Here is a 43,819-nt window from a genome sequence, read left to right as displayed (position 1 = left end):
CTCTGCCGATAAACCCAGCGGATAGCCTGCGACAACAATCAGGCCAGCGGAAGCGTGCGGTTTATGGAGCGCTTACGATGGATCAGTTCAAGGGAGGGCTGTCATGTAGCCTGATCGCATTGAAGAAGACCGGCAGAATCGCCCGGTTTGCAGGAGCACAACGCGCCCCCGTCATTCCCGGAAAAGCGAGATTCCATGCCTTTCCCGCCCTCCTCGTCATTCCCGAGGAAGCGGGAATCCATCTCCCCCCTGTCATGCCCGCGCAAGCGGGAATCTGCGCATCCCTTTCAATCCACCACGAGCTCTCAGGCGCATGACCGCAACAAGACCTCAACGATCCGCTCTGCGGCGCGGCCGTCCCATTTCTCAGGAATACGCCCAGCAGCCGTCTGCCCTCGCAACACCTTTTGCGCGGCTACAAGAATGTCGGGACCCTGATCGCCCACCAGATGATTGGTGCCCTCGGTGCACGTGATAGGCCGCTCCGTGTTCCGCCGCATCGTGATGCACGGAACCCCCAACACAGTGGTTTCCTCCTGCAAACCGCCACTGTCGGTCAACACCAGACGCGCGTTCATGTTGAGATGCAGAAAATCGAGGTATCCCAGAGGTTCCGTCAACCAGATGCCCCGCACTGCGCCACCTTCGGTGAAATAGCCGGAATACCCGAACTCCTCAGCCATCTTTCTCGTTCGTGGATGGATGGGGAACACGATCGGCACTTCCTGCGCGATCTCTGACAGCGCATCGAGTATCCCCCGGAAGATCTCCGGATCGTCCACGTTCGACGGCCGATGCAGCGTCAAGGTCGCGAACGCGCCCGGTTCCAGGCTCCACTCGGATAACACACCCCGCGCGCTAGCGAGTTCCTTGTGCTTGAGCAAGGTGTCGATCATCACATTGCCAACGAAATGGATCCGCTCTTCGTTTGCGCCCTCACAGCGCAGGTTCTCATCCGCCAAGCGGTCCGTCGTGAACAGGTAATCGCACAGCACGTCGGTACAAAGGCGGTTGATCTCCTCCGGCATCGCCATGTCCCGCGAACGCAGGCCAGCTTCGACATGGGCCACCCGAATGCCCAGCTTCTTCGCGGTAATCGTGCAGGCCATGGTCGAGTTCACATCACCCACGACCACGACCAGATCCGGGCGCTCTGTTCGGCACACGCGCTCGAACTCGATCATGATCTTCCCGGTTTGTTCTGCATGAGAACCGGAGCCGACCTCCAGATCGATATCCGGCTTTGGGATGCCCAACTCATCGAAGAAGGTCCGGCTCATCCGCTCGTCGTAGTGCTGCCCGGTATGCACCAGCAAGTGGTCGATGGCCTGCGGGTGGCGGTTCATCGCCTCGATGATCGGCGCCATCTTCATAAAGTTCGGTCGCGCCCCGACCACGTTAATCACTTTCAGCATCTGGTCCTCTGGGAAGGTTTTGGAACGGCGCAGTGCCCCCAACGCCTTAGGCTGGCGTCGGCTGCCGTTGGGGCAGCGGGCACCTTCATTGACGGGATAGACCCGCCTGGCGGGAGTCCTCGAGCACCTCGAGCATGCGCCGGGCCATTTCGCCGCGGTCGTACTTGCCGGCAGCGCGCAGGCCGTTCTCGCGGAGTTGTGCATAAAGCGCCGAGTCGCTCTTCAGCTTGAGAACGCACTCGGCCAGCGCCTGCGCGTTCTCAGGCTCGAATACCAGACCGACACCCTCTCGCTCGACGATCTCGGCCGATTCACCAGCCACACCATGCAACACGGGAATGCCCATCCCCATGCACTCAAACAGTTTCGAAGGGATCACCGTCGTGAACAGCTGCGTCTTCTTCAGATGGATGATCGAGACATCGAGCAGCGACCAGTGACGCGGGACCTGGTCCTTGGGAACCGTATCCAGGAAGACCACGTTGTCCAGGCCCATTTCTGTCGCGCGGTCCCGTATCGCCTGTTTACGCGCACCATCGCCGAGAAACAGAAGCCGAACGTCGTCTCCCCCCGTCTGCTTTTTCAATATCGCCGCCGCCTCAAGCAGCGTCTCCAATGCGTGCGCCATGCCGTGTGTGCCGATGTAACCGGCGACGAATTTCCCCTCCAGCCCAAGGCTCGCAGCCAGTTCCTGGTCCCGCGGCAACGGATGAAAGCGCGTGATATCGACCCCATTGGTGACGACGAAGATCTTCTTTGGATCAATCCCGCGCGACGCCAGATTTCGACGGAAGGACTCGGTAACCGAAACGATGCGGACGGCTTTCCGGTAAAGAAACAGTTCCAGTCGCTCCAGCAACCGGATGACACGCGTATTCCCGATCGCGCCCACCGCCTTGATGGACTCCGGCCAAAGATCCCGCAGTTCGAATACGTAGGGGATCCGCTCAAGCCGACTGACGACATAAGCGGCACAGGGCGTGAAGAGTTGCGGAGACGTGGCCACGATCAAATCGACCTTGCGCACAAATGGCGCACCGGCAATAGCGGACAGCATGAAGCTAACGTAGTCGAGAATGCGCGGCAGGAAGCCCGCGTTGGCCGTGATATACGTCCACACACGGATAACGCGGATGCCCTCCATCGTTTCCGTCTGCCACAACCGGTTGCGGTAGCCCTCGAAGACTTTCCCAGCTGGAAAATTGGGAGCACCGGTGATCACCGTCACCTCATGCCCCAACTTGACCCATTCGCGGCAGTGCTCGAAGGTGCGGCTGGCGGGTGCGTTGACCTCGGGCGGGAAATTATCCGTGAGAAAAAGAATGTGCATGCGTCAATTCCATGTCAAAACCAGCTCGCACCTGTCCCCCGTCAGATACACCTCGATACATCTGGAGGGCAGGCTGACCCCGAACTCGGGGTGATACGTTGATGGCACGATGCGCGCCTTGCCTCCAGTCACCTGCCAGCACACCATCCGATCAGAGCCCGGAACCCGCAGATGCTGATCCGCTTCGTTCACCTCGACCGCCGGATGCAGGAAATAGCGGGCGACCGCCTCTTGAAACGGCCCCTCCACAGTGTCCGTGACGGACAACGAACCAGGGCCGAAACGCCAGACACGGCAATGCACCGGCTTGCCGGGCAGGCGGCGGTAGCCATCATGCGAACAGGCGACGCACCAGACCTCGCCCACGTCGTCGATCTGTAATCCGAACGGCTTCGCACGCCGCGCGACCCGAAACCCAGCCCAAACCTCCGACGAATCGGCACCATCAAGGGTCACGGTAGTGTGCGCCGCCGTACCCCGCTGCCGCTGCCGCTCGGGCCCGGTGCCATAGACGGAGGTGCCGGAATTCACCAACACCCGCCGCCCGAAAAGCGACAGCTCGAACGACAAGGTGTCGGCGTGCGCATGGCCGGGGAGATAGTCCGGACCGATCGGGGCAACGTCCAGAAACGCCACGCACTCGCCGCGCTGTACGCGCAGATACCCGCTGTCCGGCAAGCGAACGACACCGTCCGTTAGCGCCGAGAGCGCCGGCAAACCGAGCCGCACCGCATAGGCATCCAGTTCCCAGCTGGAAGGCGCGATGCCCATCGCCGCATCGTTGAAGAGCGTGATGTCCCCGTCAGGGTGTCGCATCACGGCGAGCCACCGGTGCATACTGGTGGCCAGTTCAGGCAAACCCGAGACTAAACCCTGCCGCCGCTCGGGCACCGCCCCAGGAAAAGCCGCAAACAAATTAATCAGATCCAGGACATCCTCGAAGGCCAGCGCGTGATACATTGGACTGAGCTCGAACTGCCCACCGTCCGGAAGGATCTGTTCCGGCAGTTCCCGCTCCAGTATCCGCAATCCTTTTGCCAACCAAGTGTCCGCTTCGGCTCCGCCGAAATAGCACCCGGCAAAGATCAGCGCCTTGGCGTTGGCGAACAGGTGGTTGCCGAGCAGATGCCATTCCAGCCGCTTCGCCAGCCAGCGCGTCTGCACAGCCAGGCTCTGTTGCCACTCGGCACGCATCGCGTTCCCGCCCAGCGCCCACTTGATCCAGTTGACGATGCGTAGCGAGGTTGGATAAGGCTCCCAGCCGGTTCCTTTGCCCGGCGGATTTTCCGCGATCCACCGTTCAATCAACGCCGTGTGCCACGCGAAGCGCCCCGCGGCGCCCTCCGCATTCAAGTCATCGAAATAGTGGAGGTTATACAGCCACAGCTTGTCGCAGCCAGCCTCTTCCCACGCTGCCGAGTGGCCGATGTCGCGTTCTTCATTCAGGAACCGGCAGCGAGTAAGGCTCAACAGACTTACCCGCCGCTTTGCCGGTTGCCGCCACGTACCCTCTCCCGTCCGCAATGCCAGCGCCGGCCGATGGTCCGGACTGGGCGTGTATAGTCGAAACCACACCCGGCCGTAAATCTGCTCGGCTCGCAGATAGCGCAGTGTATGGAGGTAGCGGGCCAGAAGATGAACGGTACGGGAAGCAATCACCGATAAATTCCGCTGCGATGACCCACTTCGACGAACAAAACGCTTGCCGCGTAAGACCGGCATTGGCCGGACGCTTACCCGGCCACCGCGATGGTGCGGCCTAAAGGCGGAACCGGATGACTGAGCGCAAATCTCAGCTTGGAGGGTCGCAACTGAGCCAATCCACCAGATGGCGCTCAAGCTCGGGGACACTACACTGAAGCGTCGTCCAGACGATCGTTGGGTCCACGCGAAAATATTCATGAGTCAACACGATGCGCATATCGTAGGCATCATGGAGATGCTGCCACAGTTCGGGTTGGCGCGTTTGAAGACCAGGCTCCAACTCGAGAATACGCTTCCCCGCTTCACCCATCACGATCAGGCTCTCGATGACCGCGCGTTGCGTCTTGCCGTCGGCAAGAAATTCATCTCTGCCAAACTCACCGAGATCGGATTTGATGTTTTCGATAGCCTCCAGGACATCAGCGAAGCGCTCGTTAACCCGTCGTCGATCGCGCGTCATACGGCCGTCGCGTCCGCTAACACGCCTTGCCGAATACGATCGCGTAGCCCGTTGGGCGTCACGACATCGGCCCTTACACCAAGCGCTTGCTCCAGCTCGCGCTTCATCCTCACGAGGCTGATCAGCGTGGTCCTGCCGTCGATCGGATCAACCAAGAGGTCAAGGTCACTTGCCTCGGTATCTTCGCCGCGAGCGACGGAGCCAAACACCCGGGGATTCCTGGCATCATTCCGTTCGACAATGCGACGGATATCTTCCCGGTGCAACTCCAGAGCCAGAGAGGGTTTCATTGATGCCTCAATAGGAGAAATGTCCACAGAAGCCGTTGGTGCCTCGACCATCCGCCGCATGCGCAACGCGAGTCCCATTTTAGCCCCTCCGTTGCCTCGCTTGCTCCCCTAACTCAATCGTCACCCGGCTGACCTCTGCCACCTCTTCCCACGGAATCGGCGACACGCCGCCTTGCTCAACCGCCTTCACGAACGCTGCCGCGCAAGCCTTTTGCCCCTTGTCCTGACGCCACAGGTTCATTTTTGTGAAGCCTGGCCAACCGAACGCCGTCAATTTCCGGAAGTTATCCAATTGCAAAATCCGCCCTGCACTGAACACTTCCAGCCGTTCCTTGGGGAAAGATTTGTGCCCATTGGCTAGGTAGTGCACCGTCCCAATTGACCCGTCGGTGAATTGCAACTGCAAACTCACCGAATCCCGAGTGGCGGAATCTAGACGGATTACCGAATGTTTGCTGATAGGAACGCCGGCCAGAAACCGCAGCAGGTCGATGAAATGGCAGGCTTCGCCGATAACTCGCCCGCCACCGACCGCAGCATCCTGCGTCCAATGCTCGGCCGGGATCGCTCCCGCATTCACCGTCATCACGAAGGCCTTGGGCTCCGCTACGGTGCGCAACAGTTCCTTCATCTTGACAACCTGCGGCGCGAAGCGGCGGTTAAACCCGACCATCAGCACCGGTAGTTTGGAACTGGATGTAGGAGCGCAGCCCTCTGCGTGATCCGAACCCGAACAGTCAGGCGGAAGACACGCATCGATCGTCTGCAGTTCATTCAGGGTCAAGCATAGCGGCTTCTCGCAGAAGACATGCTTACCCGAGGCGAGTGATCGCTGCACCAGTTCCGCATGCGTATCGTGCCGGGTCGCAATGACCACGGCATTGATGGCCGGATCGTCGAACACCGCAGCCAGATCGGTGGTCGCCTGTTGAAATCCGTATTTCCGCCCCGCGTGCACGCTGCTGACGCCACCGCTCGACGCGACGGTCTGTAACCGCGCCCCGGCACTCTGAAAGGCCGGAATGAGCACGGCGGTCGCATAGTTGCCCGAACCGATCAGCCCGACCGTGCAATGCCCCACCGCAACTCCCTGGGTGGTAGCACCGCCTTCCTCCCCCCTCGCCCTTGGGGAGAGGGGCCGGGGAGGAGGACCGAACACTACCGTTCGTTGCCGCAATACCTCGGCGGCTACAGCCCCCGGATACTCAAGCAAGATACCTAGCGATGGCCCACCGCCCCCGACAAGATCGTAGGCCTCGACCGCGCGATCGATGGGAAATCGGTGTGAGATGAGCGGCTTCACATCGAGCCGCCCGTCCGCCAGCATGTCGAGGACGGCTTCGAAATTTCGCTGTTCGGTCCACCGGACAAAACCAACCGGGTAATCCTGGCCCTGCTCCTCGTAGGCCGGATCATAACGGCCCGGCCCGTAGGAGCAGGACACTTGAAAGCTAAGTTCCTTCTCGTAAAAGTCCGCACGAGAAAGCTCCAGACCCGTCACGCCCACCAGCACGATGCGTCCACGCTTGCGGCACATCTGCGCGGCCTGATGCACCGGCTCGCTGCTCTTCGTCGCCGCCGTCAGGATCACGGCATCGACACCCCGGCCGCGCGAAAACCGCTCGGCTGCCGCCAACGGATCCTGTCCTGCGGAGAGATCAACGACCTCCGCCCCGGAACGCGCCGCCAGGTCCAGTTTGTCCCGATCGAAATCCAGCCCCAACACCCGGCAACCGTGCGCGCGCAGCAACTGGACAGTGATCAAGCCGATCAGCCCCAGCCCCGTGACGACCACCGTTTCACCCAGGGTGGGCGCCACCAGCCGAATGCCCTGCAGGGCGATAGCCCCGATCACCGTGAACGCGGCCTCATCGTCGGAGACGCCCTCCGGCACCTTGGCGCACAAGTTCGTCGGGATGCTTACCACCTCGGCATGCTTGCCGTTCGAGGCGACCCGCTCGCCGATAACGAAGCCGGAAGCGTCCGGTCCGACTTCCAGCACCGTACCGACATTGCAGTAACCCATGGGCAGCGGCTGGTCCAGCTTGTTGCGCACCGCCTCAAGGGTCGGGGCCAGCCCATCGGTCTTCACCTTCTCCAGCACCTGCCGGACTTTGTCCGGCTGCTGGCGTGCCTTGTCGATCAGGTTCGCCTTCCCGAAATCGACCAGCATCCGCTCGGTGCCGGCCGACACCAACGTCCGGCTGGTGCCAATCAAAAGCTGCCCCGGACGGACTGCCGGGCAAGGAACCTCGGCCACTTCCGTGCGTCCGTCACTCAAACTTTGCAAAATCTGCTTCATCTTGATCCTGTGTGCCGGCTCATCGATCTCACCTCCCCCTGTTTTTAACTCGCCCGGCAGCCGCACGTTGGTTTCGTCAAGGCGGCAGGCCTTCCTTGGCGTAGGTGTACCCGGAAGGCGTCTGAAGGTCGTACTTCCTATTCCGGCAAAAACTCTGCATTCAGCGCTTCGTCGATGACAAAAGGCGGCTGCTCGGGAAAGTTTGCTTCATCGATGGCCGTTTCGTCCGTCGCGAGGATGCGCGCTCTGCTGTACGCGCTGGCAAAGAGTTCCGGCAGCCGGTGCCTAAGCCCAGGGTTGTCTTCCAGAACACGTAGAGCATCGAAGCGCTGGATCTTGATCGTCCGCAACCAGCTAACCCCGCGCCGCTCAGGCTGATACCGCCATCTCAGCAAATGCTGTAGCAGGATCGAGAGTCGCGTCTCCAGTTCCCGCCGTTCCCGCGCACCCATGCTGTCCAACTCCTCGATTAAATGCTCGGTATCAAGCTCGTCCAACCGTCCTTGGCGCAACAGTTCGGCCTGTTGGTGAGTCCACGAATAGAAATCCTGGTCATGCAGTTGTGCGCTCATGGTGCCCTCGCTATACGCGCCGAAGGAGTTGAACGGTATCACAGTGCTTCTGCTTGTAGGCGCGTATCGCCCTCCGGCACCTTGGCGCACAAGTTCGTTGGGATGCTCACCACCTCTGCATGCTTGCCGTTCGAGGCGACCCGTTCGCCGATAACAAAGCCGGAAGCATCCAGGCCGACTTCCAGCACCGTACCGACATTGCAGTAACCAATGGGCAGCGGCTGGTCCAACTTGTTGCGCACCGCCTCGAGGGTTGGCGCCAGCCCATCGGTCTTCACCTTCTCCAGCACCTGCCGCACCTTGTCCGGCTGCTGGCGTGCCTTGTCGATCAGATTCGCCTTCCCGAAACCGACCAGCATCCGCTCGGTGCCGGCCGACACCAACGTACAGCGGGTGCCAATCAAGACCTGCCCGCACGTACGGCTGGACATGGGACCTCGGCCACTTCCGTGCGCCCGTCACTCAAACTCTGCAATATTTGCTTCATCTTGATCCTGTCTGCCGGCCGGTGAGTCGGGTTTTCCGCTTTTTTACCCCCAAGCCTAACCCGCTACGAAGTAGCCCGCGCCAGTCACTGCATCCACGCCGCAATAGCACGTTAGCAGGGGCAGTCCCGGTTTGCTCATGCGACAACTTGAGCAGCGTCGTGAGCAAGTTTTCGATACAAATCCGCATACTGCGCCGCGATGTTCTTAAGCCGGAACCGCTCCACGTTACGGTACCCGTTTTCAACCAGCTCCCGCCGATAGTCTGCATCGTCTATCAACCTTTCGACTGACGCCCGGATGTCGGCTACATCGTAGGGATCAACATAGCATGCAGCATCACCCCCAACCTCAGGCATCGAATAAAGCCGACTGGTGACCACCGGACGGCCAACCGCATTCGCTTCTACGATCGGCAGACCGAAACCCTCGTAAAGAGACGGAAACATCACGATGTCGGCTTTCTCGTATTCCGCCAGCACAGCCTCGCGGCTCAATCCGACCCCATTTTCGTAATCGATACCATAACGCTCCAAGGCTCTCCGCTGATCTGTGGCTAACGGGCCAATGATCGCCAGCTTGCAAGCGATGCCTTCCAGCGCCTCGGCCACGCGTGGAATGTTCTTGTTCGGTGTAGTACCAATCTGAAGAATGCGCGGATAGTCCGCATTAAACGCTCGGTCCCGCCTGACAAACTCATCGGAAACATGGCAATGAATCACCTGAATCTTGTCCGGATCGCAATTAAGGTAATTCAGCAACTCCCGCTTAGTTGATGCGGAAATTACGGTAATCGCCGAACAGCGCTTCTCCGGCAGCCAGTACCAAAAGAACCAAAGGAGCCAGCGCCTAAGTCCACGCAACCGCTCCAGAGTGACGCAGTCGAGCACCGTCAGCACGGTACGACGACGATCGAGCAGGTAAGTCAAATAGTGAACATCCCCAGTCACGTGATTCACGTCACCCTGATGGCGCGCGGCACTCCACAGGTCGACCATACGGGGCCAGACTCCCTTTGAAAAATGCCGATTAATGCGCACATCTACGCTGAGATCCGGCGGCAAGGCCGAGCGGACGTCCTCGAAAAGACGCTCGACACTGTAAATGCCCACCGGCGGCCGTCGTTGAAAGTGCTTAATCTTCAGACCGGTCATCCCCCCACTCATTTGATCCATTCCGCCACAAGCCCATAAGCCATTCGGCGTGACCAGTGACATCCGGGCCGCGTAAGCAAGGGCACACGCCGCCACGCATCCAATAGCTGAGTTTGCGCGAGCCAGCGGTCCATCGGCAGCGAGAATCCCGACTTCGGACGGTCGATCACCTCAGCCGGCAATGCGGGGCGAGGCGCGAGCGCCAAGGATCGCTTGCCTGGAAGACCAGGCGGGCGCGGCGCTGCCAATACGGGCGCCAGATCTCGTAGCAACTGAATGTCGACCAGAGGCGTCCGCAATTCCAGAGAGTGGGCCATGCTAGCCCAATCGCTATCGCGCAGCAGTTGATTCCTCAGATAAAAGCTCGCTTCCAGAGCAGCGATGGCCGCGTACTCCCCACCCGGCCAACTGCCCAACGTTTCTCTGACAAAAAACGGGGGTGGTAAATCGGCCAAACCTTCGCGCAGCAAATCTCCATCGAGCAGCGCTGGCAGTTCCCAAGGCATGAACAGCCCACGGCGCACCAGATAAAGCCCTGCCAGATCCGGCCCCGTTCGCGCCAGCCCTTCCGCCTTTACGGGAACCCAGCCAAACCGATGCCCTAGGCGGGCCCCCACACACAAAAGACGCGCCAGTCCCGGGACCCGACCCACCATCTGCAGCCTCCGGCGCCAAACCGGCAACTCGGCAAAATGCGCATAGCCGCCAAACAGCTCATCGCCACCAACCCCGGACACCACGACCTTCAGTCCCAGTTTCGCAGTGTGTTTGCTCACCAACCACGTGTTGAAGCCGTCGATGCTGGGTTGATCCATGTCGGTAAGCGCCCGTGGGAACGCCCCGACGGCCTCGGCGTCGCTAATCCATACCGTGCGATGCGCCGTTCCATAGTGGGAAGCCAGACGCTCGGCATAACCGACCTCGTCCTCCGATGTGCCCCGGAACTCGCTGAACCCAAGCGTTACAGTCTGTAGCGGCATGGTCCGACCTTCAGCCATCAGGCCAACAAGTGCCCCCGAATCGATCCCGGCCGAAAGAAAAGCGCCTACCGGGACATCTGACACTTGGTGCGCGGTTACCGAATTACGGACAGCGGCTCTCACTTGGTCCAAAAGCGCATCCGCAGGCACTAATCTCGGGAATTCTGCGGCCGAGCGCCAAATATCAACCACAGAACAATACTCGCGCGTCGCGCCCGATCCGCTTTCCGTGACCCAAAGTGAATGTCCAGCCGGCAAGGCCCGAATGGCCCGTAACGCGGTTCGGGGTTCTGGGATACTACCGAGCAACATAAAACCAACCAGCGCCGTGGGATCGGGACTGTCATCGATGGCAATGTGATCACGCAATGGCCTCACTTGTGAGCAGAAAGCAAAACGCCCTCCTTGATCGGTAAAATACAGCGGTTTGATGCCGTAGGGGTCGCGTGCCAGAAGAAGCGACCTTACCTCACCGTCCCACATTGCAAATGCGAACATACCACGCAGGCGTGGAAGTAGCCCCTCCCCCCACTCCCGATACCCGACTAAAATGACCTCCGTGTCGCTATCCGATCTAAAGCAATGTCCTTTCTCCTCCAATTCGTTACGAAGTTCCCGAAAGTTATAAATCTCACCATTGAACACGAGGACTCTTTCATTAAAGAAATCAACCATTGGTTGATTCCCCGCTTCAGTTAAGTCAAGAATAGCGAGTCGTCGGTGTCCGAGAACGGCATTACCCTCGGGAGAAACCCATAGCCCCGCCCCATCTGGGCCCCGTGTTTGCATCGCGTCGCAGATCGAAACGACCCGCTCAATGGCGGATCCGACCGAGCCGGCCCGGTATTGAAAAACCCCAGCTATCGCGCACATTGTTCAGTTCGCCATTTTTTTACGCAGATACCGTGGTTGCGCGATGAACAAACGCCGCCATTAGGTAGCCTTGACCCCGTACCGCCACACGGAACCTGACTCCGTCTCGTTTTCTAGGAATGTTTATAGATACTAGGGTGCTGTCTTTGAATTTTCATTACCGCTTTCTGGCTTCAATTACTAGGAGTGACGGTCGTAATACCGAAAGCGAAATTCGTGGGAGGAACGGATCGAACGCGGTGACACGCGAAACCTTGAACCCCTTCTGCTCAAGCCACGTCCTCACCATCATGACATCCACCTCGAAAGAAGAAAAGGATAAATATGAAAATGCGCTGACGCCGAACACTCCGCAGACACCCTTAATAAACTTTTGTATAAGCCTCGTTGCAGATGCTTTTGCAGGGATCGAGATGATCAGCGCCCCGCCAACCCGCAGCACGCGGTGACTTTCGAACAGAACCTGATCTGGGTCTTCGACGTACTCTATAACACTAGAACACACTACGCCGTCGAAGGTCGCGTCGCTAAGGACACCCACATCTTGAACATCGCATTCAATACATTCAACGCCTCGTACTCCCTTCTCTGACACCAAATAATGCAGGTTTCGCAACATCTCTGCCGAGCCATCAACCGCCGTGACAGACGCACCACGTTCCAGGAGTTGTAGCGTAAGAACACCGGAACCACAACCTAAATCAAGCCACGCATCATCCGCCTGAACGTGCCGCGAGAATATAACATCAAACAACGCCAACCGTTGTCTAAATGAGCGTCGCCGGTAGCCGCTAGACCATCTGTTAGCAACTTCATCATGGAATTGCACCGCCGTTAAAATCGGCTTATCCTGACTCTTCATACTCTTTTTACCGTCCGTTATTCCGCGCCTTCTAATCGAGCACTCGCAATGTGGCTTTGAATTCACCCACCCCACTTTTCACGTATCGCATCCAAAAAGAGATTCCTGTGCGCCTCAACATTCGTACTCGTCTCCAGCCGCCTATGAGCATATCGGCGGATTCGCTTCCTCCATTCAAAATAGTCCTCCCGAGAGAGACGTGCACATGCTTCAATACATTCCACAAATGAACGTTCGTCGCTCAGGGGCAAATCCCAACCAACACCACTTGCGGTCAAGTTACGCCAAGGTGTGGCGTCCGAGAGTAATACTGGCGTACCGGCCAAGAGCGCTTCTGCTACAACGTGTCCGTAGTTTTCACCCTTTGTCGGAAGGAAGAATAGATCATGGTTTTCGAGAACGCCCGGCACATCCTCATGGCGGATTGCGCCTCGCCAAAATACTTTCACGTGTATCGGCATAACCTTAGTCATTTCCAAACATTCCGCGAAGTAAGACTGGTCTTCCGCAGGGCCGTAAATATTCATCTCGACCGCTATAGACAACTTGCTGAGTACGCCCAGCGCAAAGTCGAGATTTTTCTTTCGCGACACTCGGGAAAGAAACACAATTTTCAGTGGCCCCGAATTAGCACTGGCGCGATGTGGACGAACGTCTCCCCCTGCTATAGCTGTTGCGATATTCTCAGCAATAACGACTTTCTCTGCCTGACCTATGACCCGCCTTATATCCTCCGACTCACAAATACCGGATGCGTGCCACGTGACCCCCCGAAACAAACCAACACGACTCGCGAAGTACAAAAAGATCCTTTTTTTAAAAGGCTTAAGCGCAATCGCGCCAGGGGAAAACTCGCCGCGCGGGGCTACCACTACGGGAATCGCGTCTCTTACTCGGAGTCGCCGGACAACCAGAGGCAAGACGCTGAACACAGGATCAAACACGCTGTTCAAATATAAAACTTCATATCGTCTAGGTGCACCATAGATTATGCCGGCAACAACTCCTAGGCGTTTGCATCCAGGACCCATATATAAGACACGCGCATTTCCGACGCTAGACCATACCGACACGTCAACGCCAACATAAGGGACGGAATCGCCCACATCTCGGTCAGAAGTGACAACGAACATTGCGAACTCGTGACCAAGATTTTGTACAAGGTTGCCGAGAGACCGGATAGGCCCACCCGCCTTGTATGCGGGAACATAAAAACGTGTCATAAACAGCAGCCTCGGCAAGCCTGTCCTCGGGCTGTTATCATTACGTTTCGACTTTCTCACGAGTGCACACTATGTAGTATTAGATACCGTTACCTGTTCCGAGCGCCGAGGGCCAAAACGTTGATGCCCCGGACGACCAAACGGCTTCATCGGTGGCTCGACGTAGGGGAGTTCCGATACGGCTCAACTCCACACCCAGCGTCGCGTCACACTGAGTTCATCCCGTTATCGGTTATCGGTTATCGGTTATCGGGTGGAGAGAAAAATTCCCTGAACCGACACCCCAAACGCTCGCACAACTTATTAACGGGTCTGCGTAAGCCAACGAAGCGACTCATCAAATTCCCCAGAGTGCAACTTCGAATAGCTTTTAGAAATATGGTCATCGTCGGTATAAATTACAACTTTGTCCTGTATAACAGGACAAATTCTCCCTTCGCACATGAATCCGCGCGGCTCAAGCATTCTAACTCCCGGATATTCTGCGGACACTTTAATGATTACATCGTCGGCTGGACCACTATATTCAGCGAATTCTTCCTCATCCACGTAACATTGCTCCGCGCCTAGCCGCAGGAGGCAGTGAATCGCGCTGAACTTTTGTACCGGGCTGGTCAGGATAATTAAGACCCTTATATCTAAGCGACTAGTTATATCGAAAATCTGCCTAAGCTGTTCAGAAAAATATTTTAGGGCCTCCTCCGCGGTTTGGGCTCGGCTATCAAAAAAAACTCCTGGCTCCCAATTTCTGCGATCAGCGATGGATGGTGGAAATCGTCCCATACCTTCAGGCCATCGTGCCGATACAATCAACCCCCGCAAATGTTTAGTCTCCTTCCAACGCGCCAGTTGATTGAAATTTCGCCAGTTGAAAGCAATACACTCTGCAGTCCCAATTGGACCCAGGAGGGGGCGACAGGCATTCATAGTTAAAACCCCCAAATTCAAATTGAGACGTTGGGCAGCCTCCCTTAGTGCCGGGTTCCAATGATTTGCGTGTGAATCACCCAAAAGCAATACTGAGGGCCTGCCTGTACTGCGATAGCACTCATTCTCTTGTTTTTCAGTCGGTAACCCAGTTGTAAACATACATTCGAGGCCCGGCATGTCATTTCTCGCGCGATCCATATAAGCTTCTGCTTTCGAATAACCCCACCCGGTACGTACCCAAATACCCGAAATGAGTGCTAGGCACAACGCAACTCCAGTACCAAAGGCTCCCAACGAAAGTGTCTGCTTAGGTGTAAGCTTCGATAATATATTCCAACTCTTCTTCTCAATATATTCATAGGTTGCAATTGCTAGCACAAATGAAATTGCCAATCCAAATGCATCCAACAACTTAGAATCCTCGAATAATCTTTGACTCCGCATCAAAACGAGTATTGGCCAGTGCCATAAGTACAGAGGATATGAAAGCTTGCCGCAATACACTAGCGGGCGACAAGTAAGAAAGTTTGATGGACCAATCAAACCTCCTCGGCTATTACTGTGGCCGGACCAGATCAAAAAATAAGAACCGAGCACAGGAAAGGAGGCTGCCGGACCAGGAAATGGTAACTTCTCATCCAGAAAGAATACGGAGTAAATAATCAGAAGCACACCAAACCAACCGACTATCCAAACGCGGCGGCGTTGATTTATGGTAACTGAAACCTTCACTTCCTGTACCGCGAGTAGAGACCCAAGCATCAATTCCCAAGCCCGCGTAGGCATTAAAAAAAAGGCAGCGGAACTATCTGAGTGTGTCAAAAAACAGCTCAAGCTAAAAGAGGCAAACGCCAATACAGTGATTATAGACCTAAGGCGGCCTCTACCACCCCGCACTAATGCGAAAGTTAAAAGCAGCGGCCAGAAAATATAAAACTGTTCTTCAACAGATAGTGACCACATGTGCAACAGTGGATTTGTTTGAGCCCAGTCTGCGAAATAGTCTCCGCTTTGGGATAAAGCAAAGAGATTTGCCGAAAACAAAAGCGTCGAGAGCGCTGCCCTATCGAGCAGCCCTACCTCGCCGGAAACCCTAGTCAACGCAATTTGTCCGATCGCCAATACGGAGATTAGAACCAACAGGAAAGCTGGTGCTAATCTTCTTACTCGCCTTGCCCAAAACCCAATTAATGAGATGTGGTTATCTCGGCGAAACTCAGATTCAAGAACCTGCGTGATTAGGTAACCGGAAATAACGAAAAAGATATCGACCCCAACAAATCCTGACTTAAATATAGGGATCTGTATGTGAAAAGCCAACACTGAAAGAACCGAGATGGCACGAAGGCCATCGATTTCCGGGCGATACCTACTGTTCATAAAAAAAGGCTATATTCATGGTCGATTCGGAGTCAGCGCCGGGATGTCACGTGCAGGACATTTAAGCCAATCGCTCTGTCAGTCGTACACGCGCTTTTACGGCGTTCGACGCCCCAACTCCTACCGGATTCAAACTTTGTGTCCGGCCGCTCGGCCCCGTCGTGTCGACTTTTCCAGACGCGGTCCGCGCGCCGTCTCCCATTCTTCACCGAGCATTGGGGCCCGAGCAAATGGCCGCCTGAAGGCACAGGATAAATCCGGACTCCCCGATGTGCGGGACGGAGCCGTGTAATAACCCTACGATGCTTTTGGGAGTACCGAGTTGCGGAGGGTAATCTGATCTCCTGCGGCGGCGAGACATCGCCCGCAGGACCCATCGGCAAGCTCGGCGGGCCGGAGCCAGCCGCACGAACGCGATCCATGAACGCCCGGCCGCCATCGACGACCGTACGGTTTCCGCGCGCCGGGACGACAACGTCATCGACGCTTTGGGGAATCGCAGTGTTGTCGACACCCTGTTAGACCGGGCAAACGTTGACATCATGCTTTCACAGATGGGCGGGATGGACGTAGATGGCACACTAGTCCCCTTCACCACAAAGTCAGGGAACCTCTGAACAATTCCGAGTTGAGGCGGAAAAGCGCGTCCCGCGGGGAGGCAGGCTTTAAAAAGGGCACTGGTAAGCGAAATTTCGCGCTCACCGGGGCGATTTCCGGCCGGATTCGCCCGTTGGGGCGGATTCCGGGCGCACCTTGGCCGTCAGGTCATCAAGGCATGCCTCTTGAGATAAAGGTTGGTCAGCCCAATAAGGGTAAACACCTGGGCGGCGTTCTTGGCCAGGCCCCGTAACGCGTCTTTGTGTAGCCGAACTGCCGCTTCATCACGCGGAACAGGTGCTCGACGCGCCTCCGTAGCGATGACATCTTTCGGTTACGGCGTCTCTGCGCCGACCCCAGCCGGCGTTTCGGAAGGGCCTTCAGGGCCACGCCCCACGCGACACCCGCTGTCCGCGCAGCGCGCTTGTAGGTGTCATTGCCGTAGCCCGCATCGCCGATGACGATCCGGTCATCTTCCCGCAGGAGATTCGGCAATTGAATGATATCGGCGGCATTCGCCGGGGTGACCGACACCGTGTGCGCCACGCCGGTGTGAATATCCGCGCCCACGTGGACCTTCATGCCGAAGTACCACTGATTCCCCTTCTTGGTCTGGTGCATCGCCGGATCGCGGGTCTTGCTCTTGTTCTTCGTCGAGGGCGCGGCATGAATGATCGTCGCATCCACCATCGTACCGCCCTTGAGCAGCAGGCCCCTCTCCTCAAGCACGTCGTTGATGGTATTCATCAGCTTTGCGGTCAGTGCATGCCGCTCCAACAAGCGGCGGAACTTGAGGATCGTGGTTTCATCGGGCAACGCATCGTCGGCCAACTCCAGACCGGCGAAGCGCCGCAACGATTCGATCTCATACAGCGCATCTTCCAGGCCAGGGTCGGACAGCGCATACCATTGCTGGAGGAAATACAGCCTGAGCATCGTTGCCAACGGGAACGGCTGACGACCGCGCCGCCGCCCCGCGGTTGGGTAATACGGTTCGATCACCGCCAGCAGTTCCGGCCTGGGCACCGCCTGCTCAATCTCAGCCAGGAACTTCTCCCGATGGGTCTGCTTCTTGTTCTGGTCATAGGCCAGCGAGGGGAAGTTAGTCTGTTTCATCCGGTCACCGCGTTCACATGCTCTGTTGGTGATAGCTTACCAGCCGCATTTGCTCAGAGGTTCCTTAGCTTGTCTCTCGGGCGTTCCGCGGGCTTAGGGCCTACTCACCGATGACCAGGATAAGGCGGGAGCTAACGATGCGGAGCCCTTCAGTGAGATATAGATCCAGAACGACATCGCCGCCCCGAATTAGGCCTTTACAGCGGCCACCTACAGAAAACGCCTACGACCCCAGAAACATCCTGCCTAAGGTACCTGAAATCTTCGGCACAGACCGAGCACACCTGAACGTCATCGTCACATGCCTGACTGAGCGCCCCCGAGCCTCGTGAGACTCAAAGCCCCGAGCGAAATTTCTCAGCAGGAATATCTGCAACTAAAATGACCGTGGCGCTCCTCACCCCTGCGACGGACACACGATACCGATCACTTTAGAACGTGGTATATTTAAAATTCCAGGAATAACACTACCTTTTTTAATGTTATTCCTGACCCCAGATTCTCCTTCCGCCGGCAGCTAACCTGACCCGTTGTGTTGAATAAGCGTCAAGTTTAAAGAATGCTGAAAATAGGACAAAGAATGTTACTGCCTGTCCTACTATGGCAACGGAAAATGTAGCGGCGATTGCGAAAGCATAGAGAAGTCCAGTGACTCCGATTAGACTAGACACTAGAGTTCCGCGCAAAAAGAGCCATAGGGTTCCGATAGTAACCATCCCTAAGAGCACGCCAAATGTAGCTGAAGCCAAGACCACAGCGAGCCAGCCACCGTTCCAATACATTTCGCCGAACGCAGTCCCACTGAACGATGAGGATTGATCCACTCCCTGGATAGCCAAGCCGATATCCGTGCCAATTACAAAGTTAGGCTTTTCAGGAAATAGGAAGCGCGGAGCAAATGTCCAAAAAATATAGCGGAAAGTATCCCCAGAATCTCCACGGTCATAGCTCCGCATCATGGCGGCCTCCCAAGGAGTATAATCTAGTCGCCTCCAGAACGCATACCCGGCTGGCTCATCGAGACTGTCTTCCCGCAACTGCCGTTGGAACGCGTCACTAACCGCACCCGCTCGCCCCGATTGATATTCGGCATTCCACGTCAGCGCACGAACCTGCTTGACTACCGGGGTTACTGAAATAGCAGCAAAGGTTACGATCACCGAACCAATTAGAAGCCATTTAGCCGAGTTGCTTCCCACATAGAGACCCAGGACTAGAAACACCAAAGGTGTAAGGGTATCAGTGCGCATTCCGATAACTAAACCAAAAAGAGCCTCAGCCAACGTAACCGCTACCGCTAACACCTTAAAACTTCCGCCACGTGAAGCCGCCAATATTGCAAAGATCAGAACGGCGACCCAACCGGCTCGATCCATAAATCCCATAAACCCAGGCAGTATCAAGGGTATATTTAGAATGTAGCGAACGAGCCTCATAATGATTGCGAGTCCTAAGGCGCTGTAAGCAATGCGAGTGAGGCTGGCAGAGGTTAGAAGGGACCCTCCCCCTTTTTGCCTTCGGTCGTAACGTTTAGAGATCAGATTCCGCTGCGACACTAATCTCTTCGCGTGGCTCTGGCTTAAACACCGCATCGTCGCACCCAGTGTCACAGTCGACACCAATAAGCCAGTAATATTAAGTAGCGCAACAGAGACATACGCCGTTATTTCAGTGGGAAAGACCCTCCCGTCCTCGCGCGGCGCTGACTCAGGGGCCATCCACTGGTATAGTGGTCCCATTCCGAAAACGGCGGCTGTCCAAAGAAACAAGATCGGCAATGGCGTGAAGAACGATAGAGAGTCTCTTCTGGTCAGGTCATAGGCGGAGGATAGATAGATCACGAGAGTTGCAAAAGGAAGGAGACGAACCGCTAGCTCGTCCAGAGTTGGGTCGCCAATGAGATTTGAGACGCATCCCAGGAGCCACAGCACAAGCAGAGCTGCTGAGACTCGCCGGGTGATCCAGCGGAGCGAGGCAATACGCGCACCGAAAATTTCCCCTGACACGCGGCTCATCTTGTGACGGCCTCTTTACAGAGAAAGAAATGTGACATTTCCAAAACTTGACATACGAGCGCATTTACAAGCTAACGAGGGCCGTGCGAGAACTGAGACGACACGGATGTTCCCATCCCCCGTGATAGCTTCTGAGCTTACTGCTTCAATTTCCGAACACTGAGATTCGTACCACGATATCCTCGGTGAAAATGCCATTTTTGTTTTCTAAATCGACTATCAAAAGGCGTATACGTATCAACGGCGACAGAATTTACCAAAGCATAGACCGAGTGGCAGTGATCAAGCTAGTTGTAAGTGGGGCGAACTCGCAGAAGTCAACGGATTGAAATCCACGCAAAGGTAGCAGCTGCCTAAAATAGTAATGGAAGCTCTCTTTTCTCTGCGCTCAACTCGATTCTCCTGGGACCCGCAACGGGACATCAGTTAGATCTCGGAGCTTTTGTAGCATGTACGCCAGTCTTTCCGGGTTACTATAGCCACTCTTCAAGCACCTAAGCCGTCCCCCATGGGCGATTCGCCTTGCTTTCTCCGGCCAAGCCAGGAAATGGCGAACTTTGTTCAATAAATCTTCGTGCGAATCAAAAAATACAGCCTCTTCTCCATCGCAGAACAAGGCTTCGTGCTCCTCGCTTCGCTCCGCAAGCATGAAGCCCCCGCAAGCCGGGATCTCCACACTCCGTGTCGTCTGTAGGTCCCGGTTAGCTTTGCGTAGAAAATGCAGATTGATGTCAAATACACCTACGGCCCTGGCGTATTCGTGATCGAGGAGAGTTCTCCGCTCAATTATTAAATTTCGATGGTGCGGAGCTGTGCGATGCGCCCAATTTCCTCCGAAGATCCGGACCGGTATCCCGTGTTGCGCCAAGAATAGCATTGCTTCTGCGCGTTCACGCTCAAAGGATCCTATGAAACCAACCTGTCCTCCCAACAAGCGTCGGTCCTCAACTGTTCCTTGAACTGGACGATGTACACCAGGATCATAGGCATTGCCGATGAATTCCACTCGCCGGCATCCCAGAGCTAAAAGCTCAGCCACATTATAGGATTTGGTGGTGAAAAAAATGTCGTAGTAAGGGAGCTGATCAAGAAATTGACGAGAATGGTTGTGCCGCGCAAGCATGTCATCGGGCGAGAAACCCACCAGTCGTAGGGCGGGCCGCGTCGTTTTGGCTGCGAGGAGAGTGGATGAGTGGATGGTTAGGGCCTTATCCAGCCACAATACCTCGTAATTTTGGCTATGAACTGCTTCGATTACCTTATGGTTTGCCGCGTTAAGGTCGGGTACAACAACAGCGTTCCAGAGTCCTGCTCGATACATACGAGAAACAAGACGGCTTAGGATGACTTCTTTCTCCTGCCAGTTCGGATCACGCCAAGTGTCGATGATGTCCACATCGTGCCCCAGCGCGCGCAGAGCGAGAGCACGATGGAGTGTAGTCGATCCTGGCTTCGCTGGCCCAACCAGAAGAATCTTCACGCGTGGTGAGGATTAAAATTGGCGCCGAACGCGCTCGTAGCCAGCACGCGTGATTTCTTATCGGGCATAGGCCGCAAGTAGGGTGGATACATCAAGTGCGTAAACTGCACGATACCCTTCATGCATGCTATCGATACAGATTGCGCGGCCGGCCCGATCCCATCGTGGGTGAAAGTCGCATCGGAACGGTGAATTGGCAGTAGCCGCATCATGTGAGAATTCCGCGATGTTGATCAGGTGCTCGCCGTCGAGCGACGCCAAAAACAGTCGCCTGCATCCCACTGCGTCAGGTAGTGTGTCGTGTGCAAGCCACGGCAGCTTGGGATGCAAGGTGGGGTGGCCTCCCCGGCTACTTCGCGGAATCTGCATCAGTCCGGGAGAAATCGCGCCCGTGTCGCTATCGATGAACAAAAAGGCCTCACGGTGAATTCTGCTTTTCCAAGCATGAGGGATGAACTTACGAGCCATTCCGACCAAGGCGCGCGTCAGACTGTTCCGCCCCCCGCCAGTTGACCTTACAACACCCGCAAGATTGCTCTGCCGGCCCCATACCCCATAGCGACTAGCAGACAGCCACAACCCGTGGCCAGCTGAGCCACAGTCCAAGAGGCACCGGAGGCCCCCTCCATCCGCCTCAATACACATTACACGTGTCAGTGGGTTCCCGTCCGGGGCCAGCCAGCGGTGAAGGAAGGCCAAACGATCGGAGTCCGGGGAAAAGTCGATGTGGTCAATCCAATGGGCGGCACCCTGGCCTCGGGGGGAGACGTCCGCCGCTAACTGTGCGTAACTTACCAGTTTACGGCTCGGACCTCCATTGAGATCAAATACCAGAAGTCCATCCTCATCCGGAGCGGGTGATTTCGAGTGCATCGTTCGCACGCCAGCGTACCCGTAACCTGGCCGAACACGATCAAGCCGTCCGAAGTCTACACTCGCCGCCAAGCGACCGTTTGGCGCTAATGCATAGACGGGATGATCGAACTTATCTTCCACCGCGCCCGTCGGCGATACGAGTTGGGCGTAGGCACATCCGCCCTCATGCACATTAAACAGAACAAACTCATCCTCATCCCGATAGACCCATTGAGCCATGGCACCTTGCTGGAAGTTCCATGCTTTCGTCACCCCAACGACGACCGGCGGAGTCGCAAAATCAGCGTTCACACATGCGATCTGCAGTTCTTCTCCGACCTTCGGTTGCCGCCCTCTGACCGTGGTGCTACCAAACAAGAGCTTACCGTCGTCGCGGTTCCAGGGACACTTGTCATAGTAGCCAAAAAAGCAGTCCTTACCTGCGGCCGTAACACGCTGTATCCTCACGTCCCGCGCTATTGTGCTCACGGCTTCTGCCCCAAAATCCAATTTTCGATCGCTGTCGCACCGCGCATAAACGACCATTCCTTGATCTTGACTCGTGCTGCCTCAGACATACGTTTGGCAACACCATCTTCATACAAGATGCGTAAGCAGGCTTCAGCAATCTCGTCGGTATTCCCGCACTCGACAATAAAACCATTATGATCATTGATCACGAGGTCCCCCGCGGTGCCAACGCGATCAGACACGACCGTTGGCAACCCGAAGTTCATGGCTTCGTTAATAACTTTTGGTGAAGGATCACTCTCAGATACGACGAGGAGCAGATTAGCAGCCCGGTAGCAGGTGGCGAGTTCGGATTGATTGCGGAAGCCAGCGAAACCCACCGTGAACAAATCGCGACGGCGACAATATTCCTCGAGGGCACCTCGCAACGGCCCGTCGCCCACGAACAAGGTGCTCGGCCGTTTTGACTTCGGGATTTTCTCAACTGCTTGAATGATATCCATCGGCCTTTTACGCTCATCCAACCTTCCGATAAACAGAAGAACAGGTAACGCTGGCTCGAGTTTCAACGCCAGACGACAACTTCGTTGATCAAGACCGCGCGCGGCGGCTTGAAAGAATTCATTATCTACGGCACATGCGGCAAACAGGAGAGACTCCCCCGATACCCCATAGTGCTCAAAGTACCGCCGGTTGCCAGCGCAGCTATACGCTACTCCGTTTACCATTTTCAAGAAGGCTCTTACCGCAACACTCTTGACCAAACGGCGAACCGCCGAGCGAGGCGCTTCGAGCGTCGCCTCTCCGCGAAATAATACACGTAACCCACGTAATCGTGCCAAAAGGACAGCCAACCAAGCAGAGAACGTCGAATAGCCCCACACCCAAACAACATCGAAGTTTTCTGGCGTGAGTAAGGAAACTAATTCCGGGTTGATTTGGGAGAAAAATCGGACACCCGCCCCGGGCCGCGCAGACACGTTCCTGAGAAACAGATAACGATACCCCTCAAGCAGGGGAACGTCCCATAGCAGTCGACCAAAACTAGGATCGTCAACACCAAGTCGCGTATCCCAACAAAATAGTACGGTGACGTCAATATTCGGTCGCTTAGCTAAGATTTGATAGTACTGAAAATGATATTGTATCGGGTGCGACTCCACCACAGCGACGCGTATCCTTTTCTCTTCAAGTGAAGAACACACCACCTTTGACGACACATCTTTACGACACACGGTCCTTCTCTCCCTTACACATAACGACCAACATATTCGGAGAAATTATTGTTCGTATGTTTTCATGAAAGAGGATCTGAATTAACCGTGACACGAGCCACTGTCCTGAAACAATGAAGAGCCTTCTGGCTAGACGGAAAGCGCCAAGACCAAATACCGGCAATGTCGGTGCCCGCACCTGCACAATACTTAGGTTGACGCGTAGAGCAAGTTGTCTAATTGCAGAGGATCCAAGAACAACCCTGTGTGTCAAGTCTCCATACTGAATTGCTCGGGCGAACGGGCTGTCTCCACTAGGAACTCGAAAGATTAGCCGTCCCCCGGGGCGCAGCCAGTCGTGAATTCGCTTCAAGGCCGCCTCAAGTTCGGGCAGAGGCATGTGCTCAAACACATCAAACGCAATTACTAAATCTTGCGACTCTTGAGGAATGAAACCATCTAGGTTTGCGGATATAAGCGCTACTGAAAAACCCCTTTGCTTTGCCGCATGGACAAGGCCTTCAATAGCCTCTAGGCCCCGATAGATAGCGCCTTCATCCTTCGCCCATCCAGCAAACGAACCTGTCCCGAAGCCAATTTCGAGGACCCTTAGTCCGGAAAGATTATCTATCTCACAGCACTTTAACTCTTTACGGAAATATAGTGCTTGCGTGCTATCATATTTGCCAAAGATAGAGCCATCCCAGCCTTTCCATTCCACATAATAATCATATTCCATCATTTCTGGTTTCGCCACACTCCAAGATCTTTACTTCCAACCTCTCGAAATGGCACACGCGGCCGCCTGAGTAGCTCTCGACGAACCCAACCGCTTAAATGTCGCAATTTGCTGGGCCATAGAATAATGTTCTGTGTCTTCACGCTCAGAAGCAAGCAACAGTCATAGCGAAGCAAATAAGGCGGTCAGCTTATCTCGCTGCAATTTGTTTTCAACGAGACACTGTCTCACGTATTTTTTCTGCGTACCGCTCTCCGTAGGCTTGCCACGACAACTCTTTGCGCTTCTCACCCAAGAGGTCCCGAAGAGTTCCAGGCGGAAAATGAGCCTGAGCCCACTCCAAACACCGCTCGATACCCTCGGCCAAAGCTTCGACATCGCCATGTGGCACTACAAAAATACCGTCTTGTAAATCTGTAACCTCGGCTAGATCCTCACCCCCCGTGCGATCTGTGCAAACCACTGGAAGCCCACAAGCCAGCGCTTGCACCTGCACCAGCGCGAGCCCCTCCTCGCGGGACGCCAGCACGAACGCGTGCGCCTTCGCATAGAACTCAGGGAGTTTCCATTGTGGCACAGCGTCATGATGTTCGAACCAGTCACCGGCCGGCAATGGCGCGTCGCCAAGAGGCCCCACATGTATGAGCCGTACCCGCCCCGCATTAATTTCGCCGACGGCACGCGCCAGGATTTCAGCCCCTTTCCTGTAACACCAAGTTCCTGCAAAAACCAAGACGGGCGGCTCAGCTCGCGGGACCACTGTGGGCCGGAACATCGTCAGGTCCACCCCGTAGGGATTTAAGAAAAGCTGCTCCGGCTTGTAACCCAGCTCGAGAAAACTCTTTTCGCAGTGCCGTGCGGGCACCACATGGAAATCTGCGATCTCGCAAGATGCCATATGGATGCGGACTGCGTGTTCGCTCACTGTCTCGGCTTGCGGAAACACCTTAGCTATTCCATCCAGAATCTCTTTCTGAGACAAGATATGGCGACTGCCCCGCTCTATGAATATCGTTGCGCCATATCGCTCTCGCGCTGATCTCGCGCTCTCGATGGCGATACCTGACATGCCGATGAAGACATCGCAGCGCTCTAGCCGAGAGGCGATCTGCCTATCAACAGACTGCATCAGCCGATCACCCGCAGCGCGCCGCAGGGCTTGAGTGCCGAAACGTTGCGCCAACACCAGGGGCCAGAAGCGCCAGAGAAGGCCTCGATGGCACCCTCTGGGCAACCCGAACCGTTCCGCGCGACGGCGCGGAACGATCGACCAAAAGCTCACTTCATACCCGAGACGATCCAACTCCCTGGCTAGATCAAGAACGTGAAATCGTCCCGTCGTCGCGATGCATACCTTCATGGGAAATATTCCGATTCGGCCGCTCGACGTAAACCCTCCTCGAGTTTCTCTGCGCAAGCTGACCAGCTAAAGAGGGCGGCGACGTTCTGTGGTGCTTGGTTGGTGCGGGGGGCTCCGCTTAGTTCGTCTAGGATAAGGGATAAACTAGACTCATCCCGGCAAGGTAGCAAAGTCCCATCGACCAGACGCGCAAGCCGCTTTGCCTCGTCGGATTCCCCACCAAACGCGATCACCGGTTTTCCGCACCCCAATAACTCAAAAAGTTTATGGTGAAAGCCTTTGTCATTTCGGATGTAGACATTCGCCTGAGCGGATCGACAGATCTCCGCCAACTCAGCCAACGGCAAGTAGGGATGAATGCGAACAGCGGCTCGCCCTTTCAGTCGGAGAAATTCTGCTTCTACCAAACGATTTGCTCCTCCCGCATACACGAGAGCCACGCCTACTTGACTGTCGTCAGCACGCTTTTCTAGCCAAACCATCAATGCTTGAACAAAACGGGACAGTGCTTCTTGGCTGTGGATGCTTCCTGTCAATGTAATAAGAAACTCGCTGTGTTTCGAACGGGTCGGATGCGTAGAGAAAAAGCAAGGCTCGACCCCGCTATAAATCACATCGACCGCAGGAGTAAACCAACGGCGCAGAACTTCCGCATTTAGCTCTGCATTCGCCGTAGCGCCCCGCATATTCCTAAACCGTTTCGCAATGATCGACCGCAGTGGCTTCCGCAGGAAAACCTCCCAAGAATCCTTCATGTCCGCAACCCAAGGGCAATCTGCCATCTCCGAGAGCCGCTGCGCGATTAACCAACAATCGGTATTGCCGAACAGCCCCCAGATCGCCTGGGGGCGAAACTCCCGAGAAAGGATTCCCAGATATGGCTCAGTCGCTTGACTGAAGTCCGTGAACATCCCCGAATGCTTGAGATAGCTCCAGGTCACCAACGCCTTTCGCAGCAAGGCCGGCGTCCGCGGTGATCGAATGCGTTCCAGCAAGACGCGTCGTTGAGGCCGGACCGCCAACAAAAGCGGCTCCCCCCAATCATGCGCCTGGAATTGTTTGGCAAACTGCTCGGGCGATGGAGCGGGCTCCGCGCCTTCGCGCCACTCGCAAATCTGCACTACCTGATGACCCCGATTCACCAGTTCCCGGGCAAAGAACCAGGAGCGCATACCGGAGACGTGCGGCGTTGCAGGGTGCATGTGGTTGACGAAGACAAGCTTCATCGGAGTGTCATTATTAGCCAACGCATGGCAGCGATCGATCTTAACAGGCTGTTGATTCTCTCGGGGCCGTGGATTCAACACGCTCGAAATCCATCCTTTCTCGGGCCTCGGCTACCGCAAACAGGGCGACTTTGGGCAAGCTTTAGACAAATTAAGCCTTTGCTCGCGATTTTTTTCGCCCACGTGGAGGCAGAAGCAGAGTACCAAGACCCTGGTTAAGCGTGGCGTCCGATTCATTGTTTAACCAACCATCGCAACAAAAGGTCGAAGTCGCTCTGAAGCACTGGCAAAGCCGAGGCAGCCAAGTGCCCTGTATCCCGATAGGCAATTACATCATTGAGAATCGGGGAGCAATTAGTCGGCCCGCACAACGAGGCTACCGGATCGTAAAGCCTAACGCTTGGTTTCCCATTAACGGCCGCTCGCATTATATTCATGATCCGCTGGCGACGGGCCTCAAACTCGGCGCGCGCTACACCGCACCTTTCAGCCGACTGGCGCCCTAAACAGAGTGGCACGCTAATCGGAAACTCGACCGACGGTGCAATCAACAGCGACTTGAATCCAAGCACTCGCGACTCGGTAAGCACCTTTGTCAAACCCTGAGAGAACGCATTTATGGCATCATCCGCCGAAAAGCGCAGCGCGCCTCCAATGGGTAGGGGATCCTGCATTAGCCAATCGGCCGACAGGATCACCGCATCGAAGCCTTTGGCGCGAAACTGTGGCAATTCCTCCGCTACGCGATCGTTAAAATCGGCGCAGTCCTTGTGAGGCATCCCGGACCGCACTGGGACCACACCCAAGATTGGGGGACAACCGCCGAATAATCGCTGAGTAAAACCTAATCCATGTTTGCGGCCCAAACGGTCTAGCAACGGCGAGTAGTGCTCTGCGAAAGAATCACCCCAGAGCAAGATCCTTTGGTTTTTTCCACCAAACTGGCATTTCTGGATTGGGGGTAAATTTCCTTTGAACGTGCCCAATAGAAAATCTGTGTCACAGTCCCGGGTGACCACTTCACGGTCACGCATTGCAGCCATTATCGCAGCACCAAGAGCCGATGACTGCGCCTTATACTTCGCCCAAGCCCCAAGTCCAGCTGCGCTGGCCAGAACCAAGATCAACAACCCCGATCCAGCAACCATAGACCCGCGGGTGGTGGCGAAAGGGCCCGCTCGCCCGCGCCGGACCGGATTTTCGACGAAACGATAGGTTAATGCCGCCAATCCTAGCGCGACGACGGCTAGAGCCAGATCCCGCCACAGATGATGCTCGCCGAACGTGTAGGCGCGGGCCAGTGCGAGCAGAGGCCAGTGCCACAAGTACCAGGAGTAAGACCAGAGACCGACGGTGACGATCACGGGGAGGCTCAGCAAGCGAAAGACGACTCCCTGCCCGCTATGTCCGCTGAAAATGACCAATGCCGTGCCGCAGACGGGGATCAAAGCAGCGCTCCCGGGGAAGGGCGTTGCACGCGTGAAGGCATACACCGACCAGCCGATCAGACCCAAGCCCATCACCCCCGCTGCGGGTGCTAGCTTGCGAAATCCAGTGCCGGAAGCGAATTGCGACGACGGAAAGAACGCTAGCGTACCGCCCAGCGCGAACTCCCAGGCGCGGATCGGCATCATATAAAAAGCTGTGGATGGCGACTGCGCGGTCACCCAGAGATTGCTGCCAAAGGAAACTGCCGCGATGAGCGCGAGCGCAAACACTAACGTCCGAGCCCCCTTCGCGATCTTGGGTATGAACCCACGCCACACCGCCACCAACAACAACGGCCAGACCCAATAGAACTGCTCCTCGACGGCAAGCGACCACATATTGAGCAAAGGTTTCAGGTCGGTAGGGCCATCGAAATAGCCGCTCTGCATCCAGAAAAAAAGATTGGAGGAAAAGAGCGAAGTCGCGATGGCCGACTTGGCGAGGTCCTGTTGCTCACCAAACGGCAATAACGCCCACAACCCCAGCGCGAGTGTCGCCAAACACACGACGGCGAGGGCCGGGAACAGCCGGCGGGCGCGCCTGGCATAAAAGGCGAGAAAGTCTATCCGCCCCGTACGCCCCAATTCGTCAGCCAGCAGGCGGGTGATCAAAAAACCTGAAATGACGAAAAAGACGTCGACCCCGACGAAACCGCCCCCAAATAAAGGGACGCCAGCGTGGAACGCCACCACAGGGATGATCGCGACGGCGCGCAGGCCGTCAATGTCCGGCCGGTAATTGCAATCAGCCATTGCGTCCCACAAAGTCCCGCTTCCACGCTTCCCCCATAAACGGCTGCCAGAGGATCCAGCTCAGGTTTCTCTCGCCTTGCTTCAGTCGGTGCAGCGCGCGATGCCACCACGGCGCATCCCAAAATGGACTCTCCGAGAAAGACTGCGAATGAAGCAGGTCTTCCGCCATGGCCAGGAGCGGGCCCTGAAACCAGGTCTCCTGTGGGGGCCTGAAACCCTGTTTGTTCCAACGGATGCGAATCGGCTCAGGCAGAAGCCCGACCATGCTCTCACGGAGTAGGTGCTTGGTCTGTGCCGCACCCATCAGATAGCCCGGCGGCAGCGATAGCGCCAACTCGGCCAGGCGGTGATCGCAGAAAGGTAGCCGCACCTCGCGAGAGTGGGCCATTGAGTTCCTATCGCCGTAGCGCAACAGCGTCGTCAGGTACATGCCGAATGAATCCTGATACAAGGCACTCGTCAGTGCATCAAAGCGTTCATCCTGCTGATATTGGTTCTCGACAGTGAGCCGGCCGGCCACGTCGGGCTTCATACCGTAAAGCATGTTCGTACCCAATCCGAAACGATGCGACAAGCAGCGGCGCACCGCGAAGGGCAGCCGGTCCCGTAAAGCACGCGTTGGGGGGGTCAATGCCAGCGGGTAGCGCTCGTGGATCAGAGGGAGTTCCATCTCCAAGCGTTGCCGAGCACCGCGAGCGCGGAGCGCTTCGACATAAAAGCGGAAGTACTGTTCATAACCGCCCAATAGCTCATCGGCACCCTGGCCATCCAGCAGTACCGTGACCCCGTGCTGCTTGGCTAGGCGAAACACACAGTACTGTGCATATTGGCTGGACGAGCCGACCGGCAATTCGTTGTGCCAGATAAAATCCGGCAATTCGGCAGCAAATCCTTCCGACGTGGGCTCTGTCAAATGGCTGAGCACACGGCTGTCCTGGACGACCAGCTCCGCGTAACGCCATTCGTCAGCGGCGGTGCCCGGAAAGCGGCCGGTGAACGTGTGGTAGTCGCCCTCCCGGTAGATTACTTTCCGTACCAGGCTGACGATGGCACTGGAATCGAGTCCACCGGACAAACATGACCCGACTGGTACATCGCTCCGCATCCGGATACGAACCGCATCGGTCAGCAGATCGCGGAACAGTGCAACGGCCTCGGGCTCTGACAAACTTGCGTAGTCCCCGCTGGGGCGTACGTCCCAATACCGCCAAATACGCGTTGCCAGGGTCCGGACATCGACGGTCATGGCCTCCGACGGCAAGAGCTGCTGGATGTCGTTGAAGACGGTTTGCCGCTCCGCGTCAATGCCCCGGCTGGCATTGTGCAGGCCGCGGAGCAGGCGGAACTCGTCGTATTCGGCAACTACTGTCGGCAATGCCAGCAGAGCCTTGTATTCCGAGGCAAAGGCGAAGAAGCCCTCCTTCGTCACAAACAAAAATGGCTTCTCGCCATAACGGTCGCGTGCACAAAACAGCCGCTGCTCGACCGTATCGTACAGCACCAGGGCAAACATGCCGTTGAAATGGTCAAGGCACGATTCGCCCCAGACCTTGTAAGCCTCCAGGATGACCTCCGTATCGGTACCTGAAAGGAAGATACAACCCATGCGCTGCAACTCGGCGCGCAGCTCCAGATAGTTGTAGATTTCGCCGTTGAACGTGATGACGAAACGGCCCGTTGCGTCTTGCATCGGCTGCGCGCCGCGTTCGCTCAAATCCAAAATCGAGAGACGGCGATGACCGAGGGTCACGTACCCGTCATCCGAACGCCAAATACCCTCGCCGTCCGGCCCCCGATGCGCCTGCAGGGTAAGCATCTCGCCGACTCGCTTGCCCCAGTGATCGGCGTGTGATCCGATGATTCCAGCGATTCCGCACATTGCAGTCAGTAGTCAGCGGCTGCGGAACGATCACTGGGCAACCCAGCTAGAATCGAACGCAACAGGGGCACGAGGGAACGTAGGCGTGATTTGATTTCGGTCATTGCTGCCTGCCGCCCCATCGACCGAGAGATTCGTCCCAATTCAACGATGCAGTCCCCCTTGATCTGCTGATTGAGCTTTTTCTCGATCTCCCTATTCTCGCGAAGCACGCCGACCGCGTGATCGAAAAAACCTAGGATGGCCGCGACAACCAACAGACGAACTTTCGCCTCCTCAGCCAATAGGGACTGGGGCTCACGTAGAAATACCAGATCGCACTGGGCTGCGATACCGCGGGAGTACGGTACGCTCCACTGTGCCGAGTAGGGGTGCGCGGGCAGCGGTCGCCGCCGCCAGGAGTGCACGCCCCGGATCTCGGCCAGGACGAAGCCGGATTCAAGCATGAAGGCGACCACTTCTTGCGCCAGAGGTTGTCCGACTCGCTGCTCCAAGAAAGAAACCTCTACCTTGGCGGCCGCGCAATGGGCCAGCGTTCGGGGCGCTGCCCGGAGAATATCGAGCTCCGCACCCTCGACATCGATCTTCAGGTAGTCTGCCTCCGGCAACCGGAAAGCTTCAACGGCACTATCCAATGTGCGGGTTTCAACCGGTAGTTGATGCATGGTATGGTGCAACGCCGCATGTCCGAATCGCGCCAGCATGTCACTGTTGTGTGGCAGCAGCGAAGCGCCTTCACCGCTGGCGGGGAGGTTCAGCGTCGCTTGCCCATCTCGGGAGCCGAGGGCGGTTGGCACATAGCGAGTGCTCTTCCACGGGCCTCTCGCGATATCGTTCAACCGCGCACATTCCTCGGGCTCCGGCTCGAACCCAATGGCCGCCGTAGCCCAAGCCGCCGGTCGCAAATCCTCATCCACTCCACCGCGGGCACCAACGTCCATCAGTGTCAACCCGAGCGCTTCGATCACCCGGCCAATGGGCGATTGTTGAAACAAATTGCGCGCCGTCATGCTTCCTCCGGCCCCTTCTTCGACACTGCGGACAACACTGCTCGGTAATGCCAGCGATCGTTGCGAGATTCAATCCACGGAAAAACCGTCTTGAGGTAGATCTTCAACGCCGCAAACCACAAGCCTGCAGCAAAGCCCAACCATGCTCGCGCTGAATACGCCCACTCGCCGGTGTAATAGCTGGCGCGTATTTGGTAATCCAGCAAGCGCCGAGCCGCATTGATTCGCGCCTTTCCCAACACTGCCCGATCCTGGTCTTGCGTCCCGGTCGAATAGAGATCGCTCAGCATTTGGACAAATGCTTTTTCACCCTCACGCATCTGCCACGCGGCCCTGGAGCGATGGCGCACTCGCCAGGTGTCGAAATCCGAGGGATGATAAGCCTGACTGATGTTGTTCTCATGCACCCGGTACAAAACCAGCGGCTCGTCGATGAAGCGCCATTCCCCCGACAACGTAGAGCGTAGGTTCATCGGCCCGTCTTCCAATATCAGGTTCGGCGCTAGCGGACCGAAACGCTCGAAGCACTCGCGGGTCACGCACATTGAAGTTGCACCGGGCCCGCCAAAGCGCCGGTAAGTCGAATCCGGGACATTCGAGAAATCTTCCTTTGCACTGATCACACGTCCCGTCCGTCGACCTTGCGGATCCATCATCTCATAGGCAGACGCAATCGCGGCTGCCCGACGGCCCGAAGCGACCCACTCCGCTACGATCCGCTCGACTCGATGCGGCAAAGAAATGTCGTCGCCGTTAGCGAGAACAATCAACTCTCCAGACCCCTTCTGCCAGGCTGCATTGATCTGACTGCCGATCCCGATGTTTCCCGTATTCCTGTTGAGAATAATCTTATGGGGACCGGAATACGCTGCGGCCATTCGTTCCATGATTTCGAATGTTCCATCGGTCGAACCATCATCAGAAAGTACGAGCTCTAACGGTGAATAGGCTTGTGCGAAGGCCGATTGGATGGCCTCCCCGATATACCGCTCCTCATTGAATGCGTAAAGAACTAAGGTCACAACCGGCCCCGGAGCGCCCCGCTCACCGTTATTGCACGGGTTCAAGCACCCCTCCATTTCGCTGAAATTGGTACATGATCTGCATCCGGCGGCGCAATTTGCGTCTACCAAAAATCGGACGTAGTATATTTTTTATGTAAATATGAACCCACAAGCCCTTCCATCCATATTGGCTCCAACCTTTAGACGCGAATATCGTGGTTTTCTGACGACCGAAGCTGGTGAAGTATTTCTTGTCGTATGTATTTACGTGCTCTTCGATACGGGGTTCTTCACGATAAGGCACGACAATTATGAGGCGCTTGCACCGCTCGTAAAGAACACGGGCAACTTCCAGATCATTGGTTAGGTGCTCTAGGACGTTCGACGCAATTATCACGTCGACTTCTGGCACAGACCAATGATCTCCGCATCGAAATTCTGCAATTTCCCCATAGACTTGCTGGCATTTATTAACTGCTGATGGAGATATATCAATCCCGATCAAGCTGGCCTTCGGCATTGCGCGGCGATAAACAGGGAATGCGTCACCCAGCCCACAACCGAAGTCGAGGAAAGTCCCCGAAAATGACTCGCTTAATTTGAGGTGTCTCAACTGCGCTTCGGCGAAATGCTTCGTCTGTTCCCGCCCGCCTACTAGCTCCCAGTCGCCAGATGCGAATCGATTATCCCAATAGTGACGCGTGTTAATATTTCTTTGCGCCTTCATTATTGAATGATTTAACGTTGTTCAAATGACGAGTATTATCGAATTGCCCCGATGGGTACACCTGGCTTTCTGGACAGCATTCTAAGAACCTCGACGACCGCTGGGAGTCTCATTCCCCACACTAATCCGCTATAGATAAAGATCCCAAACGCTATTTGAATCAATAGCAACTTCGCACTACCTTGCTGTTCCCACGCAGGCCATGGCAAAATCCAGAAAAACATGACCAAGCTAGCGAATGCGTAGGGAGTCAGATCACCTAACTGCGCCAAAATTGAATACCTAACCACCCTGCCCGTATAATAGGCAGAAATAAAACTGCCAATTGCCATCGTAAACACCTGACTCCACGCTAGGGCGATCATGCTTATCTGTGAAGCATAGACCGCGGAAGCGACACCAATAACCTTCTTAGAGGTCTCAATCCAGAAATACTGCTTTGAGTGCCCCCCAGCCACTAAAGCGCTCGCGTTCAACCGATTAAGTGGGTAAAAAACACCACTGAGACATAACACCTGAAAATAGGGTGTACTGCCGTGCCACTGTGGACCAAATGCCAGATCTATCAAAGGTTCCGATATCGCGATGAGACCTATCATGGCGGGCACATTGAAAAACATCACGAGCCCTAAAGCCTTGCGAAGCCCGCGTTTGAATAGTGTCGGATCATGATTCGCCGCTGAAAACAAGGGGAACGCAACGCGGTTGAGTGTCTCAGTCAATAGTGATGTGGGGAGTTGCTGAGTACTCTCGGCACGAGAGTATAAACCCAGATCCGGAACTGAATAGAGCTTGCCTATCAATAGCGTATTAAGTCGCCCATAAAGGATGTCAAGTAGATTAGTAGAAAGAATATAGCCACCGAATCCAAACATTGACCGCAGTACAGAAAAATCAAAAATCAGTTTCGGGCGCCAAGGCTGTGACATCCAAAGGAGGTAGGTGGTCAGACAATTCCCTATTAGGGTTTGTGCGACAAGACTCCAGACACCATAGCCTGCGGCTGCTAGATAGATCGCAGCCCCACCCGAAGCACTTATTGAGACGGCTTGTATAACCGTTTGCTTTTTGAAGTCCAGTCGCTTGCTGAGGAGAACATTGGGTATGCTGCTAAAAGCACCCACAATCAAGGTTCCAGCCATTACATAGGTAATCAGCCGCAGATCAGGAACGTGGTAGAAATTCGCTAGAGCGGGGGCCGCGGCACAAAGAATGGCGGCGACAATTACACTGGAAAGTAGTCCGAAATAAAAGGCAGTGCACAACTCCCGATCAGTAACCGCTTGCTTCTGTACCAGTGCGCAGGTGAACCCGCTGTCCACAAACACGCCGGCCACCCCTATGAAAACAGATAGCAAGGCAATGGTACCGAACTCGGCAGGCGACAACAGCCTGGCGAGGAACATGACGACAAGAAATTGAGAGACCGACCGAAAAACAGTGCCTAATGAACTCCAGATGGTCGCTGAGATCGCTCGATTCCTCAGCGGTCTGGTGGTTTGAAGATCCAGTTCGGAATCACCTTTGTTCAGGGAGTCACCTGCTTATGCCCTGAGCCCGATGCAGTGAGCCTGTTACCGCAAGGTGACTTGGCAACGCGAAACCAAAGTGACGGCGGCGCGCGCAGAGCGCGTGCAGCGTGATCCCTATACGGCGATCTGAGGTCTGCTGAGGTGTGAGACACTATTAGACATCTCGCAAATCAGCGCGGTGGGACATGTCGTACTGAACCATCGAGCGCACTACATCCGACATCCTTCTGGCCGCGCGCCAACCCAGGACACGCTCAGCCCGTAAGGGATTCGCTGCACCGTAACTGAGATCCGTGGGCCGATATAGCGAGGGATCGGTGGTGGTGTGCCTTTCCCAATCGAGGCCGACTGCGGCAAACGCCGTTGCCACGAAATCTCGCAATGTGTGGGTTTCACCGGTCGCTATGACGTAATCCCGAGGTTCCGCTTGTTGAAGCATGAGCCACATGGCACGAACGTAATCCGGCGCCCAGCCCCAGTCGCGCGACACGTCGAGATTACCCAGCGTTAGCTTTTCGTCCGCTCCTGAGGCAATGCGGCAAGCCGCGGCGACGATTTTGCGTGTAACGAATCGTTCCGGTCGCAGTGGCGATTCATGATTGAACAGAATCCCGGAACAGGCAAACAAACCATAGGCTTCTCGGTAATTGGCGGACTCCCAGAAGGCTGCGGCCTTCGCTGCCGCGTAGGGACTGCGCGGTCGGAAAGGAGTGTCCTCGTCTGCCGGCACTTGCCCGGTATCGCCAAAGCATTCGCCTGAGCCTGCATTGTAGAGACGAATTGGGCGCCCGAGGAACCGGATTGCTTCTAGCAGATTCAACGTACCCAGGGCGATGCTTTCCAGCGTTTCCACCGGCTGTTCGAAGGACAGGCCGACGGAACTCTGACCAGCAAGGTTGTAGACCTCATCCGGATTTGCCCGAGTCAACGCTTGTAACACACTGCGAAAGTCGGTCATCACCATCGAGAGTGTCTCGATGCGATCGCGAATGCCAAGGCGAACCAGATTGCCGAAAGACGCCACTTGTGCGTCGCGTGATGTCCCGATCACGCGGTAGCCCTGACTCAGTAACCACTCCGCCAGATAGGCGCCATCCTGGCCGGAAACGCCGCAGATCAACGCGGCCTTCATCTCGTCTTTACGTTCGGTAGTCAACACGCTTTGTTTGCCGCCGTGGGTGGTCATACCTGTCGAAATTGCGCTGGAGGAAGAAGAACTCACGAAGTTTGGGAGGATAGCCGCCGGCGCTTCGCTCGTCCGGCTGCCATAGTTGGTCATCGCCGCCGAGACCCTCTTGCCGTGATGAACCCCCACAGTGTGCATCCTTCGTGGGAACCCAGCCCTCTCGGTCAATCAGCAATCACCCAGGGCATCGGTTGGTTCGCCCGGAGGGCCGGGCTCCTCCAGAGAATGCTGAAACACCACCTCCAGCGCATCAGCGTCGCACCTACGGTCGGGGTCGTTAGGAGTACATTGAATTGCCCCTTACGTCCCAGACCACAGAGATTCGGTTTCTCGCAGTTCTGGTCATGCTTCGACGCGAAGCTTAGAGGCGCCCGTCAACCTGGTCAGCCGGAAACAGGTGCTTGACGTCGTACAGCACCGCACCATTGTGACCGAAGCGGCGTATCGCCGGTACGCCTAGTTCCTTGAACTGTTCATGCGCCACCGCCAAGATGATGGCGTCGTAACGGCCCGCGTCGGGCTGCTTCAACACCGCCAGGCCGTACTCCTGCTTCGCTTCTTCGGTATTTATCCATGGATCGTACACTTCCACACAGGCGCCATAGCTCTGGAGCTCCTGCACGATGTCGACCACGCGAGTGTTGCGCAGGTCTGGGCAGTTCTCCTTGAAGGTCAACCCCAGTATCAGGATACGCGCGCCGCTGATGGCGATGTGGCGCCTGGCCATCAGCTTGGCGACCTCATCCGCGACATAGTCACCCATGTGATCGTTGATCCGGCGACCGGCCAGGATCATCTCGGTGTGAAAGCCGATTTCCTGGGCTTTGTGGGTCAGATAGTAAGGATCCACACCGATACAGTGACCACCCACCAAGCCAGGCTTGAACGGCAGAAAGTTCCATTTGCTGCCGGCGGCCGCAAGCACCTCGCTGGTGTCGAGACCCAACCGGTTGAACAGCATCGCCAGTTCGTTGACCAGTGCGATGTTGACGTCGCGCTGCGTGTTCTCGATGACCTTGGCGGCTTCGGCGACGCGGATACTGCTCGCCCGGTGCGTTCCGGCCGTGATGATGCTGCGGTACAGCGCATCGACAAATTCAGCGGCTTCGGGCGTGGAGCCTGACGTCACTTTCGTGATCGTCGTCAGGCGATTGATCTTGTCACCCGGGTTGATGCGCTCAGGGCTGAAGCCGACGTAGAACACGCCTTGCCGCAGGGATGAAGCCCGGCCAGTGGCGGTTTGATCCGGCGATTTGGTTCGCCCTGGGAACTGGGCTGCTGCGGCACCGGCATGATCGATAGTGGTCGCGTAAGTCAGGCCGGACAGGCGCTCCAATATCGGCACGCAGACCTCTTCGGTCGCCCCCGGATAGACCGTGGACTCGTAGATGACCAGGTCATTGGGCTTCAGCAGCTTTCCGAGTGTCGCGCTGGCCTTCTCCAAAGGTGAAAGATCGGGCCGCTTGTAGCGATCGATGGGCGTCGGCACCGTGACGATGTAAACAGTGCAAGTCGCAATATCGTTCGGGTCGGTGGTGTAGCTGAGGTGTTCGGCGGACGCCAGTTCCTCCGCGGTGGTCTCCAGCGTGCTGTCACGACCCTCGCGCAGTTCGTTGACCCGTGCTTGCTTCAGATCGAAGCCGACCGTAGGAAAGCGCTTGCCGAATTCGACGGCAAGGGGCAAACCGACATAGCCGAGCCCGACGACGGCGATGCGTACTTCATGTAGATTCATGGCGTTATGTCACGATCACTTGCAAATTCAAGAAGAGAGTGCAGCTCCGAAAGGCGCGCAGCGCCACTGGCGTCAACGATATCGACGAAGCCCCCCCCAACACTATCACCGGCATAGATCAAGGTACCAGGACCATAAGGTGAGGGTAAGCGGTCACGCGGCGGACATCATCTCTCGCCAGTTTTGCGCGGAATCGCGGCACCATCGTCGCCAGCCAACTCTCGGCGCAAGCCAGCCAATTCCTCGCGCAGCGCGACATATTCGGCTTCCTTGCGCGCGAGATAGGCGCGAGTCAGCCGCAGGCGTGTATCGATACCATTCGGCGTCAGCACGTATAGGTAAGCCAACTTGTTGTCGCTGCGACGGAAGTTTTCGGCCTTGATCAGCCCTTTATCGAGTAGCGCCTTGATCAGATAGTTGCTCTTCCCGAGACTGACGGACAGCATTTCGGCCAGTTCGCGCTGGCTGATCCCGGGTCGCTCCGCGAGGATCTTCAGAACTTGCAGATGGGCTTGTTCCCGCGGCGTCATCCGCGCACCCTACATTCAGATTCCTGGAAGCGTGCCTTATCGATAGAGCACTTCAGCTCATGGCTTCCCGCTAATACGCGCAACTCGTGTTTGATCTCATCTGTTGTGGACGCTTTGGTCATGGCCGGTTTCGCTTGCCCTTGCCCCGTCGAGCGTGCTCACGCGGCAGGATCGCATCAACGTTAGGCGTGGCGCGCATTCCACTCATGGGCAACGCTTCGGTCGTCCACCGGAGCGGCGACTGAAGACCAGTGACTCCTTTGGATGGAGCACACCGCGGATGGTCGCTTTGGGCACGCTACCGCCATCCGGTGTCAGGATAAAGCCTGTCACCGGTGCTTGGGCGATCATGGGGGCCCACCCCTTTCGCTCTTCAGAGCGCCCTGGGCGGCGGCCGCGAATCGTTACCGAAAAAGCGACGCGGGGCCTACCCTTCGCTCAGGCGACGTCGCGCATCAAGCTCGCCAGTGGCACTGTCAACTGTGCCGGCCTTTGCAGTAATTCGATGAGCACCCGGGCGCGGGCATCTCCGTCGTCCATCTGATACACGGCCGAGAGGCCAGCATAGGGTCCTTCGTTGATCCGGACACGATCACCGAGCTGGTGCAGAGGCTCTGCCCGCGCTCCTGAAGTCTGCTCATACCGACGCAACTGGTCGATCAAGGCGTCCGCAATACAAGCAGGCTCACGGCCGAAGCAGACCAAACAACTGACACCCAGCGTGGAGCGAATCGGCCCCCAATTGGAACCGTCCAGCCCGGAGCTCAGGCGGATGAACAGGTACCGTCTGAACAGTGGCTCGGTGATCGTACTGCGACGCCCCCGCCTGAGGGACTCGGCGGTGCACATTGGCAGATAACACACGTAGCCCTGACGTTCGAGTTGCGTTAGCGCGAGCGCTTCCTGGCGCGGCTTGCTGTAGACCACATGCCAGCGCATCGGGCCAACAGCGCCCAAAGGTTCCGGCACGGTAATCGAGACTGAAGTCTCTGTGTTCGCAGCAGCCGCTGTCATGACAAATGCATTTTGGGAGGACCGTTCATTTGTTGAACGGAAGGATAACGCGACAGGGAGAACGTGGCAAGTTACGCTTCGGAACTGGGACTATCGGAAGCGCAGCGCCGTTGCCACAATGACATCTTGATGCGAGCATGGAGCCGTGCGAACCGCATGCTGCAGAGAAAGAAAACGCATGTCAATAATCAGCGCCGGGGAGCACTCCTTGGCCATCGGAAAAGAATCGCCTCGGCGTAAAAAGACCGCTCGCTCGCGCTGAATGCGAGCTACCACGCGGGAATAGTGAAGTACCAGAGGGCTTTATGCGAACGCCTTTGCCGTCTGGCTCCAGCCGTATGTTTTATTTCAGTGTGACTGTCACGCACGAACGAGTAAACGTATCGGGATCGATTCCGGAAGTTACAGAGTTTCGTAATTTCGCCACTTTAAGGAAATACCTTAGTTGACTCTAGGGTATAACCCTCAGCGCCGCTTTTGATGCCGTCCAAAAGCTTCGGTGGAGTGCCGACGATGGCGCTACCCCCGTGCATCACTCGGCTTGGCTCTGGATTCCCGCTTCGGCGGGAATGACAACTGCGGGGTTCGCTGGAAGGACGTGCGACGGTGCATGCGGAGCGCGTGGGGGCTGGCAGTGGTTTCCTGGGTTCGTCGGAAGGATGGAGCGCACTCTCTCTTGGATGAAGGCGAGGCTCAGGTGCTGTGGATTCCCGCTTGCGCGGGAATGACGAGTCATACTGTCCTGGGTTGACGAGCAGCGTTTCTACGGGCATACGCTCGCATGACGATGCGAGCACGCAGCGCGATTACGCAGGCGCAAGTGCGTTACCCGAAAAATCCATACCGCTGAAGGCTAGACCGCCACCAAGCTTGCTGCTAATGTTCGCAACTATGACACCGATGCACCTGAATCAGGCATCGGATTGGCGCCGCGAGGCGCAGACCAGCATCGTTTGGTCAAGGAATGCAGAAGGCATTGATGCTTGCCCCGAACCGCATTTTCTACCTCGAATTGTGATCCCGCGCCAGCCCTCAGGGGATTTCCCATGGGTTTTCTTGGCGCTGCATCGTTGCCTGGAAACTTACGCCCATCCGAAATTAGGCCGTATTGCCGTCCGCCTTCGGCATTGCCCTATAAGCGAGACATTACCGCGTCCTATACGACAACATCGTGGGCGCGGGGTGTGAGCGAATAAAGACTACCTGACCCGTTTCTGCAATCTTACGTTGCGAGGAGTTAGCCCGTGGTTTACAAGCTTTCACTGAGTGCCCGGGTAGGGATTTTGCTGTGCCCAACGCTGCTGACCGGGTGCGTGATCGCTCCGGGCCTGAATCTTGACGCGGGACGGGGCTGGTTCGAATCGGAGGATCAGGCCAAGGAGGAAGAGACTTATACCCTGGTACCGGTCACCACCGATCTGGTCACACGGCTGCAGACTGAACGGACACAGGCCGTGGCACGGGACGCGAAGCGGGAAATCCCCGCGGATTGGATCATCGATCCAGCATCGCTGGTATATCGGCTCGGCCCAGGGGATCAGTTGGAGGTCGCGGTGTGGGACCACCCTGAACTCAGCATGACGCAGGCGCCGACGGCGGCTAGCCCGTCGGCGACCGACGCCGCGCCGACTCAGGTAGGCAGCGGCTTGGCCGCCCTGACGGTCAGCGCCAGCGGGACGATCTTCTTCCCTTTTGCCGGCACGACCAAGGTGGCCGGCAGGACTGTCGATGAAGTCCGCGAGATACTCACTCAAGCCCTGGCACGCTACATCGCCGTGCCGCAGGTCGATGTGCGCGTGACGAATTTCCGCAGCAAGAAGGTGCTGGTCACGGGTGAAGTCATGAAACCGACCGGTGTCCCGATTTCGGACGTGCCGCTGCGCTTGCTCGATGCGGTCCAGGCGGCGGGGGATGTACGCCCCACTGCGGCGATGGACCGCGTAAAGGTGATCCGGAAGAACAAGTCGCTGACACTTAGCCTGATCCATATCTATGACTTCGGCCGGTACGACGAGAACATCGTGCTGCTGCCCGGCGACATCGTCGAGGTGGAAAATGCGGACAGCGAGCATGTCTATGTGATGGGCGAAACGACGCGCCAAGGGCTTCGACCGTTCGAGCGCGGGGGATTGACACTTTCGGCGGCGCTGATGGGCAGCGCACCCAGCCCCATTGCGGGAGCCGGTGGTGGTGGCGGCAGCAGCGGCGGCGGCGGCGGTCTGATCATGGCCACGGCCGATGCTTCGCAGATCATCGTATTGCGTCAAGGCCAGACGAAGCCCATTGTCTACTTGCTGGACGGCAATCGGCCCGACAAACTCGAACTGGCTAGCCGCTTCCCGCTCCGACACAAGGACGTGGTCTATGTGGCGACGGCGAATATCCACAAGTTCGGCAAAGTCGTTCAGGCCTTCCAGCCGTTCATTCAATGGGGTACCGTGGGCGCCGCCGTTGCCAAATGACGCCGAATCCGAGTTCGGTTGAAAGCGACTGCAAAACCTGAGCTGGGTCAGCCATGGCTGACCCAGCATGTTCTTCCGCGTAGGCCTGCGCAAGAACGATCGTAACCACGCCTTTCGCGGTCGATAGCCTTAGGTAAAGCGGTCTTGATAAACCGCGTGTCGCCACACGGAATGTCCGAAACCATCCCCCGCCCCGCACCATGAAAGAAAGCGAAGACAAATCCGCCGGCCTCAGCGGCTCGGCGCCTGCGCGCACGGAACACCTGATCGAAGACGAAGGCGACGGCCTCGACCTGTTGCGCTGGTGGGCGATCATCTCCGAAAGCAAATGGCTGATTGCGGGCGTGACCGGTCTTATGGCGTTGGCTGGACAGGCCTATCTCTACAAGGCCGTGCCGATTTACGCCGCGGATGCCTTGGTGTTGATCGAGGACGAGAAGAAGTCCCTGCCGGGGTTGGAGGCGATGATGTCGCTGTCACAGGAGGAAGCTTCGACTTCGGCCGAGATGGAAGTCATCAAGTCGCGCATGGTGCTGGGCCGCGTGGTCGACCACCTGCAGCTGGACGTCGTCGCCCGACCCCGCTTTTTCCCGGTTATCGGCAGCGCTATCGCGCGCCACTATCAGCCGGAATCTCCCGAGTCCATCGCCGAGCCTTGGTTTGGGCTGGAACAGTATGCTTGGGGGGGCGAGCGGATCAAACTCTCCAGCCTGGATGTGCCCAACACCCTGCTCGGTGCGTCGTTCATTCTGAGCGCGGGCGAAGGGGGGGCGTTCCAGGTATTCGGGGCGGGCGAGAAGCCGTTGCTTGAGGGACGCGTCGGGGAGAAGGTACGCGCGTCGATGGGTGATGGCGAGGCGCTGCAGCTCTTCGTCTCGGAACTGCGCGCCCGCCCGGGCACCGAGTTCGAAATCACGCGTCTGTCACCCTTGGGTGCGATTCAGGCGCTACAAAGCAGACTGGTCGTGAAGGAACGTGGCCGACAATCGCAGGTCATTGAATTGACGCTGAGCGATCCCGACCCGGTCGCGGTGGTCGATATCTTGAATGAGGTCGACCGTGTCTATTTGCGGCAGAACGTCGAGCGCCGGTCCGAGGAAGCGCAGAAGCAGCTGAGTTTCATCGAGAAGCAGCTACCCGACATGAAGGCCCAACTCGAAACGGCGGAGCAGAACTACAACAGCTATCGCCGCAAATCGGGCTCGGTGGATCTGCAGTTGGAAACGCAGACCTTGTTGAATCAGATCGTGTCGATCGAATCCGAATTGCGGATGCTTGATCTGCGGCGCGGAGAACTCACCCAGCGCTTTACGCCGGCTCATCCCCAGGTGATCGCACTGGATGCACAGATTGCCGAGACGCGCGCCCGCCTGGATGACCTAAACAAGCGAACAACCAAACTGCCGCAGACGCAGCAGGATGTGCTGAATTACTCCCGTGACGTGCAGGTCAGCACGGAACTGTACA

33 protein-coding genes (1 of these 33 running past the window's edge) are annotated in these 43,819 nt (G+C 56.7%); 3 read left to right on the top strand and 30 right to left on the bottom strand.

Annotated features, from left to right (window positions below):
• Positions 1-317 (top strand): hypothetical protein (locus ACW73L_RS02790; RefSeq protein ID WP_498919830.1); only part of this gene is annotated, 317 nt, incomplete at its 5' end.
• On the opposite strand, the gene wecB is transcribed toward ACW73L_RS02790, so the two are convergent.
• From wecB to rfaH, 30 genes are all read right to left on the bottom strand, one after another.
• Positions 306-1,415 carry a non-hydrolyzing UDP-N-acetylglucosamine 2-epimerase gene (gene wecB / locus ACW73L_RS02785; protein WP_498919829.1) on the bottom strand — a complete coding sequence of 370 codons (1,110 nt, stop codon included), beginning with the start codon at positions 1,413-1,415 and terminating at the stop codon, positions 306-308. The two genes, ACW73L_RS02790 and wecB, sit on opposite strands and share 12 nt — an antisense overlap.
• A gap of 85 nt (positions 1,416-1,500) precedes the next feature.
• Positions 1,501-2,745: a glycosyltransferase family 4 protein gene (locus ACW73L_RS02780; protein ID WP_498919828.1), complete on the bottom strand. Its 1,245-nt coding sequence runs from the start codon at positions 2,743-2,745 to the stop codon at positions 1,501-1,503.
• 3 nt (positions 2,746-2,748) lie between these two features.
• Entirely contained in the window at positions 2,749-4,404 is a 1,656-nt protein-coding gene (locus ACW73L_RS02775) for a heparinase II/III family protein (RefSeq protein WP_498919826.1), read from the bottom strand.
• A 133-nt stretch (positions 4,405-4,537) separates the two neighbouring features.
• Positions 4,538-4,909, bottom strand: a complete 372-nt coding sequence (locus tag ACW73L_RS02770) for a HepT-like ribonuclease domain-containing protein (protein ID WP_498919825.1) — start codon at positions 4,907-4,909, stop codon at positions 4,538-4,540.
• On the bottom strand, positions 4,906-5,277 hold the full coding sequence (locus ACW73L_RS02765) for a nucleotidyltransferase family protein (protein WP_498919823.1): 372 nt from the start codon (positions 5,275-5,277) through the stop codon (positions 4,906-4,908). The genes ACW73L_RS02770 and ACW73L_RS02765 overlap by 4 nt, the downstream gene beginning before the upstream one ends.
• Before the next feature lies 1 nt (position 5,278).
• Complete coding sequence (locus ACW73L_RS02760; protein WP_498919821.1) at positions 5,279-7,501, bottom strand: bi-domain-containing oxidoreductase; 2,223 nt, start codon at positions 7,499-7,501, stop codon at positions 5,279-5,281.
• Positions 7,502-7,638: 137 nt separating this feature from the next.
• Entirely contained in the window at positions 7,639-8,073 is a 435-nt protein-coding gene (locus ACW73L_RS02755; protein WP_498919820.1) for a DUF29 domain-containing protein, read from the bottom strand.
• Between the two features lie 38 nt (positions 8,074-8,111).
• Entirely contained in the window at positions 8,112-8,504 is a 393-nt protein-coding gene (locus tag ACW73L_RS02750; protein ID WP_498919819.1) for a hypothetical protein, read from the bottom strand.
• Between the two features lie 191 nt (positions 8,505-8,695).
• Positions 8,696-9,712: a glycosyltransferase family 4 protein gene (locus ACW73L_RS02745; protein WP_498919818.1), complete on the bottom strand. Its 1,017-nt coding sequence runs from the start codon at positions 9,710-9,712 to the stop codon at positions 8,696-8,698.
• Positions 9,713-9,720: 8 nt separating this feature from the next.
• The gene (asnB, locus tag ACW73L_RS02740) at positions 9,721-11,565 is read right to left on the bottom strand and encodes an asparagine synthase (glutamine-hydrolyzing) (protein ID WP_498919816.1); all 1,845 of its coding nucleotides are present in this window, start codon (positions 11,563-11,565) and stop codon (positions 9,721-9,723) included.
• 157 nt (positions 11,566-11,722) lie between these two features.
• A complete protein-coding gene (locus tag ACW73L_RS02735; protein ID WP_498919815.1) occupies positions 11,723-12,427 on the bottom strand; it encodes a class I SAM-dependent methyltransferase in 705 nt (234 codons plus the stop codon).
• 62 nt (positions 12,428-12,489) lie between these two features.
• On the bottom strand, positions 12,490-13,710 hold the full coding sequence (locus tag ACW73L_RS02730; RefSeq protein WP_498919813.1) for a glycosyltransferase: 1,221 nt from the start codon (positions 13,708-13,710) through the stop codon (positions 12,490-12,492).
• Positions 13,711-13,953: 243 nt separating this feature from the next.
• Positions 13,954-15,960, bottom strand: a complete 2,007-nt coding sequence (locus tag ACW73L_RS02725; protein WP_498919812.1) for an acyltransferase family protein — start codon at positions 15,958-15,960, stop codon at positions 13,954-13,956.
• 760 nt (positions 15,961-16,720) lie between these two features.
• Positions 16,721-17,673 (bottom strand): IS5 family transposase gene (locus ACW73L_RS02720; protein ID WP_498919811.1). Its coding sequence is split into 2 segments (ribosomal slippage): positions 16,721-16,806 and positions 16,806-17,673, totalling 954 coding nucleotides; the frame shifts between segments, so codons are not numbered across the junction.
• Between the two features lie 482 nt (positions 17,674-18,155).
• Entirely contained in the window at positions 18,156-19,076 is a 921-nt protein-coding gene (locus ACW73L_RS02715; RefSeq protein ID WP_498919810.1) for a hypothetical protein, read from the bottom strand.
• Positions 19,077-20,076: 1,000 nt separating this feature from the next.
• Complete coding sequence (locus ACW73L_RS02710) at positions 20,077-21,168, bottom strand: CgeB family protein (RefSeq protein WP_498919809.1); 1,092 nt, start codon at positions 21,166-21,168, stop codon at positions 20,077-20,079.
• Positions 21,169-22,508: 1,340 nt separating this feature from the next.
• Entirely contained in the window at positions 22,509-23,729 is a 1,221-nt protein-coding gene (locus ACW73L_RS02705) for a glycosyltransferase family 4 protein (RefSeq protein ID WP_498919808.1), read from the bottom strand.
• Positions 23,719-24,465, bottom strand: coding sequence for a class I SAM-dependent methyltransferase (locus ACW73L_RS02700; RefSeq protein ID WP_498919806.1), 747 nt, complete (start codon positions 24,463-24,465; stop codon positions 23,719-23,721). Before ACW73L_RS02700 ends, ACW73L_RS02705 begins: the two co-directional genes overlap by 11 nt.
• Before the next feature lie 193 nt (positions 24,466-24,658).
• Positions 24,659-25,807 carry a glycosyltransferase family 4 protein gene (locus ACW73L_RS02695; protein WP_498919805.1) on the bottom strand — a complete coding sequence of 383 codons (1,149 nt, stop codon included), beginning with the start codon at positions 25,805-25,807 and terminating at the stop codon, positions 24,659-24,661.
• On the bottom strand, positions 25,804-27,033 hold the full coding sequence (locus ACW73L_RS02690; RefSeq protein WP_498919804.1) for a glycosyltransferase: 1,230 nt from the start codon (positions 27,031-27,033) through the stop codon (positions 25,804-25,806). Before ACW73L_RS02690 ends, ACW73L_RS02695 begins: the two co-directional genes overlap by 4 nt.
• 233 nt (positions 27,034-27,266) lie before the next feature.
• Positions 27,267-29,273, bottom strand: coding sequence for an acyltransferase family protein (locus tag ACW73L_RS02685; RefSeq protein WP_498919803.1), 2,007 nt, complete (start codon positions 29,271-29,273; stop codon positions 27,267-27,269).
• On the bottom strand, positions 29,266-31,152 hold the full coding sequence (gene asnB / locus ACW73L_RS02680; protein WP_498919802.1) for an asparagine synthase (glutamine-hydrolyzing): 1,887 nt from the start codon (positions 31,150-31,152) through the stop codon (positions 29,266-29,268). Before asnB (ACW73L_RS02680) ends, ACW73L_RS02685 begins: the two co-directional genes overlap by 8 nt.
• 5 nt (positions 31,153-31,157) lie before the next feature.
• The gene (locus ACW73L_RS02675; RefSeq protein WP_498919801.1) at positions 31,158-32,162 is read right to left on the bottom strand and encodes an FkbM family methyltransferase; all 1,005 of its coding nucleotides are present in this window, start codon (positions 32,160-32,162) and stop codon (positions 31,158-31,160) included.
• Positions 32,159-33,229, bottom strand: a complete 1,071-nt coding sequence (locus ACW73L_RS02670) for a glycosyltransferase (RefSeq protein ID WP_498919800.1) — start codon at positions 33,227-33,229, stop codon at positions 32,159-32,161. Before ACW73L_RS02670 ends, ACW73L_RS02675 begins: the two co-directional genes overlap by 4 nt.
• Entirely contained in the window at positions 33,213-33,893 is a 681-nt protein-coding gene (locus ACW73L_RS02665; protein ID WP_498919799.1) for a class I SAM-dependent methyltransferase, read from the bottom strand. Before ACW73L_RS02665 ends, ACW73L_RS02670 begins: the two co-directional genes overlap by 17 nt.
• A gap of 35 nt (positions 33,894-33,928) precedes the next feature.
• On the bottom strand, positions 33,929-35,353 hold the full coding sequence (locus ACW73L_RS02660; RefSeq protein ID WP_498919842.1) for a lipopolysaccharide biosynthesis protein: 1,425 nt from the start codon (positions 35,351-35,353) through the stop codon (positions 33,929-33,931).
• 226 nt (positions 35,354-35,579) lie between these two features.
• Complete coding sequence (locus ACW73L_RS02655; protein WP_498919798.1) at positions 35,580-36,704, bottom strand: GDP-mannose 4,6-dehydratase; 1,125 nt, start codon at positions 36,702-36,704, stop codon at positions 35,580-35,582.
• A 268-nt stretch (positions 36,705-36,972) separates the two neighbouring features.
• Positions 36,973-38,346, bottom strand: coding sequence for a nucleotide sugar dehydrogenase (locus ACW73L_RS02650; RefSeq protein WP_498919797.1), 1,374 nt, complete (start codon positions 38,344-38,346; stop codon positions 36,973-36,975).
• 167 nt (positions 38,347-38,513) lie between these two features.
• Positions 38,514-38,876: a MarR family EPS-associated transcriptional regulator gene (locus tag ACW73L_RS02645; protein ID WP_498919796.1), complete on the bottom strand. Its 363-nt coding sequence runs from the start codon at positions 38,874-38,876 to the stop codon at positions 38,514-38,516.
• 438 nt (positions 38,877-39,314) lie between these two features.
• Positions 39,315-39,815, bottom strand: coding sequence for a transcription/translation regulatory transformer protein RfaH (rfaH, locus tag ACW73L_RS02640; RefSeq protein ID WP_498919795.1), 501 nt, complete (start codon positions 39,813-39,815; stop codon positions 39,315-39,317).
• Positions 39,816-41,134: 1,319 nt separating this feature from the next.
• Between rfaH and ACW73L_RS02635 the strand changes: the two genes are divergently transcribed.
• Both ACW73L_RS02635 and ACW73L_RS02630 read left to right on the top strand, forming a co-directional pair.
• The gene (locus tag ACW73L_RS02635) at positions 41,135-42,352 is read left to right on the top strand and encodes a polysaccharide biosynthesis/export family protein (RefSeq protein WP_498919794.1); all 1,218 of its coding nucleotides are present in this window, start codon (positions 41,135-41,137) and stop codon (positions 42,350-42,352) included.
• 200 nt (positions 42,353-42,552) lie between these two features.
• A protein-coding gene (locus ACW73L_RS02630; protein WP_498919793.1) for a polysaccharide biosynthesis tyrosine autokinase crosses the window boundary here: on the top strand, positions 42,553-43,819 show its 5' portion. The gene runs 1,067 nt beyond the window's last position; 1,267 of the gene's 2,334 nt are visible here — the first part of the coding sequence; its start codon is at positions 42,553-42,555; its stop codon lies beyond the right edge, outside the window.

The sequence above is a fragment of the Methylolobus aquaticus genome, assembly GCF_054172105.1.
Note: the sequence above shows the minus strand (reverse complement) of the source record. Positions and strands in the feature narration are given on the sequence as shown.

Bases quoted from the DNA above. Each gene is read 5' to 3' on its own strand.
- ACW73L_RS02745 (WP_498919818.1), bottom strand. From the start codon at position 9,712: ATGACCGGTCTGAAGATTAAGCACTTTCAACGACGGCCGCCGGTGGGC.
- ACW73L_RS02750 (WP_498919819.1), bottom strand. From the start codon at position 8,504: ATGTCCAGCCGTACGTGCGGGCAGGTCTTGATTGGCACCCGCTGTACG.
- ACW73L_RS02690 (WP_498919804.1), bottom strand. From the start codon at position 27,033: ATGAAGCTTGTCTTCGTCAACCACATGCACCCTGCAACGCCGCACGTC.
- ACW73L_RS02675 (WP_498919801.1), bottom strand. From the start codon at position 32,162: ATGACGGCGCGCAATTTGTTTCAACAATCGCCCATTGGCCGGGTGATC.
- ACW73L_RS02735 (WP_498919815.1), bottom strand. From the start codon at position 12,427: ATGAAGAGTCAGGATAAGCCGATTTTAACGGCGGTGCAATTCCATGAT.
- ACW73L_RS02765 (WP_498919823.1), bottom strand. From the start codon at position 5,277: ATGGGACTCGCGTTGCGCATGCGGCGGATGGTCGAGGCACCAACGGCT.
- ACW73L_RS02755 (WP_498919820.1), bottom strand. From the start codon at position 8,073: ATGAGCGCACAACTGCATGACCAGGATTTCTATTCGTGGACTCACCAA.
- ACW73L_RS02695 (WP_498919805.1), bottom strand. From the start codon at position 25,807: ATGAAGGTATGCATCGCGACGACGGGACGATTTCACGTTCTTGATCTA.
- ACW73L_RS02780 (WP_498919828.1), bottom strand. From the start codon at position 2,745: ATGCACATTCTTTTTCTCACGGATAATTTCCCGCCCGAGGTCAACGCA.
- ACW73L_RS02665 (WP_498919799.1), bottom strand. From the start codon at position 33,893: ATGAAGGCGCAAAGAAATATTAACACGCGTCACTATTGGGATAATCGA.
- ACW73L_RS02650 (WP_498919797.1), bottom strand. From the start codon at position 38,346: ATGAATCTACATGAAGTACGCATCGCCGTCGTCGGGCTCGGCTATGTC.
- rfaH (WP_498919795.1), bottom strand. From the start codon at position 39,815: ATGCGCTGGCATGTGGTCTACAGCAAGCCGCGCCAGGAAGCGCTCGCG.
- ACW73L_RS02725 (WP_498919812.1), bottom strand. From the start codon at position 15,960: ATGAACAGTAGGTATCGCCCGGAAATCGATGGCCTTCGTGCCATCTCG.
- asnB (WP_498919802.1), bottom strand. From the start codon at position 31,152: ATGTGCGGAATCGCTGGAATCATCGGATCACACGCCGATCACTGGGGC.
- ACW73L_RS02760 (WP_498919821.1), bottom strand. From the start codon at position 7,501: ATGAAGCAGATTTTGCAAAGTTTGAGTGACGGACGCACGGAAGTGGCC.
- ACW73L_RS02655 (WP_498919798.1), bottom strand. From the start codon at position 36,704: ATGACCAACTATGGCAGCCGGACGAGCGAAGCGCCGGCGGCTATCCTC.
- wecB (WP_498919829.1), bottom strand. From the start codon at position 1,415: ATGCTGAAAGTGATTAACGTGGTCGGGGCGCGACCGAACTTTATGAAG.
- ACW73L_RS02645 (WP_498919796.1), bottom strand. From the start codon at position 38,876: ATGACGCCGCGGGAACAAGCCCATCTGCAAGTTCTGAAGATCCTCGCG.
- ACW73L_RS02685 (WP_498919803.1), bottom strand. From the start codon at position 29,273: ATGGCTGATTGCAATTACCGGCCGGACATTGACGGCCTGCGCGCCGTC.
- ACW73L_RS02770 (WP_498919825.1), bottom strand. From the start codon at position 4,909: ATGACGCGCGATCGACGACGGGTTAACGAGCGCTTCGCTGATGTCCTG.
- asnB (WP_498919816.1), bottom strand. From the start codon at position 11,565: ATGTGCGCGATAGCTGGGGTTTTTCAATACCGGGCCGGCTCGGTCGGA.